Origin of the sequence: Azospirillum endophyticum (assembly GCF_016595245.1) — a bacterium.
Taxonomy (GTDB): domain Bacteria; phylum Pseudomonadota; class Alphaproteobacteria; order Azospirillales; family Azospirillaceae; genus Azospirillum; species Azospirillum endophyticum.
On the sequence record NZ_JAENHM010000093.1, the window covers coordinates 1 to 41,055 of the forward strand.

The 41,055-nt window shown below is 66.5% G+C and carries 33 protein-coding genes; 21 read left to right on the top strand and 12 right to left on the bottom strand.

Translation table 11 applies throughout. The annotated features are described in order from the left end of the window. The first annotated feature begins 170 nt into the window (after positions 1–170). The 5 genes from JHL17_RS36020 to JHL17_RS36045 all read left to right on the top strand — a co-directional run bounded on the left by JHL17_RS36020 (position 171) and on the right by JHL17_RS36045 (position 4,276). A complete protein-coding gene (locus JHL17_RS36020) occupies positions 171–1,469 on the top strand; it encodes an inositol polyphosphate kinase family protein (RefSeq protein WP_200199478.1) in 1,299 nt (432 codons plus the stop codon). 183 nt (positions 1,470–1,652) lie between these two features. Continuing rightward, entirely contained in the window at positions 1,653–2,069 is a 417-nt protein-coding gene (locus JHL17_RS36025; protein ID WP_200199479.1) for a hypothetical protein, read from the top strand. A gap of 38 nt (positions 2,070–2,107) precedes the next feature. Next, on the top strand, positions 2,108–2,764 hold the full coding sequence (locus JHL17_RS36030; RefSeq protein WP_200199480.1) for a hypothetical protein: 657 nt from the start codon (positions 2,108–2,110) through the stop codon (positions 2,762–2,764). A 37-nt stretch (positions 2,765–2,801) separates the two neighbouring features. Beyond that, entirely contained in the window at positions 2,802–3,620 is an 819-nt protein-coding gene (locus tag JHL17_RS36035; protein WP_200199481.1) for a hypothetical protein, read from the top strand. 230 nt (positions 3,621–3,850) lie between these two features. After that, the gene (locus JHL17_RS36045; protein ID WP_200199483.1) at positions 3,851–4,276 is read left to right on the top strand and encodes a hypothetical protein; all 426 of its coding nucleotides are present in this window, start codon (positions 3,851–3,853) and stop codon (positions 4,274–4,276) included. Between the two features lie 538 nt (positions 4,277–4,814). Here the strand turns inward: JHL17_RS36045 and JHL17_RS36055 are convergent. Together JHL17_RS36055 and JHL17_RS36060 are read right to left on the bottom strand one after the other, a co-directional pair. Continuing rightward, complete coding sequence (locus tag JHL17_RS36055; RefSeq protein WP_200199485.1) at positions 4,815–5,384, bottom strand: TetR/AcrR family transcriptional regulator; 570 nt, start codon at positions 5,382–5,384, stop codon at positions 4,815–4,817. A gap of 77 nt (positions 5,385–5,461) precedes the next feature. Next, on the bottom strand, positions 5,462–7,174 hold the full coding sequence (locus tag JHL17_RS36060) for an AMP-binding protein (protein WP_247894078.1): 1,713 nt from the start codon (positions 7,172–7,174) through the stop codon (positions 5,462–5,464). Positions 7,175–7,374: 200 nt separating this feature from the next. Between JHL17_RS36060 and JHL17_RS36065 the strand changes: the two genes are divergently transcribed. From JHL17_RS36065 to JHL17_RS36095, 7 genes are all read left to right on the top strand, one after another. Further along, on the top strand, positions 7,375–8,268 hold the full coding sequence (locus JHL17_RS36065) for an ABC transporter ATP-binding protein (RefSeq protein WP_200199486.1): 894 nt from the start codon (positions 7,375–7,377) through the stop codon (positions 8,266–8,268). Next, positions 8,268–10,214, top strand: a complete 1,947-nt coding sequence (locus tag JHL17_RS36070) for a long-chain fatty acid--CoA ligase (protein WP_200199487.1) — start codon at positions 8,268–8,270, stop codon at positions 10,212–10,214. The genes JHL17_RS36065 and JHL17_RS36070 overlap by 1 nt, the downstream gene beginning before the upstream one ends. A gap of 157 nt (positions 10,215–10,371) precedes the next feature. Continuing rightward, on the top strand, positions 10,372–11,259 hold the full coding sequence (locus JHL17_RS36075) for a branched-chain amino acid ABC transporter permease (RefSeq protein ID WP_200199488.1): 888 nt from the start codon (positions 10,372–10,374) through the stop codon (positions 11,257–11,259). 7 nt (positions 11,260–11,266) lie between these two features. Continuing rightward, a complete protein-coding gene (locus tag JHL17_RS36080; RefSeq protein ID WP_200199489.1) occupies positions 11,267–12,340 on the top strand; it encodes a branched-chain amino acid ABC transporter permease in 1,074 nt (357 codons plus the stop codon). A gap of 163 nt (positions 12,341–12,503) precedes the next feature. Beyond that, the gene (locus JHL17_RS36085; RefSeq protein ID WP_200199490.1) at positions 12,504–13,793 is read left to right on the top strand and encodes an ABC transporter substrate-binding protein; all 1,290 of its coding nucleotides are present in this window, start codon (positions 12,504–12,506) and stop codon (positions 13,791–13,793) included. Between the two features lie 80 nt (positions 13,794–13,873). Continuing rightward, positions 13,874–14,725: an ABC transporter ATP-binding protein gene (locus JHL17_RS36090; RefSeq protein WP_200199491.1), complete on the top strand. Its 852-nt coding sequence runs from the start codon at positions 13,874–13,876 to the stop codon at positions 14,723–14,725. A gap of 300 nt (positions 14,726–15,025) precedes the next feature. Next, positions 15,026–16,255 carry a phenylacetate--CoA ligase family protein gene (locus JHL17_RS36095; protein WP_200199492.1) on the top strand — a complete coding sequence of 410 codons (1,230 nt, stop codon included), beginning with the start codon at positions 15,026–15,028 and terminating at the stop codon, positions 16,253–16,255. Positions 16,256–16,291: 36 nt separating this feature from the next. Here the strand turns inward: JHL17_RS36095 and JHL17_RS36100 are convergent, their stop codons facing one another. Together JHL17_RS36100 and JHL17_RS36105 are read right to left on the bottom strand one after the other, a co-directional pair. Next, a complete protein-coding gene (locus JHL17_RS36100; protein WP_200199493.1) occupies positions 16,292–16,915 on the bottom strand; it encodes a glutathione S-transferase N-terminal domain-containing protein in 624 nt (207 codons plus the stop codon). Positions 16,916–17,060: 145 nt separating this feature from the next. Further along, complete coding sequence (locus JHL17_RS36105) at positions 17,061–17,264, bottom strand: YgaP family membrane protein (protein ID WP_200199494.1); 204 nt, start codon at positions 17,262–17,264, stop codon at positions 17,061–17,063. A gap of 99 nt (positions 17,265–17,363) precedes the next feature. Here JHL17_RS36105 and JHL17_RS36110 point away from each other — a divergent pair, with 99 nt between their 5' ends. Then, positions 17,364–18,434, top strand: coding sequence for an efflux RND transporter periplasmic adaptor subunit (locus tag JHL17_RS36110; protein WP_200199495.1), 1,071 nt, complete (start codon positions 17,364–17,366; stop codon positions 18,432–18,434). Further along, positions 18,434–21,739: an efflux RND transporter permease subunit gene (locus tag JHL17_RS36115; protein WP_200199496.1), complete on the top strand. Its 3,306-nt coding sequence runs from the start codon at positions 18,434–18,436 to the stop codon at positions 21,737–21,739. Before JHL17_RS36110 ends, JHL17_RS36115 begins: the two co-directional genes overlap by 1 nt. 18 nt (positions 21,740–21,757) lie before the next feature. Here JHL17_RS36115 and JHL17_RS36120 read toward each other — a convergent pair whose 3' ends face one another. Further along, complete coding sequence (locus JHL17_RS36120) at positions 21,758–21,994, bottom strand: hypothetical protein (protein WP_200199497.1); 237 nt, start codon at positions 21,992–21,994, stop codon at positions 21,758–21,760. 162 nt (positions 21,995–22,156) lie between these two features. On the opposite strand from JHL17_RS36120, the gene bla reads away from it, so the two are divergent. Continuing rightward, a complete protein-coding gene (gene bla / locus JHL17_RS36125) occupies positions 22,157–23,062 on the top strand; it encodes a class A beta-lactamase (protein WP_200199498.1) in 906 nt (301 codons plus the stop codon). 6 nt (positions 23,063–23,068) lie between these two features. On the opposite strand, the gene JHL17_RS36130 is transcribed toward bla, so the two are convergent. Both JHL17_RS36130 and JHL17_RS36135 read right to left on the bottom strand, forming a co-directional pair. Then, positions 23,069–23,257, bottom strand: coding sequence for a hypothetical protein (locus JHL17_RS36130; protein ID WP_247894079.1), 189 nt, complete (start codon positions 23,255–23,257; stop codon positions 23,069–23,071). A 38-nt stretch (positions 23,258–23,295) separates the two neighbouring features. After that, positions 23,296–24,264 (bottom strand): LysR family transcriptional regulator, encoded by a 969-nt coding sequence (locus JHL17_RS36135; RefSeq protein WP_200199500.1) that lies wholly within the window; start codon positions 24,262–24,264, stop codon positions 23,296–23,298. A gap of 121 nt (positions 24,265–24,385) precedes the next feature. Between JHL17_RS36135 and JHL17_RS36140 the strand changes: the two genes are divergently transcribed. The 3 genes from JHL17_RS36140 to JHL17_RS36150 are packed head-to-tail and all read left to right on the top strand — an operon-like array spanning position 24,386 to position 26,351. Beyond that, positions 24,386–24,952, top strand: coding sequence for an ester cyclase (locus tag JHL17_RS36140; protein ID WP_200199501.1), 567 nt, complete (start codon positions 24,386–24,388; stop codon positions 24,950–24,952). Positions 24,953–24,963: 11 nt separating this feature from the next. After that, a complete protein-coding gene (locus JHL17_RS36145; protein ID WP_200199502.1) occupies positions 24,964–25,254 on the top strand; it encodes a hypothetical protein in 291 nt (96 codons plus the stop codon). Continuing rightward, on the top strand, positions 25,251–26,351 hold the full coding sequence (locus tag JHL17_RS36150) for an oxidoreductase (protein WP_200199503.1): 1,101 nt from the start codon (positions 25,251–25,253) through the stop codon (positions 26,349–26,351). Before JHL17_RS36145 ends, JHL17_RS36150 begins: the two co-directional genes overlap by 4 nt. A gap of 3 nt (positions 26,352–26,354) precedes the next feature. Here the strand turns inward: JHL17_RS36150 and JHL17_RS36155 are convergent, their stop codons facing one another. Next, the gene (locus JHL17_RS36155) at positions 26,355–26,846 is read right to left on the bottom strand and encodes a hypothetical protein (protein WP_200199504.1); all 492 of its coding nucleotides are present in this window, start codon (positions 26,844–26,846) and stop codon (positions 26,355–26,357) included. A 38-nt stretch (positions 26,847–26,884) separates the two neighbouring features. Beyond that, positions 26,885–28,930, bottom strand: a complete 2,046-nt coding sequence (locus tag JHL17_RS36160; RefSeq protein WP_247894080.1) for a protein kinase family protein — start codon at positions 28,928–28,930, stop codon at positions 26,885–26,887. Between the two features lie 351 nt (positions 28,931–29,281). Between JHL17_RS36160 and JHL17_RS36165 the strand changes: the two genes are divergently transcribed. Next, a complete protein-coding gene (locus tag JHL17_RS36165) occupies positions 29,282–33,652 on the top strand; it encodes a response regulator (RefSeq protein WP_200199505.1) in 4,371 nt (1,456 codons plus the stop codon). An 87-nt stretch (positions 33,653–33,739) separates the two neighbouring features. Here JHL17_RS36165 and JHL17_RS36170 read toward each other — a convergent pair whose 3' ends face one another. After that, positions 33,740–35,575, bottom strand: a complete 1,836-nt coding sequence (locus JHL17_RS36170) for a PHA/PHB synthase family protein (RefSeq protein WP_200199506.1) — start codon at positions 35,573–35,575, stop codon at positions 33,740–33,742. A gap of 330 nt (positions 35,576–35,905) precedes the next feature. On the opposite strand from JHL17_RS36170, the gene JHL17_RS36175 reads away from it, so the two are divergent. Then, positions 35,906–36,313: a hypothetical protein gene (locus tag JHL17_RS36175; RefSeq protein WP_200199507.1), complete on the top strand. Its 408-nt coding sequence runs from the start codon at positions 35,906–35,908 to the stop codon at positions 36,311–36,313. Positions 36,314–36,564: 251 nt separating this feature from the next. On the opposite strand, the gene JHL17_RS36180 is transcribed toward JHL17_RS36175, so the two are convergent. Beyond that, a complete protein-coding gene (locus JHL17_RS36180) occupies positions 36,565–37,980 on the bottom strand; it encodes an HlyD family type I secretion periplasmic adaptor subunit (protein WP_200199508.1) in 1,416 nt (471 codons plus the stop codon). 62 nt (positions 37,981–38,042) lie between these two features. Continuing rightward, complete coding sequence (locus tag JHL17_RS36185) at positions 38,043–39,686, bottom strand: type I secretion system permease/ATPase (protein WP_247894081.1); 1,644 nt, start codon at positions 39,684–39,686, stop codon at positions 38,043–38,045. A gap of 430 nt (positions 39,687–40,116) precedes the next feature. On the opposite strand from JHL17_RS36185, the gene JHL17_RS36190 reads away from it, so the two are divergent. Beyond that, positions 40,117–40,650 (top strand): peroxiredoxin, encoded by a 534-nt coding sequence (locus tag JHL17_RS36190; protein WP_247894082.1) that lies wholly within the window; start codon positions 40,117–40,119, stop codon positions 40,648–40,650. The last annotated feature ends 405 nt before the right edge of the window (positions 40,651–41,055 follow it).

Below are 41,055 nucleotides of genomic sequence, written 5' to 3' on the forward strand. Positions count from 1 at the left end.
TCTCCAATATCTGGGCAACCACACCGCGTGCGGCTACCCCGAGTCCCTAACAGCCTCTAGGCCGTGACATCCATCTTGCGCCCGGCTGCGAACATCACCTGCCGCATGAGGCTTGGCATGTCGTCCAGCAGGCGCAGGGGCGCGTTCAGCCGACGACGACAAGCCTCGGCATGATGGTCAACGACGATCCCGCCTTGGAACGGGAAGCGGATCGCATGGGAAGCCTTGCCCTGCGCTTCGCCAGCGCCTCGCGCCCATGCCGCGTGGCGCACCGTCGGCTGATATCGAGCAACAAAATGCCGGCGGTGGCTCAATTGGCTGGCACCAAGCCGATCGCCGAGACCACCGATGGCCTTTGGATGATCAAGATTACTTCGCCCCGTGAGATATTCGTATACAAGAATGCTCAGATCTTAAATATTTCGAATATTATGCCGAAATATAAGCTAGTTTCAAAAGTTTCGAAAGATGGAAAATCTTTCACATTAATTGATGAAAATAATTTAGGAATCGATGAAGTTAAGGTGAAAGATAGCCTCTCTAAGAATGCTGTCAGTCCTAACGATTGTATTGCTATAGAGCATATTCTTGGGAATTGGCATAAAAATAAAGAGCCAAATGGTAAAAATAAGAAAATATTCATTATTGATGTAAAGATTGGTAAAAGAACTAAAAGCAATACTCAAATGAATGCTGAGGAATATAGTAAACTTAAGAGAGGTTTGAAGATTCTAGAGCATTTCGTGAAAGACACAATTCAAAATAAGAGCAGAAAAATTGGCTATGATATGGAGAACGAGAGTTCCTTCCAGGCATTTATAATGGAAAATTCAAAAAACGTACAACTTACTGCCGCGCTAAAAAAATTAATATCTAAACTTGAATTAATAAAAAAAGACATGAATGATGCAAAAAATATAACTTTCGTTGGGAGCAGTATTCTTATAGCCATAGATCTCGATAACCCTGATTCAACAGACGCGAAATTGATTGACCCAGATCATCCTATTATTCAAATAGAAGACGAAAGTCCAATTAATTCGAATGAATTGAATAAAAACCATATAGATAATTCTATGGAAGAATTTGAAAATAAACATATAATTAGTAAAGTTGTTGAAAGTCATAACAATGATGTTGAAGATAAGGCATCATTAGAAATAAATAGAGAAAACAAAGAGAAAATTTCCAGTATAAATGGAATAGTTACAAACAAAAACTTTGGAAAATATCGACCATTTAATGATAAAAAGCAGTTTTCTGAATGGTTTGGAAAATGGAGATCCGAATACAACTATGGATTGTCGAATCTAATTAACTATATAAATAAATCTGTACCCAACAACAATGAGAAATTAGAACTTCATAGCGATAAAGAAATAATTACTCATAAAGAATATAATACTAGTGACCAAGGTGTTTTTCCGAGTAAGAGTGTTTCAGAAAATATAGGAAAAGCAGAAAAATGATCACTCACATAAAAGTTATGAATAATCCTAGTTTATCGGTAGGGAGGGAGGTATAAGTACAATATCAGCGAAAAAATTAACACAAAATAGCATCGCATTTTTCTGAAGCGCGGCTAAAACCTTATTATCTATAACGGTTATCTGTGCGCGCATGCTAAATCCTGTAATTGAGGAGCAGAATGAATGGCTATTTCTTTAGAGGACAGCATTGTAAACTTTGCAAAGGCGGCGGCAAGCGCGCAGGACGCGCTCGCCCAGGATAATCATCCGCTTATGCTTTCGCTATACGAATTCCAGTTTTCAACGACCACCGACACGAAAGTTGGGTTGAATTTGTCGGCTCAACTTTCCGGCGGCGATGAATCCGACAAATTTTCTGTAACGGGTTCGGCCAGTGCCGCACGGGATTCCACCGTCGGGCTGATGATTCATTGCGTGATGCAGAATCCTCGCTTGGCGCAGAACTTTGCGGCTCAAAGCGCCCAGGTCCAAGGCATGAACCTTACCTCCAACGCCATCCTCCCTTCCGGTGGCGGTGCCAGTGGTGGTGCCAGTGGCGGTGGCGATGGTGGCGATGGCGGAGGCAATCCGGGGGTTTGACGCAGTCAGCCGTAGTTTAAGGCGAGAGGAGCAGGATCGTGGCAGGCGAAAAGAAGGCCATGGACGTTTCGTGGCGGTCTTTGTTGGGCAGTGGCTGGTTGAGGAACCGCAAAGACGATGCCGCCGATCTTCTCGCCCAAGCCAATGCGGCCGCAGCGCCCGCTCAACCCCATGCCCCAGTCTCCCCGGCCAAATCGTCGGGATCGGAATTGTTCATAACCGATCTGATCACTGCGCTGCAGGACTCACTGGATGTCGCCCACGACGCCTCCTTGCGCCGACATCGGTTCGCGGTGGTGAAGTTCGACATCACGGCCACATTCAGGTTCGCTCTCAACGAAAAAGCGGCGCTTCAGGAAAATGCATCTTCGGCCGCGGACGCCGCCGAAACGTCGGGGCCGAGGCGGCTGATCAGCCTTTTCTCACAGCGCCGTGACAAGTCAACGTCTCAGCAATCGGCGGCCTTCGATAGCCAGTCGCGGAACGCGGTCGAAGATGATGGGGCTATCACCCTTCATTTGGAATTTCTGCCGAAGGCGTTGGCCAGCAAGCATTTTGCAAAGGAAAACAGCTTTCCTGCCACCTCCGACGCGGTGCCGGATCAAGCCAATTCAAGCCAAGCCGACGCGCCCACGCCACCCCCCAATCCGTTTAGGGCGTCGCCGATCGTAAATCCAGGGCCCCCATCGGACTGACGGCCATAAATAGCCAGAAATAGAGAGGACATAAAATATGTTCAAGACGCGGCCTATTACCTCTCATCATCTTTGGGAACTGATCGAACATTGGGTCGTCGAACGCATGACCCCGGGCGTGATATGGCTGCCCGGCGGATGGACGCGGTGGGCGATGGATGATCTGCATGCCTATACCCTTGATCATGCCCTCCTCAACAGCCGTCCCGACTCCGGCTCGGATGCGTCCTCACTGCCCGTCGACCTGTCGCGGGAGTTTCCCAACCTGATGGGCGACGATCCTCCACTCGGGTTCACACTGAACCGGCACCATAAGGGGGAGCAGACTCTCTTCATTTCCCTGCACACCCAGAGCCCCCACCGGTCGCAGGACGACCTCGTTGACGGGGTGCGCGCGACTCTGTCGCGCCTCAAGCATTCCCGCCATCATCATGACGATGGGGATGAGGTTTTCGGCTTGGTCGCTCTTGTGCTTCGTCACGACCTGCGAGAGCGCCTCGTGCGCGAACTGGACTTCAAGCACCATTTCTCGGTCCAGGTAAAGGGGTACGGGAATGGCGACGCACCGACCGTGCACGCCCTGAGCCATCGGGTGTCCCGCCACCATCACCGGCCAAGCGAGACGGCGGCAGATGACGCCGATTTGCAGGACGAGCAACTGGCTATCCCCCAGCGGGAACATGGGAGGCGTGGCAGAGGCCGACCCGTCAACCCTTTCCTGACCAGCGGGGACGAGTCTCAATCCGCCTTCTTCTACGATCCGCCCGAATCCGACCGGCCGCCGACGCCTGTTCGTTCCCCCGCATACCCCCCGGTATACAGCCTGTTTCATGACAATTCCGGCTCGGTGGACTGAAACGCTTGATTGTCCTGCCTGTCCAGAGCCTTTGGGAGCAACAAAGCAATGACCACCGTGAACACCCGTCCCTTTCCGATGGACCAATTCTGGCATTATTTCCAGGCGTGGCTCGACCAGCGGCTGACCGTGGGCGTGCCGCTGCTGTTGGGAGGCTGGAAGGGTTGGGTCAGCGACGATTTCTCCGCCTACATGATCGCGCACGCNTCAGCGACGATTTCTCCGCCTACATGATCGCGCACGCTATTGAACAACATGCGGCCGCCCCCGAGAACGGGATATTCCCCCCCGTCGATATGGAAGTGCGCGTGCCGGTGCTCGCCGGTTCTGAGAGGCTGATGGGGTTCGCCATCAATTCCAATCACCCGGACACTCCCACCTGGTTGGTGGAGGTGGAGGCGCAATCCGCCTTCGAAAGCGACGAAGCGTTCCTGCACCGGTTACGGTCCGTCCAGCACCACCTTGAACAGGCTCCGCGTCATAGTCGCTATCACGATTCCGACCGTGCGGTGGTGGCCCTGACCTTGACCGATCACGCCGCCCGGTATGCCATGGAAGAGCTGGGGTTTCATCGCAAATTCACCGTTGAAAAGCATGTTCCCGGAGACCGGGACATCCGCACCCATGTCCGTGTCCTGAGCTACAGCATCGACTGATATCGACGGCGTCTCGCTGATCGTCTGCAAAGTCGGGCGCCTCATGATCGAGCCACATGCCGGGGCATGATGGGGCTTTTCGCCATGTGGACCATGGTCGTGCCCGTTTCGGGGAGGCGTTCATAATCACGGGCGAGATGCCAAGAGCGGGACAGCCAAGCAAAGGGTCGTTCCACGCCCCACCGGATGCTGGAACCGGCGGCACGGTCCGTCACCGCTGCCAAGCCGATCTGATCGGCAATTGACAGCTCGGGGCTGACGATATGTGAGCTTGGCACGGTTGCTCGCTGCTCAGCATCAGTTTGAAAAATTACCGCAATAAGAAAGGCCCTCCCACTCATACACATCGGGCTATCGGAAGTGAGCGCCGCGGGCAACGGCGAAACATCCGGTTTCCGAACTCATCGGCCGACTTGAAGGAGAGCGATCGGAACGTGGTCGGTCCAGCCTTCCTGTCGAGAGTGTTGTCGCTACCTTGCAGTTCCTCCTGCGGGAAGGCGTTCAGTGGCGTGGTCGTCGACGCGACATGATATTGCCTCTAGACTTGGATCTGCGCCTTCGGCACCAGCACGTCGGCGCAGATCGCCCGCACCACCTCGGCCCGGTCGGCGGCGGCGGCGGGGGCGAGCAGGCCCTGGCCGAAGGCGAAGGCATAGAACAGATAGGCGCGGGCGAAGGCTTGGTCGGGCGGCAGGCCCAGCGCCACGAACAGGCCGGCGACGCTGTGCAGGCGCTCGCGGTCGACCTCGGCGATCACGCTCTCCGCCTCGGGCGCGCGCCGCGCCCAGTCGCGCACCGCCAGCTCGATCGCCATGCCGCGCGGCTTGCTGCCGCCATAGAGCGCCAGCATGTCGCGCAGCTGCTGCGCCGGTGCGCGCCCGTCCAGCCGGGTCTGCTCCTTGATGGCGGCGATGCGACCCTGCTTCCAGCTGTCGAGCAGCGCATCCATCAGGTCGGTGCGGTCGCGGAAATGCCAGTAGAAGCTGCCCTTGGTGACCTTCAGGGCCTTCGCCAGCACCTCCACCCGCACCTTGTCGACGCCGCCTTCGGCCAGCGCCGCGAAGGCGGCCGCCAGCCAGGATTCGCGGTTCTTCGTCTTGGCTTCCATACCCGTCCTTCGCGCTCCCCCGGCTTCCGCAGCCGCATCCCGGATGGCGATCTATACCCGAAAAGGGGCGGCGCTGCCTATTCGCCCTGCTGCATCTGGATCGCGTCGGACGCCTGGCCGCGGTAATGGATGTTGCCGTCGTCATCCAGGAATGCGCGGTCGCCGGTCAGGTAGTAGCGCCGGCCGTGGCGGAAGCGCTTGGCGGTGCGCTCCGGGTCGTTGGCGTAGGCTTCGAACCAGAACAGCGGCGAATGCTCCACGTCGATGGCGATCTCGCCGGCACCGCCCACCGGCGCCTCCCGCCCCTCGGGGTCGAGGATGACGACGCGGAAGCCCGGCATCGGCCGGCCGAGCGAGCCGCTGGGCGGCTGGACCGCCTCGCCGTCCTCCCGCCCGTCGGGATCGTAACGGTTGACGATGAAGATGCCGGTCTCGCGCTGGCCGTACTGGTCGAGCAGGGGGACCTTCACCGTGCGGTTGGCCCAGGCGATCAGGTCCGGCGGCAGCGGCTCGCCCACCACCGACAGGATGCGCAGCGCCAGCTGGTGCGACACGTCGGGGTCGGCGCCATGCCAGACACGGATCTGCGACGGCGCCGCGGTCAGGTTGGTGACGCCGAACTTGGTCAGCATGCGGTAGCCTTGCCGCACGTCGTAGGGGCCGTCGCAGAAGATCGTCGTCCGTCCCAGCAGCAGCGGCCCGACCAGCCCGTAATAGGCGCCATAGGCCCAGCCGGGATCGGCCATGTTCCAGTAGATATCGTCGTCGCGCAGATCGAGGCCGATGCGCATGTACTGCTCGATCCCCGACAGCGCCTTGACCGGAAGCGAGACGCCGAGCGGCGTCGGCTCGGACTCGGAGGTGTAGATCAGGGCGAAGGCGTCGCCTTCGCGGTAGCGCGCCACCTCGGCCAGCGGGGCGGCCTCGTGCAGCGAGGACCAGAAGGGAACGGCGTCGGGACCGAAGGCCTCGTCGCCCTCCACCGTCACCACCGGCCGGCTGTTGTCGCGCGGCACCTTGCGGCGCAGGAAGCCGTTGGTGACGATCGCCCGCGCCGCGCTGTCGGCCAGCCGGTAGGCCACGGCGGAGGCCGTATAGGTGGTGAACAGCGGCATGTAGACGCCGCCCAGCCGCCAGATCGCCAGCGCGGTGATCAGCAGTTCCGGCCCCTTGGGCAGCAGCACCGCCACCCGGTCGCCCCGTCCCACCCCCATGCCGGTCAGCACGGCGGCGAAACGTGCCGAATCGCGGGCCAACCGGGCGAAGCTCAGCTCCGTCGTCTGTCCCGCCACGCTTTCATGCAGCAGCGCCGCCCGCGCACCGTCGGCGGCGCGGACATGGCGGTCGCACAGCAGCGTCGCCAGCGCGATGGACTCGCCGCGATATTCCGGCCGCAGGAAAGCCGAGGGCCGCGCCAGCAGGGCGGGCGGTGCGGGCTGTACCGCCGGCGGCGTTGCAGGTGCCGCGGCCTCCGGCGGTTGGTGGGGCGGGGCAGGGGGTGCCGGCGGGCGATGGCGCAAGGACGCCAGATCGCCCAGCACCACCAGATCGGGGCCCGGGTGATAGCGCTTGCTGCGGGCGTCCTGCTCCACCAGCCCTTCGCGGGCCAGCGCCATCAGCAGCCGGTGCGCGGTCGCCTTCGACAATCCGACGCCGGTCATCAGGTCGGCCAGCCGCGCGCCGTCGGTTTCGGCATCGGCGACCGCGCGCAGCAGGGCGATGGCGCGCTCCAGGCTCTGGGTGCCTCCCGCCGCGTTCGGAGCGGGGACGATCTCGGCGTGGTCGTTCATGAGGTCCATCATATGGACCACGTGTCCACTTGTCGCGTCGAAAAACATGCATTGGCGGAATGTCAGTGTTGAAAACAGAACGAACCCCGGTATATAGTGCGGAAGTTGCTCATGAAACGGTCCACAATATGGACCTCGCCGGCCGACAAAGAGCCGGGTCGTGACCCCGAGACGCGGTAAAAACAGCAACGGAGGAGGAAATGTCAGGCGCGCCCGTCGCACCGCACCCCGGCCCTGCCCAGAATTCGCCCGCCACCCAGGCGGAGACCATCTTCGAGGCTCGGGGCGTCAATCTGCGCTTCGGGGGCGTCCATGCGCTGACCGATGTCAGTTTCGGTATCCGCAAGGGGGAGCTGTTTTCGATCATCGGCCCGAACGGGGCCGGCAAGACCTCGATGGTCAACTGCATCTCCGGCCGCTACCGGCCGACCGACGGCCGGGTCTATTTCAAGGGCCGCGACGTGACGGGGATGACCCCGAACCACCGCGCGGCGCTCGGCATCGGCCGCACCTTCCAGAACCTGGCGCTGTTCGGGCACATGACCGTGCTCGACAACATCATGGTCGGGCGCCACCACCTGCTGAAGAACAACTTCCTGACCGGCCCGCTCTATTGGCTGACCGGCGCCCGCAAGGAGGAACTGGCCCACCGCCGCGAGGTGGAGGAGATCATCGACTTCCTTGAAATCCAGCATGTGCGCAAGGCCACCGCCGGCACCCTGTCCTACGGCCTGCGCAAGCGGGTGGAACTTGCCCGTGCCATCGCGCTGAAGCCGGACCTGATCCTGCTGGACGAGCCGATGGCCGGCATGAACCTGGAAGAGAAGGAGGACATGGCCCGCTACATCGTCGACCTGAACGAGGAGTTCGGCATGACCGTGGTCATGATCGAACACGACATGGGCGTGGTGATGGACATCTCGCACCGGGTGATGGTGCTGGAGTTCGGCAAGAAGATCGCCGAAGGCAGGCCGGAGGAGGTGCTGGCCGACCCCCGCGTCCGCCGCGCCTATCTCGGCGAGGACGATGACGAGGAGGCGTCCGCCACCGCTTCGCCCGCCACCGTTCCCCCGCCCCGGAAGGAGGTCGCGTGATGACGGCGTCCCACAGCCTTCCCGATCTGGCCGTCCACGACACCCTGCCGAAGCTGGTGGCTCTGCACGCCCGCGACCATGGCGGCGACATTGCCATGCGCGAGAAGGATTTCGGCATCTGGCGCACCTTCACCTGGAGCCAGGTCCATGCCCGCGTCCGCGCCTTCGCGCTCGGCATGACCAAGCTCGGCGTCGTGCCGGGCGAAGTGGTCGGGCTGCTCGGCGACAACCGCCCCGACTGGGTGATGGGCGAGGTCGCGACCCATGCGGTGCGCGGCTACAGCCTGGGCATCTACCGCGACGCGCTGGACGAGGAGGTCGCCTACCTCATCACCTATGCCGACGTGAAGGTGGTGTTCGCCGAGGACGAGGAGCAGGTCGACAAGCTCCTCAACCTCGCCGACCGGCTGCCGACCCTGCAGCACATCATCTATTCCGACCCGCGCGGCATGCGCAAATACCACGATCCCCGCCTGATGCCGGTCACCGAGCTGGTGGCGATGGGCGAGGCGCTGCTGGCCGCGCAGCCGGATCTCTACGACCGCATGGTAGCATCGACCAAGGGCGAGGAGGTGGCGATCCTCTGCACCACGTCGGGCACCACGTCGAACCCGAAGATGGCGATGCTGCCGGCCGGACGCCTGATCCGCCATGTCGCCAGCTACCTGTCGGCCGATCCCAAGGGGCCGGAGGACGAGTATGTCTCGGTCCTGCCGCTGTCCTGGATCATGGAGCAGGTCTATGCCGTCGGCATGGGGATCGTGTCGCGGATGCGCGTGAACTTCGTCGAGGAAGCCGAGACGATGATGCACGATTTCCGCGAGATCGGGCCGACCTTCGTCCTGTTCGCGCCGCGCCTGTGGGAGGCGATCGCCGCCGACGTGCGCGCCCGCATGATGGATGCCTCGCCCTTCAAGCAGAAGATGTTCGAACTGGGCATGAAGCTGGGGCTGGAGGCGCTGGCCAAGGGTCAGCGCTCGACGATGGCCGATGCGATCCTGTTCAAGGCGCTGCGCGACCGGCTGGGCTTCACCAACCTGAGATCGGCGGCGACCGGCGGCGCGGCGCTCGGCCCCGACACCTTCAAGTTCTTCCAGGCTCTCGGCGTCCCGCTGCGCCAGATCTACGGCCAGACCGAGACGATGGGCGCCTACACCGTCCACCGCGGCACCGACGTCGATTTCGACACGGTCGGCGTGCCGTTCGACGACGGCGTGCAGGTCAAGGTGATCGACCCCGACCACAACGGCGTCGGCGAGATCGTCACCACCCATCCCAACATGTTCGCCGGCTATTACCGGAACGAGAGCGCGACCGTCGCCGACATGCGCGACGGCTGGATGCACACCGGCGATGCCGGCTTCTTCGACAAGAAGGGCCATCTGGTCATCATCGACCGCATCAAGGACATCGCCACCACCGCGCGGGGCGACCGCTTCAGCCCGCAATACATCGAGAACAAGCTGAAGTTCAGCCCTTATGTGGCCGAGGCGGTGATCCTGGGCGACAAGCGCGACTATCTGTCGGCGATCGTCTGCATCCGCTTCTCCATCGTCTCGAAATGGGCGGAGAAGAACCGCATCGCCTTCACGACGTATTCCGACCTGTCCTCGAAGCCGGAAGTCTACGAGCTGCTGCGCAGCGAGGTGGAGCGGGTCAACCAGACCCTGCCGGAATACCAGCGCATCTCCAAGTTCCTGCTGCTCTACAAGGAGCTGGACGCCGACGACGGCGAGCTGACCCGCACCCGCAAGGTGCGCCGCGGCGTCGTCGCCGAGAAATACGGCACCATCATCGACAGCATCTATGCCGGCCAGCCGAAGATCGACGTCGACACGACGATCGCCTTCCAGGACGGCACCAAGCAGCGCATCCGCACGACGCTGACCGTCATCGACCTCGTGCCCGGCGCCGCGGTGAAGAAGCCGCAGCCGGTTGCGGCGTGACGCTCATGCACACAGGAAAAACCCCTCTCCCCCCCGGGGAGAGGATGGGTGAGGGGGATCCGCCTGCCGGACGCTCCTCGCCATGCATCCCCCTCACCCTAACCCTCTCCCCAGGGGGGAGAGGGAACCGCATGAAATTTTCGGGCGAGGCCACGCCATGACCCTTCTCTTCCAGCTTCTCGTCAACGGCCTGATCGTCGGCGCGCTGTACGGCGTGGTCGCCATGTCCTTCGTACTGATCTACAAGGCCAGCCGCATCGTCAACTTCGCCCAGGGCGAATTCCTGCTGATCGGCGCCTGGACCTGCTGGTGGCTGCTGACCAGCTGGCAGCTGCCCTTCTGGCTGGGTTTCCCGATCACGCTGGTCTTCATGCTGGCCTTCGGCGTCATCCTGCAGGTCGTCGTGCTGCGGCCGATGATCGGCGAGCCGATCATCTCGGTCATCATGGTGACCATCGGCCTGTCCATCGTCTTCCAGGCGGCAATGAAGTGGATGTTCGGCGTCTTCGCCAAGCCCTTCCCGCAGATCTTCGCCCATGCCACCATGAACGTCTTCGGGCTGCAGGTGCAGACGGTCTACGTCGTCTCGCTCGGCATCTCGCTGCTGATCATGGCGGGCTTCGGCTGGTTCTTCAAATACTCGCGCCTCGGGCTGGCCATGCGGGCCACCGCCTTCGACCAGCAGGTGGCGCAGTCGCTCGGCATCTCGGTGCGCCAGATGTTCGCGATGAGCTGGGCGATCTCCGCCATGGTGTCGGCGGTGGCCGGCGTCACCGTCGGCGTCGTCAACGGCGTGTCGTCGGCGCTGTCCTTCTTCGGCATCAAGGTCTTCCCGGCGGTGATCCTCGGCGGGCTGGACAGCGTCATCGGCGCGGTCGTCGGCGGGCTGATCGTCGGCGTGCTGGAGAACATGGCGCACTACCTGGACAGCCAGTGGTTGAACTGGGGCAACATGTACGAGATCGCGCCCTTCTACGTCCTGATCGTCATCCTGATGATCAAGCCATACGGCCTGTTCGGCACCAAAGACATCGAGCGCGTGTGAGGCCAAAATGGCGAACGTCAGCATCATCCCGAGCGGCGACTTCAAGACGTCGTACGCGTCCGACACCACCATCTTCCCGACGAAGACCAGCCGCAACTTCGCGATCCTCGGCGTCCTGCTGCTGCTGGCCTGCCCGGCCTTCATGGACCGCTACTGGCTGAGCCTGCTGATCCAGATCGGCTATCTCGGCATCGCGGCGCTGGGGCTGAACATCCTGGTCGGCTTCACCGGCCAGATCTCCATCGGCCACTCCGCCTTCTTCGGCTTCGGTGCCTTCGCCTCGGCTTGGCTCAACAACCGCTGGGGCGTTCCGGTGGCGCTGGCCATCCCGCTGGCCGGCGTGCTGACCACCGGCGTCGGCCTGATCTTCGGCGTGCCGGCCGCCAGGCTGAAGGGGCTGTATCTCGCCATCGCCACGCTGGCGGCGCAGTACATCCTCCAGGACTTCTTCGGTCGGGCCGACTGGTTCACCGGCGGCACCGCGGGCACCATCGCCGAGCCGCTGACCGTCTTCGGCTTCGCCTTCGACACCGACGAGCGTTACTTCTACGTCGTGCTGGTGGCGATGGTGGTGATGTACATCCTCGGCACCAACCTGATGCGGACCCGCGACGGCCGGGCGCTGGTGGCGGTGCGCGACCATTATCTCTCCGCCGAGATCATGGGCATCAACCTCACCAAGTACCGCACGATGTCCTTCGGCATCTCGGCCTTCTACGCCGGCATCGGCGGCGCGCTCTACGCCCACTACCTGCAATTCGTCTCGGTCGAGAACTTCACCATCCTGTTCTCGATCCAGTTCCTCGGCATGATCATCATCGGGGGCTTGGGCTCGATCATGGGCACGCTGATGGGCACCGCCTTCATGGTGCTGCTGCCCGAGCTGATGCAGGCGGCGACCAAGCTGGTCAGCGGCACCGCCATCGACACCGCGCTGAACCTCAGGGAGAACATCGCCTTCCTGCGCGAGATGTCGATCGGTCTCGTCATCATCCTGTTCCTGGTGTTCGAGCCCGACGGGCTGGCCCACCGCTGGAAGCAGATCAAGGCCTACTGGAAGCTCTATCCCTTCTCGCACTGATCCCGTCCACCCTGTCTTCCCCGGACCGTCATTCCCGCGAAGGCGGGAATCCAGACCTCGGCAAAGCCTGGATCCCCGCCTTCGCGGGGATGACGAAAGCGGGGGGCAAGGCGGTTCACCCGGCATCATCAACGAACAGAATCGAATAGGGAGTAAACGCAAGATGCACACCGGCTCGCTGAAGACCGCGCTGTTCGCCACCTCCGCCCTGCTGCTGGGCGCCGCCGCCCCGGCCCTGGCCGACATTCCGATCGGCCATCTCGCCGACCAGTCGGGCGGCACCTCCGACGTCGGCGTGCCCTACGCCCAGGGCGTGTCGGACGCGCTCGCCTATATCAATTCCAAGGGCGGCATCAACGGCACCAAGATGGCCGTGGATTCGGTCGACTACGGCTATCAGGCGCCGCGCGCCATCAGCCAGTACAAGAAATGGTCGTCGGGCAGCGACAAGATCGTCGCGCTCCAGGGCTGGGGCACCGCCGACACCGAGGCGCTGACCGCCTTCGTCGGCAAGGACGAGATCCCGGCCTATTCCGGCTCCTATTCCGGCCACCTGACCGACCCGACCGGCAAGGGCCCGCACGGCTCCAAGCCGGCCCCCTACAACTTCTTCTACGGCCCGTCCTATTCCGACGCGCTGCGCGGCATGCTGACCTGGGCGGCCGACGACTGGAAGAAGAAGGGCGGGCAGGGCAAGCCGAAATACGTCCACATGGGCGCCAACCACCCCTTCCCGAACGCGCCGAAGGAAGCCGGCGAGCAGATCGCCAAGGAACTCGGCTTCGAGGTGCTGCCGGCGGTCCAGTTCGCGCTGACCCCCGGCGACTACAGCGCCCAGTGCCTGACGCTGAAGGAGGCCGGCGCCAACTACGCCTATCTCGGCAACACCGCCGGCTCCGGCATCTCGGTGCTGAAGGCCTGCCAGACGGTCGGCGCCAAGGTGCAGTTCATGGGCAATGTCTGGGGCATGGACGAGAACGCGGCCAAGGCCGCCGGCTCCGCCGCCGACGGCGTCGTCTTCCCGATGCGCACCGCCGTCACCTGGACCGGCGACGCGCCCGGCATGACACTGATGAAGGACATCTCCAAGATGTCCGACGCGGCCGGCACCGCCTACCGCCCGGTGCACTACATGGCCGGCGTCTGCACCGCCTACTACATGAAGGAGGCGCTGGAGTGGGCCGGCAAGAACGGCGGCCTGACCGGTCCGAACATCCGCAAGGCGATGTACCAGAAGAAGGACTGGGTGCCGGCCGGGCTTGAGGGGGTCTGCATTCCCTCGACCTGGACCGAGACCGACCACCGCGGCATGACGCAGGTCAACATCTACCGCGCCTCGGTCAAGGCCGACACCGGTGCCAGTGTCGACGAGCTGGTGAAGAACGGCTCGATCAAGCTGGAGAAGGTCGCCACCGAGGACGTGCCGCGCAAGCCGGAATGGCTCGGCTGGTAAGCCTCCCGACCCCGCGTGACGCCCCCTTCGCCCGTCCGGGCGGAGGGGGCGGCCCCCGCCTCCTCCCCGTCAGGTGCCGCATGCTGAACACCGCCTCCGCAGCCACGGGCGCCCCGGTCGCGCCGCCCGTCACGACCGCGAAAAAGCTGATGCTGTCGGTCAACAACATCGAGGTCGTCTACAACGACGTCATCCTCGTGCTCCGCGGCCTCAGCCTGGAGGTGCCGGAGGGCGAAATCGTGGCCCTGCTGGGCGCCAACGGCGCCGGCAAGTCGACGACGCTGAAGGCGATCTCCGGCCTCTTGAAGACCGAGGACGGCGAGGTCACCCGCGGCGACATCACCTTCAACGGCGAGCGCATCAACGGCATCGATCCCGACAAGATCGTCCGCAAGGGCATCTTCCAGGTGATGGAGGGCCGGCGCATCATCGCCGACATGACCTGCCTGGAAAACCTGCGCCTGGGCGCCTACACCCGCCGCGACAACGGGGTGAAGGACGATTTGGACATGGTGTTCCAGTATTTCCCCCGGCTGAAGGAGCGCACCGGCCTTGCCGGCTACCTGTCGGGCGGCGAGCAGCAGATGCTGGCGATCGGCCGCGCGATGATGGCCCGGCCGAAGCTGATCCTGATGGACGAGCCGAGCATGGGCCTGTCGCCGCTGATGGTGAAGGAGGTGTTCAGCATCGTCCAGCAGATCAACCGGGATCTGGGCGTCACCATCCTGCTGGTGGAGCAGAACGCCCGCATGGCCCTCCAGGCCGCGACCCGCGGCTACATCATGGAGAACGGCAAGGTCGTGCTGGACGGCACCGCCGAGGAGCTGCGCAACAACGAGGACGTGAAGGAATTCTACCTCGGCGGCGGCAACGAGGAGCGCAAGAGCTTCAAGAACCTGAAGAGCTTCAAGCGGCGCAAGCGCTGGATTTGAGGGGAGCGGCGAGGCGCCGGCTTCTGCCCGTTGCCGATGCCCCACTGCCGATGCGCGCCACCTGATCGACCTCCAAGGCGCTTGCACGGGATCCCCTCTCCCGTCCCGGGAGAGGGAAGGGGCCCATGGCGTAAGCCATGGGAAGGGTGAGGGGTGAGGCACGAAGCCGTGCGCTTCCGGTTTCTTGGGTCACCCCTCACCCTCCCCACTTCGTGGGTCCCCTCCCTCTCCCGGGACGGGAGAGGGCGATTATCGGCGAATGCGATCACTCGGGGCCGACCCCTGAACGGACGAACGACCATGACCGATTTCTACGACGACCTCGAAACCCGGTCCTTCGACCGGCGCGAGGCCGAGCAGTTCGCGGCGCTGCCCGTCCATCTGCACCATGCCAAGGAAGCCGCCCCCTATTTCCGCCGGCTGCTGGCGGAGATCGACCTGGCGGCGATCCACGACCGCAATGCGCTGGCGACCCTGCCGGTGACGCGCAAGTCCGACCTGATCGCGCTGCAGCAGGCGGAGCCGCCCTTCGGCGGCCTGGCGGCGGTCGAGGTCGGGCGGCTGGCCCGCGTCTTCGCCTCTCCCGGCCCGATCAACGACCCGGAGCCGCATGGCGCCGATCCCTGGCGCAGCGCCCGTGCGCTGTTCGCCGCCGGCTTCCGCGCCGGCGACCTCGCCCACAATTGCTTCGCCTATCATCTGACGCCCGCCGGCTCGATGTTCGAGACGGGCGCGCATGCCATCGGCTGCGCCGTCATCCCGGCCGGCACCGGCAACACCGAGATGCAGGCCCAGGTCGTCGCCAGCCTGAAGCCGCGCGGCTATATCGGCACGCCGGATTTCCTGAAGATCATCCTGGAGAAGGGCGACGCGCTGGGGCTCGACGTCTCCTCGATTCGCATCGCCTGTGTGTCGGGCGGCCCCTATCTGCCCGATGCCCGCGCCTTCTACGAGGCGCGCGGGCTGCAGGTCACCCAATGCTACGGCACCGCCGACCTCGGCATCGTCGCCTATGAGACCGAGGCGCGGTCCGGGCTGGTGGTGAACGAGGGCTGCATCGTCGAGATCGTCCGTCCGGGCACCGGCGATCCGGTTCCCGACGGCGAGGTCGGCGAGGTGGTGGTGACCATCTTCAACCCGGCCTATCCGCTGATCCGTTTCGCCACCGGCGACCTGTCGGCGGTGCTGCCGGGCGCCAGCCCCTGCGGCCGGACCAACATGCGGCTGAAGGGCTGGATGGGCCGCGCCGACCAGACCACCAAGGTCAAGGGCATGTTCGTCCATCCCGGCCAGATCGCCGAGGTGCTGCGCCGCCATCCCCAGGTTCTCCGCGCCCGTCTGGTCGTCGGCCGCCAGGACGCCAGCGACACCATGACGCTGCGCTGCGAATCCGGGGAACCCGGTGAAGGTCTCGCCGCCGCGATCCGCGAGACGCTGGTGTCGGTGACCAAGCTGAAGGGGATGGTGGAGTTCGTGCCGCCGGGGAGCCTGCCCAACGACGGCAAGGTGATCGACGACGCCCGGGGATGAAGGGTTGCGGCGGGGGGCCGCCGCAACCGCCTTACCTCAGCATTCCGCGTCCGCCTGCGGCATCAGCTCGTACTGCGGCTTGTAGCCCGGCTGCGCACGGACGCGGTCGGCCCAGGCCTGGACGTTCGGATAATCCTTCGCCTCGATTCCGGATTCGCTCAGCAGGTCGATCCAGGGGAAGGCGAAGATGTCGGCGATGGTCAGGCGTTCGCTCTGGATGTAGCTGTGGCCGGCCAGATGCTGGTCGAACAGCTTCAACCCGCTGGCCGCCGCGCCGTCGAGCCAGGGCAGGGCGTTGGCGTCGCCGTTGAACTTGCGCACGGCGCGGGCGCGCTGGACCGGCAGCAGCACGTCGGCCAGCCAGCTCAGCCATTCGGCGAGGCGCAGTTTCTCGGCCTCGTCGCGGCCGCCGAACTGGCCGGTCTGTTCCGCCAGATAGGTCAGGATCACGCTGGATTCCGAAATCGAATGGTCGCCATGCACCAGCGTCGGCACCCGGCCGAAACGGTTGATCGCCTGATATTCCGGCGACTTCTGCTGGCCGCTGCGCAGATCGAGGTGACGGTACTGGAAGGGAATGCCGGCCAGCCGGAAGAACAGTGCGATGCGGGTCGCGGGCTGCGAATTCACGTTGCCGTAGAGGATGAAGGGCGCGGTCACGATCTCAGTCTCCCTGATTTGCGGACCCGGACGAACCGGGGTCCGGCATTGCCGGGAAGATGGCCTCAACCGCCCCGGCCGCGCCAGCGGAAACCGCGCTCTGGCATCCGGTGTCCGCACAAGGAGTCCGCACAAGGAGCCCGCATCAGGGGAAGGCGACACCGGTGCGGGCGCCCAGCCGTTTCAGGACCATCGCCAGCGGGCAGAGGCCGGTGAAGGACGCCTGCAGCAGGTTGGCGCCGACGAAGCCGGTCAGCCAGAGCCAGTGCGGGCTGTGCACCTGCGACAGGACCAGGCTTGCCAGGATCATCGTCCCGGCAAAGGCCATCACGATGCGGTCGATGCTCATGTCCGGTGTCTCCCATCCAGATCATTCATTGACACTAAATTAGCATTTACTAAATTAAAGGTCAACTGGCGCACGCTCCCTCCGTTCAAGGTAGCTTCGATGTTCCGTCGACCGTCTCCGGCCTTTCCGGCCGCCTCCGTCGTCCCGTCCCTGCCGGCCATCGCTCTGATGCTCGCCGCCTTGCTTCCATCCGCATTGCACGCCCAGCCGGCCACCCTCACCATCCAGCCCCGCCCGGTGGAGGATCTGAAGGCCGTCTTCGCCACGGTGGAAAGCCTTCACGAAACGCTGGCCCGCGCCCGCATCGGCGGCACCATCGCCGAACTGACGGTGAAGGAGGGAGACAAGGTCGCCACCGGCCAGCGGCTCGCCACCGTCCGCGACCCGAAGCTGCCCTTGCAGATCGTCTCGCTGGATGCCCGCATCCAGGCTTTGCAGGCACAGCAGCATCAGGCCGAACTGGAGCTGGACCGGGCGCAGCGGCTGCGCGCCAGCGGGACGGGCACCCAGCAGCGGCTGGACGACGCGCAGGCAGCGGTGGACGTCGCCCGCGCCCAGATCGCCGCCATGAAGGCGGAGCGTTCGGTGGTCGAGCAGCAGCTGCGCGAGGGGGAGGTGCTGGCCCCGGCCAACGGTCGCATCCTGCAGGTCAAGGCGATCGACGGTGCGGTGGTGGTTCCCGGCGAGACGGTGGCGAGCATCGCCACGGAGACCTACGTGCTGCGCCTGCATCTGCCCGAGCGCCATGCCCGCTTCCTGCACGAGGGCGACCCGGTGCTGGTCGGCAACCGCGGGCTGGCGCCGGCCACGCCACAGGCTGCGGCCCCTGCCGGCGATACGGCGCTGAAACGCGGCACCGTGCGTCAGGTCTATCCGGAGCTGTCGGGCGGGCAGGTGGTCGCCGACGCCACGGTCGGCGGGCTGGGCGACTTCTTCGTCGGCGAACGGGTGCGCGTCTATGTGGCGACCGGCACGCGGCAAGCCGTCGTGGTGCCGCCGGACTGGATCGTCCGCCGCTTCGGCACCGATTTCCTGCGGCTGGACGACGGCAGCGAGACGCCGGTCCAGGTCGGCGGTCCGATCCCCGCGCTGGACGGCCGGCCCGGCGGGATCGAGGTGCTGTCGGGAGTGAAGCCGGGCGACGTGATCGTCCGGCCGGAGGGCGCGTGATGAGCCTCGGCCTTTCCGGCATACTGACGCGGACCTTCATCCGCTCGCCCCTGACCCCTCTGCTGCTGCTGGCCTCGCTGGTGGTCGGCACCGTCGCCCTGCTGTCGCTGCCGCGCGAGGAGGAACCGCAGATCAGCGTGCCGATGGTGGACATCCTGGTCCGCGCCGACGGGCTGAAGGCCGCCGACGCGGTCGAGCTGGTGACCAAGCCGCTGGAGGAGATCGTCAAGGGCATCGACGGGGTCGAGCACACCTACAGCCAGACCCTGGACGACCGGGTGGTGGTGACCGCCCGCTTCCTGGTCGGCACCTCGTCCGACGACGCGATCCTGCGCGTGCACGAGAAGGTGCGCGCCAACCTGGACCGCATTCCGCTCGGCATTCCGGAACCGCTGATCGTCGGGCGCGGCATCAACGACGTGGCGATCCTGACCCTGACGCTGGCGCCCAGGCCGGAGGAGGCCGGACGCTGGACCGATACCGCGCTGCACGGCGTCGCCGACGAGCTGCTGGCCCAGCTGGTCCAGGTGGAGGATGTCGGCAAGAGCTATATCGTCGGCGGCCGGCCCGACCAGATCCGGGTGGAGCCGGATCCGGAAAAGCTGGCGCTGTTCGGGGTGACGCTGAACCAGCTGGTCGACAAGGTGAGGAACGCCAACCGCTCCTTCATCGTCGGTGCGCTGCGCGACCGGGGCGGCAGCCTGCCGGTGGTGGCGGGCCAGACGCTGCAGGGGACGGCGGACATCGGCCTGCTGCTGGTGACCAGCCGCGACGGCCGCCCGGTCTATGTCAAGGACGTGGCCGACATCGTCGTCGGCTCGCGGCCCGACGAGAGCATGGCCTGGACGATGACGCCGGATGGAAAGGGCGGGCTGGTCCGCCTGCCGGCCGTCACCCTCGCCATCGCCAAGCGGGCCGGTGCCAATGCCGTCACCATCGCCGACCGCGTGCTGCAGCGCGTCCACGCCATCGAGGCGGAGTCGCTGCCGAAGGGGCTGACGCTGACCGTCACCCGCGACTATGGCGAAACCGCCGACGAGAAGGTGAACGAGCTGCTGTTCCATCTGCCGCTCGCCACCGTGACCATCGTCGTGCTGATCGCGCTGGCCATCGGCTGGCGCGAAGGCATCGTGACGCTGATCGTCATCCCGACCACGATCCTGCTGACGATGTTCGCATCCTGGCTGATGGGCTACACCATCAACCGCGTCAGCCTGTTCGCCCTGATCTTCTCGATCGGCATCCTGGTCGACGACGCCATCGTCGTGGTGGAGAACATCGACCGCCATTGGCGGATGAAGGAGGCGGCGAGGGATGGGCGGTCCAAGGTGCAGGCCGCCGTCGAGGCGGTGGCCGAGGTCGGCAACCCGACCATCGTCGCCACGCTGGCCGTCATCGCCGCCCTGCTGCCGATGATGTTCGTCTCCGGCCTGATGGGGCCGTATATGAGCCCGATCCCGGCCAACGCCTCGGCGGCGATGGTCTTCAGCTTCTTCGTCGCCATGGTGCTGACGCCCTGGCTGATGGTGAAGCTGCGTCCCGGCGGGACGCCAGCTGCGGGGCATGGCGGGGGTCATGAAGGCGGCGGCGGTCATGAAAGCGGCGGGGCGCTGGGGCGGATGTATCTCGCCGTCGCCCGCCCGCTCATCCGCAGCAAGCGGCGGGCGTGGAGCTTCCTGCTGGTGGTCGGCGTCGCGACGCTGGCGTCGACCGCACTGTTCTACACCAAGGACGTGGCGGTGAAGCTGCTGCCCTTCGACAACAAGTCCGAACTCCAGGTCGTCGTCGACCTGCCGCGCGGCGCTTCGCCGGAGGAGACCGGGCGCGTGCTGCTGACCGCGGCGCGGGCGATCGCCGGCCTGCCGGAGCTGGAGAGCGTCCAGGCCTACAGCGGCACAGCCTCCCCCTTCAACTTCAACGGCCTGGTCCGGCATTACTACCTGCGCGACCAGCCGGAGCAGGGCGACCTGCAGGTCAATCTCGCGCCGAAGGGCCGGCGCGACCGCAGCAGCCACGAGATCGCCCTCGACATCCGCGCCCGGCTGAAGCCGCTGGCGGTGCCGGACGGCACGACGGTCAAGGTGGTCGAGGTGCCGCCCGGCCCGCCGGTGCTGTCCACCCTGCTGGTCGAGGTCTATGGTCCCGACGCGGCGACGCGGCGGACGGCGGCGCACATCGTCGGGGACGCCTTCCGCAGCGTGGACTTCATCGTCGACGTCGACGACACCGTGCGTGCGCCCGGCGAGCGGCTGCGCTTCGCGCTCGACCATGAAAGCCTGGAGTTCCACGGCGTCGAGGAGCAGGCGGTCTACGACACGCTGCAGGCGCTGGTCGGCGGGGTGCCGGTCGGCTATTCGCACCGCGGTGCCGGCCGCAATCCCATCGAGATCGCGGTGCAGCTGCCGAAATCCGGGCTGTTCCTGTCCGAACGCATCCTCGCCACCCCGGTGCCCGGGGCGCGCGGCACGGTGGAACTGGGCGACCTCGTCACCATGACGCGGGAGCCGGCTTCCCACCCGCTGTTCCGCCGCAACGGCCGCTTTGCCGAGATGGTGACGGCCGACCTCGCCGGCCGGTTCGAGGCGCCGATCTACGGCATGCTGGCGGTCCAGGACCGCTTGAAGACCGTCGACTGGAAGGCCGCCGGGCTGGGTGCCGCGCCGGAGATCCGGCTGCACGGCCAGCCCGACGACCAGGGCAAGCCGGTTCTGCTGTGGGAGGGCGAGTGGGAAATCACCTATGTCACCTTCCGCGACATGGGGGCGGCCTTCGCCGTGGCGATCCTCGGCATCTATCTGCTGGTGGTCGGCCAGTTCGGCAGCTTCAAGCTTCCGCTGGTCATCCTGGTGCCGGTGCCGCTGACGCTGATCGGCATCATGCTCGGCCATTGGCTGCTCGGCGCCGCCTTCACCGCGACCTCGATGATCGGCTTCATCGCGCTGGCCGGCATCATCGTGCGCAATTCCATCCTGCTGGTGGACTTCATCCGCCATCTGCGGGAGCGCGGGATGAGCCTGCGCGAGGCGGTGCTGGAGGCCGGGGCGATCCGCTTCAAGCCGATCCTGCTGACGGCGGTCGCCGCGATGATCGGCGCCGCCTTCATCCTGACCGATCCGATCTTCCAGGGGCTGGCGATCTCGCTGCTGTTCGGCCTGCTCAGCTCCACCCTGCTGACCGTCCTGGTGATCCCGGCGATCTATGTCGTGCTGCGCGGCGATGCGCCGGCACCGCCGTCGGGGCCGGGAGAGGCGAGGGGGGCTTCCCATGAGGCGGCTGTGGCGGCGGGAGAAATGGTCCGGCTGTGATCCGGTGACCGGCGGTCCTCAGCCGATCCGGCGGAGCGCCAGCCCCGAGGCCGCGATCCGGAAGCCGCCATCCGGCGTCGGTTCCACCGCCTCGCCGTCGTCCAGGCGATAGCTCTTGCCGTCGGGCACCCAGCCGGCCGGGCCGCGGAAGGTCACCATCTGGATGAAGCTGGTCATCTCGACCACCGCATGGACCCTCCCGTCCTCGGCCCGCGCCGCGAAGCGGCCCGTTTCCATCTCCTGGCGCAAAGGCATCGGTCCGTTCCCTTCCCCATCCGCGGCGGTCCATAGCCTGCCACGGCGGTGCCGAAGCAAGGCATAAGTTTAATTTGGGTCTTCCGCGAGGAAACCTCGTTTGCCGGCACAGCGGGGGCTTTCTATCGTCCGGCCATCGCAACAGCGCGGATGGAGGATCGGATGATCGGAAGACGGGGTTTCCTGGCGGCGACGGGCGGGATCCTGCTGGTGTCGGCGGCCGGGGTGCAGGCTGCGGAGAGCAAGAATGCCAAGGGCGGCAAGGCGCCCGGCAGCGGGCCGCTGGCCGACGCCATGACGGCGCTGGAGGCCCGCAGCGGCGGCCGGCTCGGCGTCGCGGTGCTCGACACCGCAAACGGCCGGCTGCAGGGCTGGCGCGGGGACGAGCGGTTCCCGATGTGCAGCACCTTCAAATTTCTATTGGCTGCCGCCGTCCTGAAGACGGTGGACCAGGGCAAGGACCGGCTGGACCGGCGGATCCCGGTGACCAAGGCCGATCTGGTGCCCTATGCGCCGTTCTCCGAAACCCGGCTGAACGGCACGCCGCCGACGGTGGCCGAACTGTGCGAGGCGGCGGTGACGCTCAGCGACAATGTCGCGGCGAACCTGCTGCTGCCCGGCGTCGGCGATCCGGCCGGCCTCACCGCCTTCCTGCGCGGCATCGGCGACAAGATTACCCGGCTGGACCGCAACGAGCCGTCGCTGAACACCGCCATTCCCGGCGACCCGCGCGACACCACCACGCCCGCCGCCATGGTGCGCAGCATGGAGCGGCTCCTGGTCGGCGACGTTCTGCGGCCCGATTCACGGCGGCAATTGACCGACTGGATGGTCGCCAACAAGACCGGCGACAAGCGCCTGCGCGCCGGGCTGCCGGCCGGCTGGCGGGTGGGGGACAAGACGGGGACCGGTGTCAACGGCACCGCCAACGACATCGCCATCGTCTGGCCGGAAGGCCGCGCGCCGCTGCTGGTCGCCAGCTACCTGACCAACACCGCGAAGGACTTCAAGCAGCAGGATTCGATCCATGCCGAAGTGGCGCGGACGGTGGCCGGCCTGATCGGCTGAACCGGTTCAGACCGGAGTTGCGGGAACGGGACGCGACGGTTCGGCCCATCGCACGATGGACCGCACGGCGTTCAGCGCGTGCACATTGTCCTGAATGTGGAAATGCCGCCGCAACTCCACCACGGCCGCCCACTCGCCGCTTTCATGAAACGCCCTCTGGATCGCGACGGCTTCATCCTGGCTGACGCTGAACATCCGAACCTCATGGCCGACCCCGCGGCCTTCGCCGCCGATCATGCACCGGCGACGGGACCGGTGGCAAGGTCACCGACGGCCGATCGGTGTGAAGGCGCCGGAAAAGGGTGGGCGGCGGCATAGGCGGCGATCCGGCCGGCCAGATGGTTGGCCAGCGCATCGACCCGCAAGGGACGGCGGCGGCCGGACGCGAACAGCAGTTGGAGCGGGGAGTCCTCGTCGCTCCAGTCCGCCAGCAGCGGACGCAGGCGTCCGGCGGTGACGTCGGCGGCGACGTCCAGCCAGGATTTATGGGCGATACCGCAGCCGGCCAGCGCCCAGTCGCGCAGGACGGCGCCGTCGTCGGTGGCGCGGTCGGCCTCGACGACGATGCCGCGTTCGCCCGCCGGCCCGGTGAAGCGCCAGCGGTTCAGCGGCTCCTGGCCACGCAGCAGGACGAGGCAGCGATGGTTGCGCAGGTCCTCCGGCACGGCGGGGGTGCCGTGGGCCTCCAGATAGGCGGGCGAGGCCACCGGCACCCGGCGCGACGGCGCCATCTGCCGCCGGACGAAGGCGGAATCCGGCAGGGCGCCATAGCGCAGCGCGCAGTCGAGGTCGTCGCGCAGCAGGTCGGCCAGACGATCGCCCAGCAGCAGGGTGATGCGGATGGCCGGATGGCGGTCGTGGAACTCGTCGAGCCACGGGCGCAGGATCGTCCGGCCGAAGTCGGAGGGGGCCGCCAGCCGCACCGGCCCGGCGAAGCGGGCGCGGTCGCCGGCCAGCCGTTCGGCCGCTGCGTCCAACTGGTCCAGCGCCTGCCGGCAACTGGCGAGATAGGCGGCTCCGGCATCGGTCGGGCGGACGCTGCGCGTCGACCGTTCGAACAGGCGGGCGCCCAGTGCCCGCTCGATCCGTTTCAGCGCCGCGCTTGCCGTCGCCGGCAGCAGGCCGAGCTGCCTCGCCGCTGCCGATAGGTTGCCATGCTCCGCGATGGCGAGCAGCAGGCGGAGGTCGTCGAGCGCGATCATTATCAAATCCAGTTTGGCGATATCTCAAAAACTGCCGGGATTATCCGCCGGGGCGCGGAAGGACACAATGAGGTCCGACGCAAGAGGACGGCGCCGCCGTCCCGCCTCCGGAGATCTTCCCATGACCGGACCCATAACCGGCCCGATATCCACCCGAACCAAACGCCGGGTCGCCGGCGGCGCATTGTCGCTCATCGCCGCCCTGGCCGCTGCTTCCCTTCCGCTGGGACAGGCGGCGGCGGAGACGTTGCCGCAGCCCGCCCATCTGGCCGGCGATGCCGCATCGCCGACCGTGCTGGCCGCACGCCGCTACGCCGCTTTCTGGAACAGCGGGGAGGAAGCCTTCGCCCGGGCCGCGCTGGCGCCGGGCTTCACCGACCGCACGCTGCCGCCGGGCCGCCCACAGGGCGTCGATGGGCCGTTGCAGGCCTCGCGCGCCTTCCGCGCCGCAGTTCCCGACCTGACCGCCGCCATCGAGGACATGGTGGCGACCGGCGATCGGGTGGCGGTGCACCTGCGCTTCCGCGGCCATTTCACCGGGCGCTTCGGCGAGGTGCGGGGCAGCGGCCAGACGGTCGATTTCCAGGCCTTCGACCTCTACCGCGTCGCGGATGGCCGAATCGCCGAGAACTGGCACCTGGAAGACAACCTGACGCTGCTGCAGCAGCTCGGCATCGTCAAGCAGTGAGGAGCGCCATCATGGACAGGACTAAGAAAGCGGCGGGTGGCGCATCGTTGGCGGACCGCAGGGTGGTGGTCACCGCCGGGCCGCAGAGCGGCTCGCCGGCCTTCGCGAAGCGCGACCTCGCCGCCGCCCGGCGGGCGTTCGAAGTGAAGCTGTGGAGCACGACGGAGGCGGTCCAGGCGGCGCTGGCCTCCGGCCTGCCGGCGCGCAAGCCGAGCAAGGGGGCTGCGGCCTTTCTGTTCGCGATGACAACGGGTTTCGTCACCGGTTCGGTGATCGACGTCGACGGCGGAGGCTTGCTGTGAGCGGATCCCTGTTCTCCCCCTACCGGCTGGACGGCCTGGAGCTGCCCAACCGCATCGTGATGGCGCCGATGACCCGGGCCCGGGCCGGCGACGACGAGGTGCCGTCGGATCTCGCCCCGGCCTATTATGCGCAGCGTGCCGGTGCCGGGCTGATCGTGACGGAGGCGATCCAGATCGGCCCCGGCGCCAAGGGGTACTCGCGGACGCCGGGGATCCACACGCCGGCGCAGATCGCCGCCTGGGGCGCGGTCACCGATGCCGTCCACCGGCGCGGCGGACGCATCGTGGCGCAGCTCTGGCACACCGGGCGGGTGTCGCATCCGATGTTCCACGGCGGTGACCGACCGCCCGCTCCCTCGGCCATCCTTCCGGCGGACACCGCGATCTGGGCGGTCGGGCCGGACGGCACCGGCGGCATGGTGCCCTGCGTCGAGCCGCGGGAGATGGACGGGGCGGAGATCGCCGCGACCGTCGCCCAGTTCGCCGCCGCCGCCGCGAATGCCGTCGCCGCCGGGTTCGACGGGGTGGAACTGCACGCCGCCAACGGCTACCTGATCGAACAGTTCCTGCGCGACGGCAGCAACCGGCGGACCGACGCCTATGGCGGCTCGGTGGACAACCGCCTGCGCTTCCTGACCGAGGTGGTGGAGGCGGTGACGGCCGCCATCGGGGCGGAGCGGACCGGCGTGCGCCTATCGCCGCTGATCACGCTGAAGGGGATGAGCGACAGCGATCCCTATGGCCTGTTCACCCGGGTGGTCGAACGGCTGCAGGCGCTGGGCGTCGTCCGCCTGCATTTCGCCGAAGACGACTGGGACAACGGCACGCCGCTGCCGATGGACTGGCGCAAGGCCTGGAGGGAGCGGTTCCACGGCACCATCATCGTCGCCGGCCGCTATACGGTGGAGCGGGCGGCGGCGCTGCTGGAGGCCGGGCTGGTCGATCTGGTGGCGTTCGGCCGGCCCTTCATCGCCAACCCGGACCTGCCGGAGCGCCTGCACCGCGGCCTGCCGCTGGCGGAGTTCCGCCCCGACAGCCTGTTCGGTGGCGGCGCGGCCGGCTACACCGACTATCCGGCCGCCGGTTCCGCCGCGTGAGGCTCAGGCGCCCTGCATCTCGGCGTCCGGCTCCATCCCGCCGGACTCGTCGAAGTAATCGCCGGCGACGTCCGGGCCCCATTCCTGGACCAGGGCCACCCTCTTCTGCTTCAGCACCTCCACCCGCTTCTCGGCGCGGGTGATCTCCATGCCGGCGACCAGCGGCGGGATGCCGTAATACAGGCCCCAGCCGACGGCGGCGGCGCTGTACATCACCAGCCAGGCCAGGGGGTCGGCGAAGATCTTGGCGGCGGCGCCGATGGTGTGCTGGTGCTTCCACAGATCGATGGCGAAGGGCATGCAGCCGCAGAAGTTCAGCCCGCCGACGGTGATCGGCGCCGACTTGTCGGGGTCGCGGTCGACGACATAGGCGACGATGGTCGGAATCATGCCGATGCCGAACAGGATGGTCGTCGGCAGCACGATCAGCGCCGCCGGGACGATCAGCAGGATCAGCGTGAGGGCGCCGCCCTTCTTTTTCTTCTTGCGCGCCATGGCGATCCCTTCGTCGATTCCGATTGTACGCGATCCGGTCAGAAGGCGAAGAACAGGATGATGCCGGCGACCAGCACGGTCGACAGCAGGCTGGAAACGATGGCGGCGACCTGCCGGCCCGATGTCTCGATGATGGCGTTGCGGTCGGCGATGGTGTGGCGGATCTTGTCCATCTCCGCATCGGCCTCGCGATAGGCGATCTGCGCCGCCTCGAATTCCAGCCGGTCGCGGCGCAGCGATTCGGGGTCGTCCACCACCTTCAGCAGTTCGGTCAGCCGGCCGTTGTGCGCGGCGGCGTCCGCCATCTTGCGCACCTCCTGCTGCTGCGGCCGGTTGTGGAAGCGGCGGAAGGCGGGGTCGAGCAGCGCCACCACCCAGGAGGCCAGATGGGTCAGCCCGTCCACGCCGGTGCGGGCCTGGATGTCCGACAGGATGGTCAGCATGGCGATGATGCGCCGCATCGGCTCCACCCCGCTGCCGAGCTGGGTGAACAGCAGATCGTCCCCGCGCTTGTGACGGGCGCCGAGGAAGGAGGCGATATGACGGTCGATCGGATCCTTGTGCCGCTCGCCCCCGGCGGCGACCCAGTCCAGCGCCCGCAGCAGTTCGGCCGGCGAGGTGGGGAGCTGCTTGGCGACCAGCCCGCTCATGCAGGGCATGGTCGGGTTCATCTCGTACAGCACGCGCTCCACCCCCAGCCCGTGGCTGGAGCGGTCGAGGAAGCCGCGGAGCTGATCGAAACTCTGCACCAGCGGCACGAATTCCGGCTTGAAGTCGGTCTGGACGTTGACCCAGAACATCGGCAGCTGGTTGGCGACCACCTCCGCCACCGCCTGGGGGGATTCGCCGCGCATGAAGGCGTCGGCCAGCATGGTGGCGATGCCGTCGGGCATCATCGCCCGGCCGCGGTAGCGGATCGGGGCGGCGGGGTCGAGCGCGATGCAGACCCGCGCCACCAGCCGGTCGCCCTGGGTGCCGCCCTTGCCGCTGGAAGCGGTCTGGATGGCGTGGCTCACCGCTTCCGCCCGCACCTCGTCGCCCATCGACCGGCGCAGCCACTTGTCCAATTCCCCGCTTTCGATGACGGAAGCGGCGGCGGGGGCATGGCGGGCGAAGGCGCGGGCCAGGGTGCGGCAGTGCCAGTATTCCGATCCCTGGAATTCCAGCGGCCGGGCGGCGCGCCTGGAAATCTGCGGCTGCTTCGGGCTGAGCCGGCGGCCGGCCACCCACAAATCGAGGTCGTTCAGTGTCCAGCGCTGCTTGGGGTCGTCCACCAGCAGGCCGCGCACCGCCTCGTTGATCGCCAGCGGCAGCCGGTGCTGCTGGACCAGCGCCGGGTAGGATCCGCGCTCCATCTTCGCCTGCAGCACCGCCTCGTCGTCCAGCCCGGCCAGCGGGTTGCGGCCAAGCGCCAGGATCAGCAGGGTGACCCCCAGCGAATAGAGGTCGTCGGCCATGGTGCCGGTGCCGCGGCCGGCCGGGTTGGCCATGCCGCGCTCGATGGTCTCCAGCAGGACCGGCTGGCCATAGCCGGGCTGGGCCGACACGCAGTCGCCCAGCATCAGCCCGCCGGACGCCAGATCGCGGTAGAACAGGTTGGTCGGGCGGATCGCGCCATGGACGATTCCGCGGCTCGACAGCTCCTTCAACGCCGACACCAGCGGATGGACGATCTGCCGGGTCAGCTGGTCCTCCGGCATCGGGTCCAGCGTGTCGGTCGGCGACCCCATCAGCCGCTTGCCGCCGGGCCGCTCGAACACCAGGCAATAGCGCCGCCCGCGGTCCTGCGGCCAATCCACCAGCCCCCAGTCGAGCAGCCGCATGTGGGCGGCGTTGTCGAGGCTGCCGACGGTGGAGCAGATGTCCATCCGCGGCAGGGTCGCGGCATGGCAGATGATGGCGAAGGGTTCGATCCGCTTCTCGCGCAGCGCCTTGGCGGTGAAGGCGTTGCCGCCGACGGCGTTCAGCAGCGGGACCGGCGCGCCGGGATAAATCTCGTAGCGTTCGGCGAGCTTGACCGGTTCGGCGTTCGCCATCGGTGCCGCGGCGGCTCCCATCATACCTGTCTGGGCGTCGGATGGCATGGACGGCGGATCCCCGGAGCGTGCGAATATGCGCGGGTCTTAGGTGGCGTGAAAAGGGCAAACAAACCCTTAACATGCCGGTGCGTAACACTATCGGATTGGATCGGAAAGAAAAACCCCCGCTTCGGGAGTGGTATCCGTCGCCGCCGACCGGCACGGCCGGCGATCCGCAGCACCGATCGGGTGCCGTCCGGACGCGTGGCATCCTGCCACGGCAAGGCTGCCGCCGGCCCTTCCGCAACCCAATCGGGGTATGGCAATTCTCCGGCTTGCGCCGCCGGGGATGGACCATAAACTTGGCCCACATACGAATTTCGGATGATCGGGGCGACGCGGCGAGTGGATCCCAACGTGAATGCGCAGGATGACGGAGCCGCCGGCGGCGGTCTGGCCGTCAAGTCGATGAACAACGATCCGGGCGGCGCCAATCCGGGATTTCTCGCCGGTGGAGGGGAGTTGGGCGCATTGATGCGCGCCCACGACTGGGACGCGACGCCGCTCGGTCCGCCCGACGGCTGGCCGCAGAGCCTGAAGACCGCCGTGCGCATCATGCTGACCTCCCGGCAGCCGATCTGGATCGGCTGGGGACGGGAGCTGACCTACCTCTACAACGATCCCTACAAGTCGATCATCGGCGGCAAGCATCCCTGGGCGCTCGGCCTCCCCACCTCGACCGTCTGGCGCGAGATTTGGGCCGACATCGATCCGCTGCTGACGACGGCCTTGACGGGGGTCGAGGGAATCTATGTCGAGGACCAGCTCCTCATCATGGAGCGCAACGGCTATCCCGAGGAAACCTACTACACCTTCTCCTACAGCCCGATTCCGGACGACGACGGCAGCCCGGGCGGGATCATCTGCGCCAACACCGACGTCACGGACCGGGTGATCGGAGAACGGCAGCTCGCCCTGCTGCGGGAGTTGGCGACGCGCACCTCGCAAGCCCAGACATGGCAGCAGGTCTGCGACCGGAGCGTCGAAGCCCTCGCGACCGATCCGCGCGACGTGGCGTTCGCCCTGATCTACCTGCGGGAGCCGGAAAGCACGGATTTCGCTCTTGCTGCGGCCACCGGCATCGCTCCCGGACATCCTGCCGCCCCGGAAGCCCTGACGGCCGCCGCCCCGGCCTGGCCGCTCGCCGATCCGGTCACGGGTCCCGTGCATATCCCCGACCTGCGCGCGCCCGAGCTTCACGCCATCGGTGCCGGCAGCCTGCCGGACGGCGTCTGGAACCGCCCGCCGACGCAGGCGGTCGTGCTGCCGTTGCCGGCCAGCGGCGAGACCGGGCGGTCCGGCCTGCTGATCGTCGGGCTCAACCCGTACCGGTTGTTCGACGATGGGTACCGGCGCTTCCTGGGCCTGGTCGCCGGACAGGTCGCCGCGGCGATCGCCAACGCCGAGAGCTACGAGGCGGAGCGCCGCCGGGCCGAGGCGCTGGCCGAGATCGACCGCGCCAAGACGGCCTTCTTCTCCAACGCCAGCCACGAGTTCCGTACGCCGCTGACCCTGATGCTGGGGCCGCTGGAGGAAATGCTCCAGGAGACCGTGCAGCAGGCCGGCTCTTCCGTCACGGTTCCGCGCACCGAGCTGGAGATGGTCCACCGCAACGGCCAGCGGCTGCTGCGGCTGGTCAACGCGCTTCTCGACTTCTCCAGGATCGAGGCGGGGCGGATGCGCGCCAGCTTCGCGCCCGTCGATCTCGCCGCCTACACCGCCGATCTGGCGAGCAGCTTCCGTTCGGCCATGGAGAAGGCCGGCCTCGTCTACCGGATCGACTGTCCGCCCCTGCCCGAACCCGTCTGGATCGATCGCGACCTTTGGGAGAAGATCGTCCTCAACCTGATCTCCAACGCCTTCAAATACACGCTCCGCGGCGAAGTGGCGGTGACGCTGGAGGCCGTTCGCGGGGCCGCCGTCCTGAAGGTCCGCGACACCGGCGTCGGCATCCCCGAGGCCGAGCTGACCCGCGTGTTCGACCGTTTTCACCGGATCGAGGGGCAGGTCGGGCGCACGCATGAGGGAACGGGGATCGGGCTGGCGCTGGTCAAGGATCTGACGGCGGTCCATGGCGGCAGCGTGGATGTCCAGAGCCGCATCGGCGAGGGTTCCGTCTTCATGGTCTCCCTGCCTTTCGGCCGGACGCACATCCCGTTGGCCGAAACCGGCGGCGAGACGGCCCAGGCGCCCAGCGCCACCCGAGCCGGCATCTTCGTCTCGGAGGCGATGCGCTGGCTCCCCGACGCGGAAACGGCGACCCCCGCCGGTCTTCCGGCGGAGGAGGTCCCGGTGACCACGCCCGAGCGGGCGCAGGGGGAGACCATCGTCCTCGCCGACGACAACGCCGACATGCGCGGCTATGTCGAACGGCTGCTGGCCGGGGCCGGCTACCGGGTGGTGGCGGTCGGGGACGGGCGGGCCGCGGTGACCGCGGTGCGGGCCGTCCGGCCCGACCTCGTGCTGTCCGACGTGATGATGCCCCATCTCGACGGGTTCGGCGTGATCGACGCGCTGCGCCGCGACCCGGACACCCGGGAGCTGCCGATCATCCTGCTGTCGGCCCGCGCCGGCGAGGACTCCGCCATCGACGGTTTCCAGGCCGGGGCGGATGATTACGTCGCCAAGCCCTTCAGCGCCCGCGAACTGATCGCGCGGGTGGAAGGGACGCTGCGGTTGGCCAAGCTTCGCCGGGAAACCAGCGCCATGCTGCGCGCGGCGAACGAGGAGCTGGAGAAGCGGGTCGCCGAGCGGACGCGCGAGCTGAACCAGATCTGGCGCAATTCCCGTGATCTGCTGGCCGTGGTGGGAGCCGACGGGGTGTACCGGGCGGTCAATCCCGCCTGGACGGAGATCCTCGGCTATCGGCCGGACGAGGTGGTCGGGTGCAGCTTCCGGCATCTGGTCTGGCCGGAGGATCTGGAATGGACCCAGGGCGGGCACGAGGAGGCGGTCAAGCGCAACCTGACCAACTTCGAGAACCGCTACCGGCACCAGGACGGCACGCCGCGCTGGATTTCCTGGCACAGCTCGGTCGAAGGCGACATGATCTATGCCTATGGCCGCCACATCACGGCTGAGAAGGAGCAGGCGGAAGCGCTGCGGCAGGCCGAGGAACAGCTCCGCCGGGCGCAGAAGATGGAGGCGGTCGGGCAACTGACCGGCGGCGTCGCCCACGACTTCAACAATCTGCTCCAGGTGATCGGCGGCAATCTCCAGCTGCTTCTCAACGACGTCGGCACCAGCGGGCGCGCGGCGGACCGGGTGCGCAACGCGCTGAGCGGCGTGTCGCGCGGGGCCAAGCTCGCCTCGTCCCTGCTGGCCTTCGCCCGGCGCCAGCCGCTGGAACCGCGGGTGGTCGATCTGGGCCGGCTGATCCGCGGCCTCGACGACATGCTGCGCCGGACCCTGGGCGAGGAAATCAGGATCGAGGTGATCAGCGGCGGCGGATTGTGGAACACCGTGGTCGACCCGGCCCAGGTGGAGAACGCCCTGCTCAATCTGGCCATCAACGCCCGCGACGCGATGAAGGGCCACGGCGTGCTGACGATCGAGGCCGGCAATGCCGAATTGGACGCGGTCTATGCCGCCCGGCACAACGACGTGCAGCCCGGCCAATACGTGATGCTCGCGGTGACCGACACCGGCAGCGGCATGCCGCCCGAGGTGCAGGAGCGGGCGTTCGACCCCTTCTTCACCACCAAGCCCGAAGGCCATGGCACCGGGCTGGGCCTCAGCATGGTCTACGGCTTCGTCAAGCAGTCCGGCGGGCACATCAAGATCTACAGCGAAATGGGGCACGGAACGACGATCCGCCTCTATCTCCCGCGCACGCAGGAGGTGGAGGATCTGCCGGTGGCGGCGGACAGCGGGCCGGTCGGCGGCGGCAGCGAGACCGTGCTGGTGGTGGAGGACGACGAGGAGGTCCGCCAAACCGTGGTGGCCATGCTGACCGACCTCGAATACCGCGTGCTGCAGGCACGCGATGCGCAAAGCGCGCTGGCGATCCTGGAGAGCGGCGTCCCGATCGACCTGCTGTTCACCGATGTGGTGATGCCCGGACCGTTGCGCAGTCCGGAACTGGCGCGCAAGGCGCAGGAGCGTTTCCCGAAGCTGGCGGTCCTGTTCACCTCCGGCTACACGCAGAACGCCATCGTGCATGGCGGCCGCCTCGATCCTGGCGTGGAGTTGCTGAGCAAGCCGTATACCCGCGAAGTCCTCGCCCGCAAGATCCGCCAGGTGCTGAACGGCCGGAAGCCGGAGCGGACGGAGCCCGCCGCGCCGTCCGTCCCCCCGGTGCCGCTGGCGGGCTCCGCTGCGGCATCGAGGGCGGCATCGGATGCCGGAGCGGGCGATGCCCCCACCGGGAGCCTGACGATTCTCCTGGTCGAGGACGATGTCCTGATCCGCATGTCGGTCGCGGAGATGCTGGCCGACCTCGGACACCAGGTGCTGGAGGCGGGGGGCGTGGGGGAGGCGCTGGACATCGCCGGGGCGGACGAGGCGTTCGACCTCCTGTTCACCGACCTCACCCTGCCCGACGGGCGCGGAGAGGAGCTGGCGGTGGAGCTGGCGCGGCGCCGACCGGGACTCCCGGTGGTGTTCGCGTCCGGCCGGACGGGACCGGACGGGTCCGACGTGTCGGCATTCGGCGGACGGGCCGTCCACCTGCAAAAGCCTTACGACCTGCCGGCGCTGGAGCGCGCGATCGGTTCGGCGCTCGGATGAGGCAAAAAACGGGGGCCGCCTTTCGGCGGCCCCCTGAACGGTTTCCCTCCGTCCACCGGGGACGGGAGGGGCAGCGGACCGGGACGGCTACTCGTTCTTGACCTTGACGTAGGCGCCCGGCGCGTCTTCCAGGGCGGGCAGGGCACCGTCGCCGGGCTGGCGGGCGGGCACCTTGCCGTTGGCGTATTGGCCGACCCACCGGTTCCATTCCGGCCACCAGGAGCCGGCGGTCTGGGTCGCCTTCTCCAGCCATTCGTCCGACGTCTTGGCCAGCTTGTCGCTGGTCCAGTAGCAGTATTTGTTGGCCGCCGGCGGGTTGACGACGCCGGCGATGTGGCCGGACGCGCCGAGCACGAACTTGACCGGGCCGCTGAACAGCTGGGCGCCGCTGTAGGTGCTCTTCCACGGCGCGATGTGGTCCTCGCGCGCCGAGAGGAACAGCGTCGGGACCTTGACCTTGCCCAGGTCGATCGGAACGCCCTTCAGAGACACCGCCCCCGGCTGGGCCAGCATGTTCTTCTGGTACATGTTGCGCAGATAGAAGCTGTGCATCGCCGCCGGCATGCGGGTGCTGTCGCTGTTCCAGTAGAGCAGGTCGAAGGGGAAGGGATCCTTGCCCAGCAGGTAGTTGTTGACGACGAACGACCAGATCAGATCGTTGGCGCGCAGCATGTTGAAGGTGGTCGCCATCTTGGCGCCGTCGAGATAGCCCTGTTCGGCCATCTGCCCCTCGATGAAGGTCAGCTGCTCCTCGTCGATGAAGATCGACAGCTCGCCGGCCTCGGTGAAGTCCAGCATGGTGGTGAAGAAGGTGGCCGACTTGATGCGGTCGTCCTTCTTGGCCGCCATGTAGGCCAGGGTGGAGGCCAGCAGCGTGCCGCCCAGGCAATAGCCGATGGCGTTGACGTCCTTCTCGCCGGTCGCCTTCGCGATGGCGTCCAGCGCCGCCAGCGGGCCTTCGACCATGTAGTCCTCGAAGCCCTTGGCCGCCAGCGTCTCGTCCGGGTTGACCCAGGACAGGACGAAGACGGTGTGGCCCTGGTCGACCGCCCACTTGATGAAGCTGTTCTTCTCGCGCAGATCCAGGATGTAGAACTTGTTGATCCAGGGCGGCACGATCATCAGCGGGCGCTTGTTCACGTCCGGCGTGGTCGGCGTGTATTGGATCAGCTGCATCAGGCTGGTCTGGAAGACGACCTTGCCCGGCGTGACCGCGATGTTCTTGCCGAGCTGGAACGCGTCGTAGTCGGTCATCGAGATGCGCAGCTCGCCCTTGCCGCGCTCCAGATCCTTCAGCAGATGCTCCAGCCCCTTGACCAGATTCTCGCCGCCGCTCTCGATGGTCGCGCGCAGCACCTCCGGGTTCGTCATGACGAAGTTGGAGGGCGCCATCGCGTCGACGAACTGGCGGGTGTAGAAATCGACCTTCTTGGCGGTGTGGTCGTCCAGCCCGTCGACCTGGTTCACGGTCGACTGCATCCACCGGGCGCTCAGCAGGTAGGACTGCTTGATGAAGTCGAACAGCGTGTTCTCGTCCCAGGCGGCGTCCTTGAAGCGGCGGTCGTCCTTGGCCGGGGCGATGACCGGCTGGGTTTCCTGCCCGAAGAAGCGCTGGGTGGTGCGCTGCCACAGGGTCAGGTAGTCCTGCCACAGCGACATCTGCGCCTGCATCAGCTTGGCCGGGTCGGCCATCATGCGGGTGGTCATCTCGAGGAAGGCGTGGCCGACCCCCATCGGGTCCGGGCTCTTCGGCCCACCGCCGTCGGCGGCCTGGCGCGCGAGGAATTCGGAGACCAGCCGCTGGCTCTGCTCGGCGATGCGGGTCATCGCCCGCGACATCTCGACCGGATCGGGCAGCTTGACGTCGGGCACCTGGGGGGAAGCCGGGTTGGAAGCCTGAGGGGGGGCCTTGGTCTCGGCCATGGGCACGGTCCTTCTTCTTTGGGCGGGTGTCGCGTCGTCTCGGTCACATCGTCGGTCGCCGTCCTCCGCAGGACCCGGCTTGCGCCAGATTGGGCTTTGGGCCTCGCGGACGGGCGGCTATACAGGCTTGCAGGCTATGGCCTGGATGGGCGGCCTGAATGGGCGGTCTCGGGGGGTGTTCTGCACCATGTCGCTGTGGGTGGCGTGCGGCAATCCGGCCTTCTGGTGCGGTGCGGGAGAAATCCGGGATCTCTCATACACCGCTGCTGTGAACATTTCATTTCGTGGATCGTCGCACAAGTGCGGCGTGGCGGCCAGGGACGGGGAAGGATGATGGTGACGGACAGTCGGAGCATCGCGGCGGCGGGACGGGCGTTCGGCACGCTAATCGTCGCTATACCAATGGTTTTCGGGCTGTCGGCCTGCAGCGACCGGATGCTGGACACCGGCCCGCTGGGCTACGTCACCGGCGAAGCTTCGCCGGTCAGCGACAATACGTCGCCCATCCGCAGCATGACCGGCGAACGGGACGAGTATCCGAATCTGGGCACGGTCCCGCCGCGGCCGACCGATCTGACCACCGAGGGGGAGCGCCAGCAGGCGATGGATCGCCTGGCCGAGGATCGTGCGGCATCCCGCCGCACCCGGGAACGGACGGAGGCGATCCCGGTGCCGGAGCCGCTGCCGACCCCGATGGCGGTGCCGCCGAAACCGGATCTGCGGCCGGGGCGGAGTTGAGGACATGAAAAAGCCCCCGGGCGACTGGGGGCTTTTTCTTTGCGGTGTGCAGAGGCGTCGGCTTCGTGTGCCCCCACCTTAATCCTCCCCCGCTCTCAGCGGACCTATGGTCCGCCTGCCGCGTCAGCACAAAGCGAAGCTTTGTGCGAGAGCTGGGCGGGGGAGGAGACTGGTACTGATATGGGAGAGTGGCGGCAGTCCCTCCCCCGCCCAGCGGGGGAGGTTAGGAGGGGGCTAACGCTCCCCACCCGTCACTCCTGGATGAACGCCTTCACGTAGGACTGGCGCAGCGGCTGGATCAGGTAGTCCAGCGGGGTGCGGGCGGAGAGCACGATGCGGGCTTCCACCGGCATGCCGGCCTTGATCTTCATGTGGCGGACTTCGTGGGAATCGGCGTCCTTCAGGCGGATGCGGGCCAGATAGTATTCCTGGCGGGTGGCGTTGTCGGTCAGGCGGTCGGCCGAGACGTAGGACACGGTGCCGTCGATGGTGCCGACGACGCGGCTGTCATAGGCGGTCAGCTGGACCTTCACCGGCAGGTCGACGGCCATCGACTTGATGTCCTTGGGCTGGATGCGGACCTCGGCCAGCAGGGCCTTGTCGTCGGGAACGACGTCCAGCACCGGCTCGTTGGCGGTGATGCTGCCGCCGACGGCGGGGTGGCCGTACATCACGACGTTGCCGGCGTCCGGCGCCTTGATCGTGCGGTTGTCCAGGCGGTTCTTGGCGTCGCGGATCTGCTCGGCCAGCTTCTGGCCGTCGCCGCGGGCCTTGTCCAGCTCGACCAGCACCTTCTCGCGGAAGTCGCTGCGTCGGCGGACCAGGTCGCCCTGGGCGTCGACCGCCTGCTGGCGCGACTGCGACATGCGGGCTTCCAGCTCATGGTCCTGGGCGTGGAGCTGGGCGTTCTCCTTCTGCGCCGCCACCAGCTTGGTGCGGGTGGAGTTGCCGCGGTCCAGCAGGCCCTGGGTGATCTGGATGTCCTCGTCCGACAGCTTGATCTCGCGGGCCAGGAAGGAGCGCTGCTTTTCCAGGCTCTGCACCTCGTCGCCCAGCGTGGCGATGCGGTCCTTGGTCAGCTTGGCTTCCGTGTCCAGCTGGCTGCGGCGGACCTGGAACAGCTTCTCCTGGTTCAGCATGGCGTTCTCGACAGCCGGCTCCTTGGCGCGGCGGGCGGCCAGTTCGGCCGGCCATTCGATGGCCGGCTTCTCGAACATCTCGGCCGACAGGCGGGCTTCGGAGGCCAGGGTGTCGAACAGGGCGGCGTTCAGCATCTCCAGCCGGGTCTGCGCCTCCGTGCTGTCCAGCCGCATCAGGACCTGACCCGCCTCGACCCGGTCGCCCTCGTTGACCAGGATGGCGCTGATGACGCCGCCTTCGGTGTTCTTCACCACCTTGCGGCCGGTTTCCGGCGCCAGCGAGCCCGCCGCGCTGATCGCGCTGTGCAGGGGAGCCACCGCCGCCCAGCCGGTCATGCCGCCGAAGCCGACCGCCAGGACCAGGAAGCCGCCGAGCAGCAGGCCGCGCGCATTGGTCTCGGGCATCGCCGCCCGCAGCGCATGGATCGAGGTGATGGTCGCCGTCTTGCGCGACGGCTTGCCGGCGGGGGTTTCGGGGCCGTTATCGGAGGACAGCGGGGTGGGGAAGGTCGTGGTCATCGTGGTCATGGGACTTCCTTGGCTCTGTCGGGTCGTGCCGGGTGCTCAGGTCTTGGGGGCGGTGCCGGCGGTCAGCCGGCGGCCCCCGCCGTGGCGGCGGACGGACCCTGAGGGCCGAGATTGCCCGGTCCGAGATTGCGGAGGCGGGCGAGGTTGACGGCGCCGGGCTGGGCCTGCTGCTGCTCCGGACGCGGCAGTTCCATCGCCATGCCGTTCTTCAGGACGTAGGTGTGGTCGGCCATGTCGACGAAGATCGGGGCGTGGGTCATGACGATGGTGGTCGCCCCGCGCTCCTTGCAGGCCGCGACGAAGGCGCGGACCGCCTTGATGCCCAGTTCGTCCAGGCCGGCGGTCGGCTCGTCCAGCACCAGGAGCGGCGGCTGGGCGAAGGCGGCGCGGGCGAGGCCGATCAGGCGGGCGCTGGCGCCGGTGATCGGGGACAGCGGGTCGTTGACTTCGGTCTCGTAGCCCATGGGCAGGCTTTCGACCCACTCGTGGATGCCGACGGCCTTGGCGGCCTCCTCGACCTGTTCGCGGGTCGCGCTGGTGAAGCGGGCGATGTTGTCGGCGATGCTGCCCGGCAGGAGGTCGACCTGCTGCGGCAGGTAGCCGATGCCCTGTTCGGGGCTGTCGGGGGTCAGGGTGGCGACGGACAGGCCGCCCAGCCGGATCGTGCCGGCGGAGGGAAGGGCGACGCCGGCCAGCAGGCGGGCCAGCACCGACTTGCCCGAGCGGTTGGGGCCGGCGATGCAGACGGTCTCGCCCGGCTCGATCGACAGGGTGACGCTGCGCAGGATCGGCTTCTGGTCGCGGGGGGAGACGAACAGCAGGTTCTCGACGGTCAGGCGCTCGCTCTCCACCGGAACCGAGGGGCGCTCCGGCTCACGCGACAGGCGCTTGAGCAGCGGCAGCAGGCGGCGGACGGCCTGGGCGGAACGGACCAGCCCGCCCCAGGCGCCGGCGGTCTGCTCGATCGGGGCGAGACCGCGGCCGACCAGCATCGAGGTGGCGATCATGCCGCCGAAGGACAGGTGCTGCTCGATCACCAGCCAGGCGCCGATGCCCGTCACGGCGATCTGCAGGACCATGCGGACCCACTTGGTGGCGGCGCCGATGGCGGCGCTGCGCTCATAGCCCTGACCCTGCATGGCGCTGGCGGTCAGGAAGTCGCGGTTGACGGCATCGAGCGAGGCGTTGCCCATGCGCAGGCCGCGCACGGTGTCGGAGCGCGATGCCAGCGCCTCGAACAGCTTCTGGGCGCGGCCCGCCGGCAGCTTGCTCTCGTCGTTGATGTCCTTGACGGCCACATAGCCGATCCAGCCCATCACCGCCATGATCAGCATCGACACCACCAGCACCAGCGCCAGCATCGGGTGGATGACGTAGATGCCGATGACGTAGAGCGGCGCCCAGGGCAGATCCATCAGCGCCGGCAGCGAGGGGCGCGAAAAGGCGCCCTTCAGCTCGATCAGGTCGGCGAGCGGACCGGTGTCCGGACGGCCGCGGCCGGCGGCGTCCAGCGCGTCGGCGGTCAGCCGGCGGCGCCACCGCACTTCCAGGGCGTTGCCGGCCCGGGCCAGCAGGCGCGACCGCACCATCTCCAGGACGCCGCTCAGCGTCAGGGCGATGACGACGATGAGGGTCAGCATGATCAGGGTGTCGTAATTGCCGGACGGAATGGCGCGGCTGAACACCTGAAGCGAATAAAGCGGCATGGCCAGCATCAGGGCATTGATGGTGGCGCTGAAGATAAATGTGCTAACAAGTATTCTTGAGAAATAACCGCGATTGAATGAGGCTTCCGGCTTATTGTTGCCGGCATGTCGCGTAGAGTTGGTCTTGGTAGAAACAGGCATAAACAGCCCTCCAATTGTCACCGTTCGGCGCAGTGCCCACTGGATGCAGGCGAGATCAGAGAACGATATCCTGGTAAATGGGACCTTAACATTCGGGGACGTCACAGGATTGCCACCGGATGCCACCACTTTTGCGCAGAATTACCTCAGTATTGTTTGCTCTTTGGAGGTGACTCTGCGTGTGCCGCGGCAATGGAGAGCATGACCTATGGCCGGTTGGAGGAGGCGGGCATTACCGCTATCGTTCGCCGGCGGCGATTCCGCCGGTTCATTCCCAGGAAAGTCGGAGATGACGATGGAAGGGCGCAAGGTCCCCTCGGTGGTGTTCAAGACCCGTGTGCGCGACGAGAGCGTCGGCGGTCCCAACCCGTTCCGCTGGCAGGACGTGCGGAGCGACGACCTGTTCCAGGGCAAGCGGGTGGTGGTATTCTCCCTCCCCGGCGCCTTCACCCCCACCTGCTCCAACGAGCAGTGCCCGGCCTTCGAGCGGCTCTATGACGATTTCAAGGATCTCGGCATCGACGAGGTCTATTGCCTCAGCGTCAACGATGCCTTCGTCATGTATCAGTGGGGCAAGAGCCTGAACCTGAACAAGGTGAAGCTGATCCCCGACGGCTCGGGCCATTTCACCCGCCGCATGGGCATGCTGATCGACAAGGACCATGTCGGCTTCGGCCACCGGTCCTGGCGCTATGCCATGGTCGTCAAGGACGGCGTCGTCGAGAAGTGGTTCGAGGAGCCGGGCATCAACGATGCCGGCGAGAACGGCGATCCCTACGGCGAATCCTCGCCGGAAAACGTGCTCGCCTATCTGCGGAGTTGAGCCGCCCGATTCGGCGCCACCCGGGCACCGGATAGCGGAACGAACGACGGGATGCAGGGGGGGAAAGGCCGGCGGGGCAAAGGCTCCGCTGGCCTTTTTTCGTGCTCGCCCCACGCTTGCGTGCCGGGCGTTGAGCGGGGCAATCGCATATGGCAATTGTGATCCTATACAAGGAACCGCGTCATTCCCGCGCAGGAGCCTGTGAAGAAATCGGTGACTCGCTGACAGAAGCCCCAAGTTCGAACCACGTCGCGTTGGATCGCATCGTGCGCTTCCCTCGGCCGTCATTCCCGCGAAGGCGGGAATCCAGTCTTCACAAGCACTTATGTTGGAAATCCTGGTTCCCTTGGACTCACGCCACAAGTGCAACATCTGCTAAGGTGTTGTTACGATGGGAAAACATTA

Excerpts from the sequence above, each read along its gene's own strand:
- JHL17_RS36020 (WP_200199478.1), top strand. The coding sequence starts at position 171 with ATGATGGTCAACGACGATCCCGCCTTGGAACGGGAAGCGGATCGCATG.
- JHL17_RS36025 (WP_200199479.1), top strand. The coding sequence starts at position 1,653 with ATGGCTATTTCTTTAGAGGACAGCATTGTAAACTTTGCAAAGGCGGCG.
- JHL17_RS36035 (WP_200199481.1), top strand. The coding sequence starts at position 2,802 with ATGTTCAAGACGCGGCCTATTACCTCTCATCATCTTTGGGAACTGATC.
- JHL17_RS36045 (WP_200199483.1), top strand. The coding sequence starts at position 3,851 with ATGATCGCGCACGCTATTGAACAACATGCGGCCGCCCCCGAGAACGGG.
- JHL17_RS36055 (WP_200199485.1), bottom strand. The coding sequence starts at position 5,384 with ATGGAAGCCAAGACGAAGAACCGCGAATCCTGGCTGGCGGCCGCCTTC.
- JHL17_RS36060 (WP_247894078.1), bottom strand. The coding sequence starts at position 7,174 with ATGAACGACCACGCCGAGATCGTCCCCGCTCCGAACGCGGCGGGAGGC.
- JHL17_RS36065 (WP_200199486.1), top strand. The coding sequence starts at position 7,375 with ATGTCAGGCGCGCCCGTCGCACCGCACCCCGGCCCTGCCCAGAATTCG.
- JHL17_RS36070 (WP_200199487.1), top strand. The coding sequence starts at position 8,268 with ATGACGGCGTCCCACAGCCTTCCCGATCTGGCCGTCCACGACACCCTG.
- JHL17_RS36075 (WP_200199488.1), top strand. The coding sequence starts at position 10,372 with ATGACCCTTCTCTTCCAGCTTCTCGTCAACGGCCTGATCGTCGGCGCG.
- JHL17_RS36080 (WP_200199489.1), top strand. The coding sequence starts at position 11,267 with ATGGCGAACGTCAGCATCATCCCGAGCGGCGACTTCAAGACGTCGTAC.
- JHL17_RS36085 (WP_200199490.1), top strand. The coding sequence starts at position 12,504 with ATGCACACCGGCTCGCTGAAGACCGCGCTGTTCGCCACCTCCGCCCTG.
- JHL17_RS36090 (WP_200199491.1), top strand. The coding sequence starts at position 13,874 with ATGCTGAACACCGCCTCCGCAGCCACGGGCGCCCCGGTCGCGCCGCCC.
- JHL17_RS36095 (WP_200199492.1), top strand. The coding sequence starts at position 15,026 with ATGACCGATTTCTACGACGACCTCGAAACCCGGTCCTTCGACCGGCGC.
- JHL17_RS36105 (WP_200199494.1), bottom strand. The coding sequence starts at position 17,264 with ATGAGCATCGACCGCATCGTGATGGCCTTTGCCGGGACGATGATCCTG.
- JHL17_RS36110 (WP_200199495.1), top strand. The coding sequence starts at position 17,364 with ATGTTCCGTCGACCGTCTCCGGCCTTTCCGGCCGCCTCCGTCGTCCCG.
- JHL17_RS36115 (WP_200199496.1), top strand. The coding sequence starts at position 18,434 with ATGAGCCTCGGCCTTTCCGGCATACTGACGCGGACCTTCATCCGCTCG.
- JHL17_RS36120 (WP_200199497.1), bottom strand. The coding sequence starts at position 21,994 with ATGCCTTTGCGCCAGGAGATGGAAACGGGCCGCTTCGCGGCGCGGGCC.
- bla (WP_200199498.1), top strand. The coding sequence starts at position 22,157 with ATGATCGGAAGACGGGGTTTCCTGGCGGCGACGGGCGGGATCCTGCTG.
- JHL17_RS36130 (WP_247894079.1), bottom strand. The coding sequence starts at position 23,257 with ATGTTCAGCGTCAGCCAGGATGAAGCCGTCGCGATCCAGAGGGCGTTT.
- JHL17_RS36135 (WP_200199500.1), bottom strand. The coding sequence starts at position 24,264 with ATGATCGCGCTCGACGACCTCCGCCTGCTGCTCGCCATCGCGGAGCAT.
- JHL17_RS36140 (WP_200199501.1), top strand. The coding sequence starts at position 24,386 with ATGACCGGACCCATAACCGGCCCGATATCCACCCGAACCAAACGCCGG.
- JHL17_RS36145 (WP_200199502.1), top strand. The coding sequence starts at position 24,964 with ATGGACAGGACTAAGAAAGCGGCGGGTGGCGCATCGTTGGCGGACCGC.
- JHL17_RS36155 (WP_200199504.1), bottom strand. The coding sequence starts at position 26,846 with ATGGCGCGCAAGAAGAAAAAGAAGGGCGGCGCCCTCACGCTGATCCTG.
- JHL17_RS36160 (WP_247894080.1), bottom strand. The coding sequence starts at position 28,930 with ATGCCATCCGACGCCCAGACAGGTATGATGGGAGCCGCCGCGGCACCG.
- JHL17_RS36170 (WP_200199506.1), bottom strand. The coding sequence starts at position 35,575 with ATGGCCGAGACCAAGGCCCCCCCTCAGGCTTCCAACCCGGCTTCCCCC.
- JHL17_RS36175 (WP_200199507.1), top strand. The coding sequence starts at position 35,906 with ATGATGGTGACGGACAGTCGGAGCATCGCGGCGGCGGGACGGGCGTTC.
- JHL17_RS36180 (WP_200199508.1), bottom strand. The coding sequence starts at position 37,980 with ATGACCACGATGACCACGACCTTCCCCACCCCGCTGTCCTCCGATAAC.
- JHL17_RS36185 (WP_247894081.1), bottom strand. The coding sequence starts at position 39,686 with ATGCCGCTTTATTCGCTTCAGGTGTTCAGCCGCGCCATTCCGTCCGGC.
- JHL17_RS36190 (WP_247894082.1), top strand. The coding sequence starts at position 40,117 with ATGACGATGGAAGGGCGCAAGGTCCCCTCGGTGGTGTTCAAGACCCGT.